Origin of the sequence: Mesorhizobium sp. CAU 1741 (genome assembly GCF_039839275.1) — a bacterium.
Lineage (GTDB): Bacteria > Pseudomonadota > Alphaproteobacteria > Rhizobiales > Rhizobiaceae > Aerobium.
The window spans coordinates 960,966-1,016,187 of the sequence record NZ_JBDOQP010000001.1; the positions used below are offsets into that span (position 1 = coordinate 960,966).

Genomic DNA, 55,222 nt, shown 5'->3' on the forward strand with positions numbered 1-55,222 from the left:
ACCGTTCGCCGTTCCCGTCGGGCTTTTCACGGCGATGCGCGTCGAGATGCGCGGTGTCCTTTGCCTGTCGCGCTTCCTCCAGGCTCCGGTGTGCCTTCGCGCGGCCGTGACGAGCACGGTTTTCCTGGGCGATGCGCTCCTTTTCGGTGCGCGCCAGACGCTTTCGTGCGAGGCGGAGATTGACGATCTCGGCCATCGGAGCGGTCTATTTCTTGCGGAAGGAATCGAGCGAGACGACGTCGGCGGATTTTCCGCCGTCCTTTTCTGCCCCTTCGGGCTTCCGCTCGGCGGAGACTTCCGACGGATCGATCTCACGCTGCTCGACATTGAGGACCGCGGGCGCGCCTTCGAATGTCTCGACGGTACCATCGCCATCTTCGTCCGCTGGCGCCTTGACGTCGAACTCGAGCTCGAAATTGACCGACGGGTCGTAGAAGCCGCGTACGGCGGCGAAGGGTATCTCGAGCTTCTCTGGGACGTCCGAAAAAGACAGACCGACCTCGAATCCCTGATCGGTCACTTTCATGTCCCAGTACTGGAATTGAAGCACGATCGTCATTTGCTCGGGATAACGTTCACGCAGCCTGCTGGATATACGCACGCCAGGGGCGCCGGTGAGGAAAGTGATGAAGAAGTGATGGTTGCCGGGAAGACCGGTCTTGGCCACCTCGCTCAGCACTTTTCGCATGACTCCGCGCAGCGCTTCCTGCGCGAGAATGTCGTAGCGGATGTGATCGTCAGCCATGGGCCAGTCGAGTTTCCCTGAATCGAATTCGCGCTTGTGTAGTTCAGCTTGTTTCGTCCGTAAACCGGATATAGCGCGGCCAGGGGCTGCCGCAAAGCCGGATAAATGCGCTTTGGGCGGACGTAGCCGGTTGCGTGCATTTCCAATTGACAGAACTGCGCACCCGCCATTAATGTCCGAAAAATGAATATGACGATCATTCTCGTACGAACGCGCATGGGCAAGGCGGTGTAACCGCCGGGCGACAGCTCCCCATGCGCGAAACACAGGCTCCTCAGGGGGCCTTTTTTATTGCCTGAAACACCGATAAACGACCACAACCGCCAAGCGAAGACAGAACGGGAAGAGACCGATGAGCAACTCAGGACAGGACACCGGCAGGCGCGAGATGACGGGCGCCGAGATGGTGGTGCAGGCGCTGAAGGACAACGGTGTCGAGCACATCTTTGGCTATCCGGGCGGTGCGGTCCTCCCGATCTATGACGAACTTTTCCAACAGGAGAGCGTGAAGCACATCCTGGTGCGCCACGAACAGGGCGCCGGGCACGCGGCGGAAGGCTATGCACGCTCGACTGGCAAGGCCGGGGTCATGCTGGTGACGTCCGGTCCCGGAGCCACCAATGCCGTCACGCCATTGCAGGACGCGCTGATGGATTCCATTCCGCTGGTCTGCATCAGTGGACAGGTGCCGACATCGCTGATCGGCTCGGATGCCTTCCAGGAATGCGACACCGTTGGCATCACGCGCCCCTGCACCAAGCACAACTGGCTGGTCAAGGACGTCAACGAGCTTGCCGCCGTCCTGCACGAGGCTTTCCATGTCGCCACCACCGGCCGGCCGGGGCCCGTGGTCGTCGACGTTCCCAAGGACGTCCAGTTCGCCAAGGGCATGTATACGCCGCCCCAGCAAGCGCCGCGCACGTCTTATCACCCGAAGGTTCAGGGCGACATGGACGCCATCAAGCAGGCCGTCGCCTTGATGGCCGGCGCGCGCCGACCGGTCATCTACAGCGGCGGCGGCGTGGTGAATTCCGGTACGGAAGCGAGCCACCTGCTGCGCGAACTCGTCGACCTGACAGGCTTCCCGATCACGTCGACGCTGATGGGCCTCGGCGCCTATCCGGCTTCCGGCAAGAACTGGCTCGGCATGCTGGGCATGCACGGCACCTATGAAGCCAACATGGCGATGCATGACTGCGACGTGATGATCTGTCTGGGCGCACGGTTCGACGATCGCATCACGGGACGGCTCAATGCGTTTTCGCCCAACTCCAAGAAGATCCATGTCGATATCGACCCATCCTCGCTGAACAAGAACGTGCCGGTCGATATTCCGATCATGGGCGATGTCGGTCGCGTTCTGGAAGACATGGTCCGCTTGTGGCGCGCTACGGTGAAGCCTGAAAAGGGCGCGCTCAAGCCGTGGTGGGAGCAGATCGACCGCTGGCGCGCGCGCGACTCGCTCGCCTACAAGAAGAACGACGACGTCATCATGCCGCAATACGCCATCGAGCGGCTTTACGAGATGACGAAGGATCGCGACACCTACATCACCACCGAGGTGGGCCAGCACCAGATGTGGGCTGCCCAGCATTTCGGTTTCGAGAAGCCCAACCGCTGGATGACGTCGGGCGGCCTCGGTACGATGGGTTATGGACTGCCTGCCGCGCTCGGCGTCCAGATCGCGCATCCCGGAGCGCTCGTCATCGATATTGCCGGTGACGCATCCGTCCAGATGACGATGCAGGAGATGTCGACGGCCGTGCAGTTCGAAGCGCCGATCAAGATTTTCATTCTCAACAACCAGTATATGGGAATGGTGCGCCAGTGGCAGCAGTTGCTGCACGGCAACCGCCTGTCCCACTCCTACACCGAAGCCATGCCGGACTTCGTGCTGATGGCGCAGGCTTTCGGCGCCCACGGCATTCGCTGCGAGAAGCCGGGCGATCTCGACGATGCGATCCAGGAGATGATCGACGTGAAGAAGCCGGTGCTGTTCGACTGCCGGGTAGCCAACCTCGCCAACTGCTTCCCAATGATCCCGTCCGGCAAGGCACACAACGAGATGCTGCTGCCTGATGAAGCCACGGACGAGGTCGTCGCAACTGCCATCGATGCGAAGGGCAGGGAACTCGTCTAGGGCGAAGAAACCGAAAGAGGACAGTGTTCATGAAGCCATCGCTGAAATCCCTGGCAGCCGGGCTGCTGGCAAGCTGGGTCTTGCTGTCCAGCATTCCCGTTGGTGCCCAGGAGGCGGTGGAGGTGCCTGGCACTACGGTCACGCTGACGCCGCCCGCCGGCTTCACGCCTGCGGAAGGTTTCGCGGGTTTCGTCGATGACGAAACGGAGGCCAGCATTCTGATTGTCGAGCTTCCTGCGGCGGCGCATGCACAGCTTGCGCCGCTTTTTGGCGAGCTGCGCCTCGCCCAGGCGGCCTTTGCCTCGCAAGGTGTTGCCGTGGCCAGCCTGACCGATGTTGCAGGAGCAGACGACGCGACGGTTCCCGTTCTTGCCGGTACGCAGAGCGCCGGCGGGGTGACCTTCGACAAATGGATCGCCCTCTATTCCGGTGAGATGACCGTCATGCTCACCATCCAGGCCCCGCAAGGGGAGACCCTCGGCCGGGAGCAGGTCGAGCAGACAATTGCGTCCGTCACGCTCGGACCCCGCCCGACGCTTGACGAAAAGATCGCCGCCCTGCCGTTCGAGATTGCCGCGACGGCGCCTTTCCGCGTGATCGACACCATTGCGGGCTCCGGCGTGCTGATGACGGCGGGAGCGCGCGACGTCGATCCGGACGGGCGCCAGCCGGTGATCGTCGTGGCGCAGCAGGTGGCAGGTCCGGTTTCGCCCGATGCGCTTGAAGAAGTTGCGGAGACGCTGCTGTCAGAGACGCAGGGTCTCACGGGCATCGAAATCGAGGACCGGGAACGCATGGTGTTTGCGGGCCATGACGGCATCCTGCTTCACGGGACGGCGCGCGACAACGAACGTATCAAGCGATTTTCGCAATACCTGTCGTTCGCGGATGAAGGGCGCTCCGTGCGACTGGTCGCGATCGCCGACGATTATCAATTCGAAGAAGTTAGCGCGGCGATCGAGGCCGTGGCTGCTTCCGTGATTTTCAAGAACTGAGCCGGACAACAGCCTCTTCACGGGGCCACAGAGAACAGAATGAGGAAACGATGAACGCCCAACTCCAGCCCACCGGCTCTGCATATTTCATCCAGAAAGAGACAGAATCCGACGAAAAGCACACGCTGTCGGTGCTCGTCGACAACGAACCTGGGGTACTAGCGCGCGTGATCGGCCTGTTTTCCGGTCGAGGCTACAATATCGACAGCCTCACTGTCTCGGAGACCGAACACCAGAAGCACCTGTCGCGCATCACCATCGTCACGCGCGGCACGCCGCATGTGCTCGTGCAAATCAAGCATCAGCTCGAGCGCATCGTGCCGGTGCATCGCGTCAACGACCTGACGGTCATCGCGCGGGAGATCGGGCAGGAACGCCCGCTGGAACGTGAACTGGCTCTCATCAAGGTGGCCGGTGTCGGCAACGAGCGCGTCGAGGCGCTGCGCCTGGCGGAAGCATTCAAGGCAAAGGTTGCCGACGCGACGACGGAGCATTTCATCTTCGAGATCACGGGCAAAAGCAGCAAAATCGACCAGTTCATTGCCATCATGCAACCGCTGGGACTGGTCGAGGTCTGCCGCACTGGCGTCGCCGCGATGAACCGGGGGCCGCAAGGAATGTAGCCATGGCGGGGCGTTGCGATGGTTCACATCAGCAGCAATCGCTGCACGGCATACCCTCGGCGGTGGACATGGTCGCGGCGAGGCATCGCATCACGCTTCTCATGACTGATTGACGGATACCATGGCGCTCGACCTGTTCCTTGCCCTGCTTGTGTTTGCCTTCGTCACCTCGATCACGCCGGGGCCGAACAACTTCATGCTGATGGCGTCGGGTGTGAATTTCGGCTTCGTGCGCACCATTCCTCATATGCTTGGCATTGGGGCCGGCTTTCTCAGCCTGCTGTTGGGTGTGGGCTTTGGCCTTGGCGCCGTGCTTGCCGCCTATCCTGCACTCCACACAGCGTTGAAGGTGGCGGGCGGCGCCTACCTGATCTATCTGGCGTGGCGCATCGCAATGTCGCGCTCCCTTGGCGGAAAGGATGATGTCAGCGGGCGCCCGATGCGGTTTGGCGAAGCGGCGGCGTTCCAGTGGGTCAATCCGAAGGCGTGGGTCATGGCGATCACGGCGATGTCGCTTTACACCAACCCGGCGGCACCGTTCCTGTCAGTGGTGCTCGTCGCGGTGGCGTTCGCGCTGGTGAACGTACCCAGCGTGTCTACCTGGGCCGGTTTCGGCGTTGCGATGCGTGGCTTTCTTTCGGATCCGGCCCGTCTGAAGTGGTTCAACATCGCCATGGGATTCGCGCTGGCGGCCAGCCTCTGGCCGATGCTGGCCTAGACGGAATCGAACATCGACGCCGCCCTGCCTCGATGTTAGATTGTCAGCACCATGTTCGAGCGGATATTTTCGCCACGCAGAATATTGCTGGTCACCGGCGCGCTGTTGCTGGTTCTGTTCGCGATCGGCTGGGCGACCCGGCAGAACCCGGACGACAAGCCCTATATCCGGATCGTCGGAGGCGGATTTATCTTCAACTACCGCATCGCCGATGTCCATTACGGCTTCACAGCCGTGGTGCAACGACCGTTGCCCGCTGGATCGATCGTGGAAGCCAGCTTTGAAGACCCCTCCGGCGGCGAGGCGCACATCGTGCGCCAGAGGCTGACCGGTGCGAAGTCGACCCGGTTCGCCATGCGCTCGCCACCCGTGCGTGGCGTGGAGGCGGGTAAGCCGTATCACGTAGCCCTGCGGGTTTTCGATCGTGAGGAGAAGTCACTGCTGTGGTCTCACGAACAGGACTTCCGCACCCAGATCAGCGACGACGTGGCGCCCGAAGTGCCGCTGACGGTCGGGCCCGGTTATGCGCGCAATCCAGAGACGGGCGGCTGAGTTGTTGTGGTGGTATTCACGCCTTGCCCCGACCGGGCGAATCCCGCACTAACGTGTGATGCAGTTTTCTCCACAACAGGATGAGGCGCTGACGGCCGTCGCGCGTTGGCTCAAGGAAGGCCGCAAGCCGCTGTTCCGGCTTTTTGGCTATGCGGGCACCGGCAAGACGACCCTTGCGCGCTATTTTGCCGAGCATGTCGATGGCGGCGTGCAGTTTGGGGCATTTACCGGGAAGGCCGCGCAGGTGTTGCGCTCCAAGGGCGCGGTGAACGCCCGCACCATCCATTCGCTTATCTATCGCCCTCGCGGCGAAGAGGCGATCGAGGACGAAACGACCGGCAAGACGTCGATCAATCCGACCTTTTCGCTCAATCGCCAAAGTCCGATCGCCAAGGCCAAGCTCGTCGTGATCGACGAGTGTTCCATGGTCGATGAGCAATTGGGGCGGGACCTGATGAGCTTTGGAACGCCGATCCTGGTGCTTGGCGATCCGGCCCAGCTCCCACCGATCTCCGGTGGCGGGTTCTTCACCGAACACGAGCCTGATCATCTGTTGACCGAAATCCATCGCCAGGCGCGCGACAATCCGATCATCCAGTTGGCTCTCGACGTGCGCGAGGGCAGGGAAATCGCGTATGGGGACCATGGTGCCGCGCGGGTGATCGGGCGCGACGAAGTCGACCAGGATCTGGTTCTGGCCGCCGACCAGGTGCTGGTGGGCACCAATCGCACGCGTCGCCGCTACAACCAGCGGCTGCGTGAACTCAAGGGGTTCGACGCATCCTATCCGCAAGCCGGCGACAAGCTCGTCTGCCTGCGCAACGATCCCGCCAAGGGGTTGCTGAACGGGTCGTTGTGGAAGGTGATGACCTCATCACGCGAGACGGTCAAACCGGGGATCAACCTGCTCGTCACCCCGGAGGAAGACGACCCGGATCGCGGCGTTGCCAAGATCAAGCTTCTGAAGGCCGCGTTCGAGAACCCGGACGGCGAGATTCCGTGGCAGCAGAAGAAGCGATTCGATGATTTCGACTATGGTTACGCACTGACGGTCCATAAAGCGCAGGGTTCGCAATGGGACGAGGTCGTGCTCTTCGACGAAAGCTACGCCTTCAAGGACACGCGCCAGCGCTGGCTCTACACGGCCATAACCCGCGCCGCGGAGCGGCTCACTGTCGTCCGCTGAGCTGCCGCACAGGACGGTTCAGACCTTTTGGACGACTTCCCGCGCGCCGAGCCATTCCCAGGCCTGATTTTCTTCTTCATGGCTGAAGTGGCGCAGTTCGGTGGTTTCCGGAGCGGCGAACAGGGCCTCGATCTGGTCGGCGCGCCGGCTTTCGCCGACGACCGCACACCGAGCGACGTGATTGCCGACATGTCCGCGCATAACGTCCACCGTTTCGGGGTCGATGTCCGACACATCCACATTCTCGACCTCAAGCAAGCGTACAAGCAAGTCGAGACTCGGCTGCACCACATATGCGCCTTCCAGCAGGCCGCATAGGTTTTCGGCGTCCGCTGACGTGAATTCGCCGATGATCTCCACGGCAAACACACGGTCACTGTCGGTTTCGATACGCCGCACGGCCGGGACGCGTTCCAAAGGGTGCATTGCGGCTCCTTTCCATCTTGCAACGGGTTGCACTACTGGAACACACAAAACCCGGTGTCTGTTCCCGTCGAACGGGATATAGGGATGCCACGCCCTCTCCAAAAGAAGACGGATGCACGATGCCCGCCAAGCTCTCGGTGAACCTCAATGCAGTTGCCTTCCTGCGCAACCGGCGTGACCTGCCATGGCCGAGCATGGAGAACCTCGGACGCATCGCGTTGGCGGCCGGGGCCCACGGGTTGACCGTCCATCCACGACCCGATCAACGCCACACCAGGCGCGCCGACCTGCCGATCCTGCGTGCGCTGATCGATGACGAGTTCCCGCAGGCGGAGTTCAACATCGAAGGCTTTCCCGACGAGGATTTCCTGCGTTTGGTCGAACAGAACCAGCCGGAACAGGTGACGCTGGTGCCCGATGACCCGGCGCAGCCGACTTCGGACCACGGTTGGGACTTCGAGGCGCAGTACGAATTCCTGGCTCCGATCGTCGCGCGCTTGAAGAGGGGGGGCTTCCGCGTCTCGCTTTTCGCCAATCCATCCTCTTCGGGCATGGCGTCAGCCAAGGCGCTGGGAACGGATCGGGTGGAGCTCTACACCGGTCCGTATGGCGGCTATCACGATGAGTCCGAAAATGCTTCCAGGGAACTGGATTTGCTCGAGGAATCTGCGAATGCGGCGCGCGCCCTCGGGCTCGACGTGAATGCCGGCCATGACCTCACCGTCGCCAACCTGCCGGCGCTCGTGCACAGGATTCCTGGCCTCGCCGAAGTCTCGATCGGGCACGGCCTGACGGCCGATGCTCTGGAGCATGGAATGGCGGCCACCGTGCGCCGTTTCCTCGGCGCCTTGGGTTGGTAGCCCCATCATTGGCGCTGCCTTTGCCCATGCGGCACCCCATGGCAGCCTCGCGCGGGGCCGATTCCGTTTGATTGTGCGTCGCAACAGGCGTACAAGCCGCCCCCGTCCTTCAAAGGTGGGCGACAGATGGATCAGAAATCCAATGAGGCCAATGGCGGTTCGGACGGTTCCGTGCCCGCCGCAGAGCCTGGTCACGCATCCGGCCCCACCGCGTCTCTGGCGCTGGCGGCCACGGGCGTCGTCTATGGTGACATTGGCACGAGCCCGATCTATGCGCTTCGCGAGGCGATGCACGCCGCCAGCGGCGAAGTGGCTGCCGCTGAGCCCGCCATCGTTCTCGGCGTGCTGTCGATCATCGTTTGGTCGCTGACGACGATTGTATCGGTCAAATACGCATCGATCGTTCTGAGAGCCGACAATCGGGGCGAAGGCGGAACCCTGTCGCTGATGGCGCTGGCCATGCGCCCAAGGGGGCGTCTGTCCGGTCTCGTACTGCTGCTTGGCATGGTCGGCGCCGCGCTCTTTTTCGGTGACGCGGTCATCACGCCCGCCATTTCGGTGCTTTCTGCGGTGGAGGGGCTTGAAGTCGTGACACCGGTGCTGACGCCGTTTGTGGTTCCGATCACTCTGGCCATCGTGGCGACGCTGTTTGCGGTCCAGCGGTTCGGCACAGCGTCCGTCGCGCGGGTCTTCGGACCGGTGACGGCGTTGTGGTTCGTGGTGCTGGGCGTCATCGGGCTCTATCACATCGTCCTGAGCCCCGGCGTGCTGTTCGCGCTCAATCCGCTGGTTGCCGTGCAGTTCCTGCTCGATCACAGCGGCGTCGCGATGGTGGTCATTGGCGCGGCTTTCCTGGCTGTCACCGGTGCGGAAGCGCTTTATGCCGATCTCGGCCATTTTGGTCGCAAGCCCATCGTGCTCGCCTGGTTTGCTCTGGTGTTTCCGTGCCTGCTGCTGAACTATTTCGGGCAGGGCGCATATGTGCTGTCGCACAACGGGCCCATCGGCCAGCCGCTTTTCGAAATGGTGCCCGACTGGGCGACGCTGCCGCTGGTCGTTCTGGCCACGATTGCCACCGTCATCGCCAGTCAGGCGGTCATCAGCGGCGCATTCTCGCTTGCCAGCCAGGCCATCCAGCTTGGCCTTCTTCCCCGCCTGACGATCCTGCACACATCTGAAACCCAGTCGGGCCAGATCTTCATGCCCCAGGTCAACGCGATGCTGTTCATCGGCGTCGTCATACTGGTGCTCGAATTCGGCAGTTCGAGCGCGCTCGCTTCTGCCTATGGCATTTCGGTGACCGGCGAGATGGTGGTCACGGCACTGCTGCTCTACATCGTGATGACGGGCGTATGGCGCAAACCCCTCTGGCTCGCCGCACTCGTTGTCACTCCACTGCTGTTGCTGGATGGCCTTTTCCTGTGGGCCAACGTCCAGAAGGTGGCCGATGGCGGGTGGGTGTCGATCGCGATAGCCGCAGCCCTGACGCTCATCATGATCACCTGGCGGCGTGGAACGGCGATTCTTTTCCAGAAAACCCGCAAGTTCGAGGTGCCGCTGAACGTGCTCGTGGACAGTCTCGTGCGCAAGCCGCCGACGCTCGTACCTGGGACGGCCGTGTTTCTGACAAGCGATCCGGAGAGCGCGCCGACAGCCCTCATGCACAGCCTGAAGCACTACAAGGTGCTTCACGAAAGCAATGTCATCCTCACCGTGGTGACGGACGATCGCCCGCGGGTTCCCGAAAGCGAGCGCGTTGAAATGGACGCGCTCAATCCGTTGTTCATGCGCGTGACGCTCAAATACGGCTACATGGAACAACCGAACGTTCCGAAGGCGCTGGCCATCTGCCGCAAGCTGGGTTGGAAATTCGACATCATGACGACGTCGTTCTTCCTGTCGCGCCGCACGTTGAAAGCGTCCGCCGCGACGGGTCTGCCGGTGTGGCAGGACAAGATATTCATCATGCTGGCGCGCAACGCGTCGGCAGCCACCACCTACTATCAGATCCCGACGGGCCGCGTGGTGGAGATCGGGACGCAGGTCCTCATCTAAGGCATCGCGAGGCGATGACCTGAAGTTCCCGCAAGACGGCACTTGCAATCGTCGCGCTTATAGGGGATATCCCCGAACCGTAACGTACGGTACGGCAAGTGCCTAGGCGATCGGCAACGGGACGCGCGGTGATCGAAGATCTGGAACATGAAGCAGAGGACGCCCTCACGCCCCGTCAGGGCGAGGTCCTCGACGCCGTTCTGGAATTGTTGGTCGAAGGCGCGGACGCGCTCACCATGAATGCGGTGGCCAGGCGTGCAAGCTGCTCCAAGGAAACGCTCTACAAATGGTTCGGCGACCGCGACGGCCTGCTGACGGCCACTGTTCGCTGGCAGGCCTCCAGGGTGAGGGCGGGCAACTACGAGCGTCAGCGCCTCGACGCCGAAGCCTTGCGCGAAAGCCTCGAACGGTTTGCGGCAAACTGGCTCAAGGTCATTTCCTCGCGCACCTCCGTCGCGCTCAATCGGGTGGCGGTCAGTCATACCGGCAGCGGCAGGAGCAATCTCGGGTCAATCGTTCTCGCCAATGGGCGCTTCGCGATCGGCGAGCGGCTGAAGCCGCTGCTGGAGGCCGGCCGAGAAGCGGGGCTGCTGCAGTTCGACGATGCCGAGGCGGCGTTTCGGACATTCTTCGGCCTGGTCGGGCGCGACATCCAGATCCGCCTATTGCTCGGCGAGCCGCTGGTGCTGACCCCGGCCGACATCGACGGCGACGCAGCGATCGCGACGCAACAGTTCTTCGCTCTTTACGGAGCAAGTCAAATGCCGGTTCAAGCCGGCTAGTTCAAACCTAGGGAAGGAACGACCAATGCGCGTCTATTACGATAGTGATGCCGATCTCAATCTGATCAAGGGCAAGAAGGTTGCCATCATCGGATATGGATCCCAGGGCAGGGCCCATGCGCTCAACCTGAAGGATTCGGGTGCGAAGGAGCTCGCGGTCGGCTTGAAGGCGGGATCCGCGACGGCCAAGAAGGTCGAGGCCGATGGCCTCAAGGTGATGACGGTGGCGGAAGCTGCGGCGTGGGCCGACCTGATGATGATGGCGACGCCGGACGAGCTTCAGGCCGACATTTACCGCGACGAGATCGCCCCGAACATTCGCGACGGCGCCGCCATTGCCTTCGCTCATGGACTTAACGTGCATTTCGGGTTGATCGAGCCGAAGGCGACCGTCGACGTGCTGATGGTTGCGCCGAAGGGCCCGGGGCACACGGTTCGCGGTGAATACCAGAAGGGTGGCGGCGTGCCGTGCCTCGTCGCGGTTCACCAGGATGCATCCGGCAACGCGCTCGACCTCGGCCTGTCCTACGCCTGCGGCGTTGGTGGCGGACGTTCGGGAATCATCGAGACCAACTTCAAGGAAGAGTGCGAGACCGATCTGTTCGGCGAGCAGGTGGTGCTGTGTGGCGGCATCGTCGAGCTGATCCGCGCCGGCTTCGAAACGCTGGTCGAGGGCGGCTACGCGCCGGAAATGGCCTATTTCGAGTGCCTGCACGAAGTGAAGCTGATCGTCGACCTGATCTACGAGGGCGGCATCGCCAACATGAACTACTCGATCTCCAACACGGCCGAGTGGGGCGAGTACGTGTCGGGTCCGCGCATCATCACCGCCGAGACGAAGGCCGAGATGAAGCGCATCCTCACCGATATCCAGACCGGCAAGTTCACCACCGAGTGGATGCAGGAATGGAAGGCTGGCGGCGCCCGCTTCAAGGGCATTCGCCGCATGAACGACGCCCACCAGATCGAGGAAGTCGGCGAGAAACTGCGTGGCATGATGCCGTGGATCGCAAAGAACAAGCTCGTCGATAAGGCGCGCAACTAAGACTGCCCCTGCATTTATGGCTGAGTGATCGCCGCGCATCCAACCGGGTGCGCGGCGTCTTGCGTTTCTGGCTCATTTCGGGACGGTGAGGCTGGCGCGCCGCTTGCAACGCGGACCTGATCGAAGCAGGAGCGTTTCGAAATGGAAGCGATTACGAAGAAGTCAATCGGCCTTGACGGCACGGTGTTCGACGAGCGTCGCGCCGATCTGCGCCATCGTGTGTTCAAGGGGGCAACGCTGACGTTCAATCGCGGCTACGGCGCGCTGGAAGGTCTCGTCAGGAATCTGTCGAATGGCGGCGCACTGTTGAAGTTCGGCGATGCCTCGGCGGTTCCGTCGCGGTTCGACCTGACAATTGCCGGAGAGAGCGAAGCGCGCAAAGCACGGGTGTGCTGGCGACGTCAAACGGAAGTCGGCGTCGCGTTCGAGGATCGGCCCGGCGAATGAATCGTTGCCGCGCCCGGAGGCGCGGCAATCCCGTTCGTCAAATATAGGGCGAGATGCACTGACGGCGCGGCCCGTGATAGGGCTGGAACGTGTTGTCCGACGCGCGATAGGATCTGTAGCGCGCATCGCACCAGCGATAGTGCGCCCGCGTGAGCCGATATACACGACGCGGCTCCACGTAGCGCGGTTGGATACGCGGCTGCACATAGATCCCGAAACTCGGGCCCCGATCGTAATGGCGGTAGTGGCGCCGATCCCGCTCACGCCAATGACGGCGGCCACGGTCGCGATCGCGCCAGCGTGGGCGCGGTTCGTACCAGCCTTGCGCAAGTTGTACGTGCGGCCGCTCCGCGGCCCGCGCTTGCGGCTCTTGCGACACCTGGCTTTGGCTTGCCGCCAGGCCACTTGCGCCTGCCGCGTTGGCTGATCCTGAGTGGCCCACGCACAGCAAAGCGGCGAATGCCAATGCGGAAAGAACTGTTTTCATGACCTTCCTCCAGCAGAAGATGGGTTCGAAGCCCCTCCATGAGACTATTTGGCCCCGGTGAGATGAACTTGCGATGAACAGGCAGGTTCCCTCAAGCCGAAATCCTGCCAATGCGTCGGCCGCGCTTGCGTTACGGCGTCTGCAAGGGCAAAGCTCGGTCATGTCCTTGCGCATCGCAACCTTCAATGTCGAGAACCTTATGAACAGGTTCGATTTCTCCGGTTTCCGCAACCAGCTCCATCAGGACAGGGTGCTGTCACTCTACGAGATCAAGGACGAGGCCGACTACCGCCAGTTGGAGCGCGCCCGGGCGATCGCCCACACCGATGATGCTCGACAACTGACCGCCCTTGCGATCGCCGCCACGCGAGCGGACATCATCTGCCTGCAGGAGGTCGACAACATCGAGGCCCTGCGTGCCTTCGAATACGGCTATCTGTTCAAGATGGTCGGCAGCGGCTATCGCGAAAAATACACCACGCCGGGGAATGACGGCCGTGGCATCGACGTCGCCGTGATGGTGCGCGAACAGACCGGCCACGGCCTGCCGATCGAATTTGTGCGCATGCAGAGCCATGCACATCTGACCTATGCCGACCTTGACCTGTTCACGCCCGAACTTGCAGCACTCGGAGAACAGCCGCACGAACGCATCTTCCGTCGAGATTGCCTTGAACTCGACCTGCGTGTGGGCGGCAAGCCGCTGACCATCTACAGCGTGCATTTCAAGTCCATGGGCAGCCCACGCAACGGAATGGACGGACGCGAAGCGACGATGCCGGTGCGCTTTGCGGAGGCGACGGCCGTGCGCCGCATCATCGAGCAGCGGTTCGGCACCGAGCAGGCGCCACGCATGCGCTGGGCGATTTGCGGCGACTTCAACGACTATTACGAGCGGATCGTCATTTCCGGCGACGCGCATGAAGGGTATCGGTTCGTCCCCGCCTCGGAGGACGTCTCGTGCCTCAACGTCCTTCTTGCCGACGGCTTCGCGGAGAACGTGGTGAGCAGGCGCGAAGAAATGGACCGCTGGACGCTGTATCACACCAGGGGGCCAGCCGAACGCCATCTGTGCCAGCTCGACTACATCCTTCTTTCGCCGGAGCTCGCGCGCCGCAACGCGGTCGCGTTACCGGACATCGTCCGCAACGGCCAGCCGTTTCGCACGCCGTTTCCGCCGGGCCAGGAAGTGGTGCGGTATCCGCGCGTCGGCTGGGACCGTCCTAAATCATCCGATCATTGCCCGGTGGTCGTCGAACTGAATGTCGTCTGATCCCATGAGCTTCGATCTTCCTGCCGACGTCGTGGTGCCGGTGCGCTCGGTGCGGGTGCGCCTCGATCCGGCCCCACATCCCTTTGTGAGCGAGCATCAAGCGGCAATCGCCGACCATTGGGTCGAGGTGCAGGCCGGAAACCCGGCCGTGTATGACGGCGAGGTGGCGCTGCTGTCGTCGCTTCGCTTCGAAGACAACGACCTGGTCGGGCGTTGCCATATCGTGCGCTACTCGGCCTTTCTGTACTGGCGCAAGCTGCGGCCCGTCGGCGGGGCAGGGCATGCCTACACCCACGCCATGCTGGTCAGTTCCGACAACGCGCTCGTGCTCATCCGCATGGCGGCGAACACTGTCAATGCCGGCCTGGTGTACTGTGCTGCGGGCTCGTTCGAACCCGCCGACTTCCGCGAAGGCATGGCCGATCTGGAATACAACATGCGCCGTGAGGTGCTCGAGGAGACCGGCCTCGACATCGCCGGCTTGCGGCATGAGCCCTATTACCACGTCCTGTCGAAGACGACGGGCACGGTACTTTTTCGCCGCTATTTCCATGACCTTGACGCCGACGAACTGGCCCGGCGCATTCACGAACACGTTGCCGGAGAACGCGACCCGGAGATCGAGGGGCCGGTGATCGTTCGTGATCGCGGCGATTTGCCGGACCGCCTCGCACCGCAGATGCCGGCGCTCATCGACTGGCATTTTTCGACGCCACGCATCCGCTGAGCCACTGCAATCTACTCGTGGCGCAAGGCGTCGATCGGGTCGAGACGGGCGCCGCGCAGGGCTGGGAAGAAGCCGAAGACCATCCCGATCATAGCCGAAAAGCCAACGGCGAGCGCAATCACCGCCAGGCTCGGCACGAAGGGTATCGACAGCGCCATGGTCGCCGCGCCAGCCAGCGACAGACCGAGCACGATGCCGATTAGCCCACCGAGCAGCGACAGCACCGTCGCCTCGACGAGGAACTGCACGAGAATGTGCTTCTCATGCGCGCCGATCGCCAGCCTGATGCCGATCTCGCGTGTGCGTTCGGTGACCGAGACCAGCATGATGTTCATGATGCCTATGCCGCCCACCAGCAGGCTGACGCCGGCAAGCGCGCCCAGCATGCCGGTCATCACGGTGGTTGTACTGGTCATAGCATCGGCGATCTGGGTCATGTCGCGGACTTCGAAATTGTCCTCCTGCTCGGGGCCGATGCGGCGCGTCTGGCGCAGCACCGTCTCGACCTCGTCGACCACGGCGGTGGTCGAAATGCCATCCTGCACGGCGACGTAAATCTGGCCTATGTCGCGGTTGCCTGCGATGCGGCGCTGAAACGTGCTCAGCGGCATCATCACGACATTGTCCTGGTCCTGGCCGAAACCGGATGTGCCTTTTTCCTCCAGCACGCCGATGACCCGGCAACTCATCCGGCCGACCCGGATGGCGATGTCGGAAGGGTCGCCGGCGCCAAAAAAGCTGCTGCGCACGGTCTCGCCGATGAGGCAGACATTCGTGCCGCCGCGCACCTCCGATTCGGTGAATGGCCGGCCGAGCACGATCTCCCAGTCCCGGGCAGCGAAATATTCAGTGTCGGTGCCGGTGACCTGCGAGGCGAGGTTGTCTGCGCCGTAGACCACGCGCACGGTGCGCTGGGCGGCTGCGGAGATCGCGCGCAGGTTTGCCGGGTCGAGGCCTTCCGTGAGGCCCTGCATGTCGCCTTCCTCGAGTGCACGCGGCGTGAAATTGGTGTCGCCGCCGCGCATCGGCCGTCTTGCCTGCACGGTCAGGAGATTGCTGCCAAGCTTGGAGATGTCCTGCTTGATCTTTTCCGTCGTACCGGAGCCGATGGTGATCATCGCGATCACGGCGGCGACACCGATGACGATGCCGAGCAGGGTCAGGAAAGATCGCAGCGCATTGCGCCGCACCGAGCGCAATGCCAGCCTTATGGTTTCCAGCAGCATCAGGCAGCCTCCCGCCGCGCCGTGTCGGATTCGATCCGGCCATCGAGGAAGGCGATGGTGCGGTCGGCATAGGCGGCTATGTCGGGTTCGTGGGTGACCATGACGACGGTCAGGCCTTCCTCGACGTTCAGACGGGTCAGCAGATCCATGATCTCATGGCTGCGCGCGGTGTCGAGATTGCCGGTGGGTTCGTCCGCCACCAGCAGGGTGGGGCTCGTGACGATGGCGCGGGCGATGGCCACGCGCTGCTGCTGGCCGCCGGAGAGTTCGGACGGCGTGTGGCTCTCGCGCCCCTGCAGCCCGACCTGTGCCAGGGCCTGCATCGCCAGCTCGCGCCGGTCGCGGGCGGGAACGCCGCGATAGACGAGCGGCAACTCGACATTTTCCGCAGCCGTCGTTCGCGGCAGGAGGTTGTAGCCCTGAAAGACGAAGCCGATATAGTGATTGCGCAGCAGTGCGCGCCGTCCACGATCGAGCCCGCCCGCGTCGACACCGAGAAAATTGTAGGTGCCCCGTGTCGGCGTATCGAGACAGCCGATGATGTTCATCGAGGTGGATTTGCCGGAACCGGATGGCCCCATGATCGCCACGAACTCGCCGCGCGCGATGGCGAGGTCGACGCCGGCCAGCGCATTGACCCGCGTCTCGCCGGCGCCATAGGTTTTCCAGACGCCGTCGAAGCTCAGCAGGGGAGGATTCGGCTGTGCGCTCATGTGCCGCCTCCAGCCGCGCCACGCTGGGCCACGCCGACGATGACCTGGTCGCCTTCGTCCAGGCCGGACAGGATTTCCACCGATTCGCCGTCCGTCGCGCCCGTTTCAACGCGCACCATCTCCGGCGCGCCATCGCGCAGCACGTAAAGCGGGCGCCCGTCTCCGCCGCCAGCACGGCTGGCGCCTCCGCCGCGCCGTCCCATCCGCATTCGCGGCATGAACAGGCGCTGGATCGACCAGCCGCCGCCTTCCGCATCCTGCGGCGGGCTGAACCGGAATGCCGCGGCAGGCGCCAGAAGTATGCCGTCCGCCTGCCGGGTGACGATGTCGACGGTGGCTGTCATTCCGGGTCGTAGAAGCATCTCGTCGTTCGAAACGTTGAGCAGCGCCTCGTAGGTCACGACGCCTTCCGTCACAACCGATGCGTACGACACGTCGCGAATCTCGGCGTCGAACCGGCGACCGGGGAATGCGTCGACGGTAAAGCGCGCCGGCTGGCCGGCCGTGACCGCGCCGATATCGGCTTCGTCGACGGCTGCCTGCAATTCCATCGTCTCGAGGTTCTCGGCGATCACGAACAGGATGGGGGCCTGCATGGACGACGCGACGGTCTGGCCAGGATTGACGGTGCGGCTCAACACGATGCCATCGATGGGAGCGTAGATCGTGCTTTTTGCGAGATCGGCTTCCTGGAGCTTCAGCTCCGCGTCGGCGATCTCGAGGTTGGCCTGTGCGATCGAGACGGCGCTTTGCGCGCGGTCACGTGTCGCGACAGCTGTCTCGAGCGCCTGCTCCGTCACCGCTCCACGCCCGAGCAGCGCCTGCGCCCGCGCAAGCGTCTGCTCGTTCTCGCGCAAGGTGATGTCGGCATCGACGACGCGCGCGCGCGCCGCAGCCACATTGGCCTCGGCGCGTTCGATCTGCGCCACGATGCGGGTCGTGTCCAGTTCGGCCAGCACGTCACCGTTCGAGACTCGCTGGTTCTGTTCGACTGCGACCGAGCGCACGACGCCGGACAATTCGCTTGAGACGTCGACCTGGGTGAGGGGCTGCAGCGTTCCGGTCGCCGAGACTTCGACGGTCAGCTGGCCGCGCTCGATCGGCGTTGTTCGATACACGGTCTGCGGTTGGCTGGTGCCCGCAAGTTGCCAATAGGCAAGCGCGCCACCAGCGGCCACCACCAAGAGTACCACCAGGGGCCACCGTCGGCGCCTGCTTGTCGGCTTTCCCGTGCCGTCCAGCGCCAGTGCTTTTTCGATCGGGTCCGGCGAGGCGAACTTCGTCTTGTCGGGGCGCTCGACGATCTGGTCCATGCGCGCATCCGCCTTTGGTCTTTTCAACAGTCCCTTTACCTGACACATCATGGAAATGGCGCGCGATTTCAAATTAAAGTTTGGCCATGTTTGAAGAGTGCCATGGCCGAGTAAGCCTGGAGCAAGCAATGAGCGGACGCAGATACGCGATCTACGACGTCTTTACCGACAAGGCGCTGGCCGGCAATCCGCTGGCGATCGTCTTCGATTGCGATGGGCTGGATCAAGCGGGGATGCAGGCGATCGCGCGAGAGTTCAACTTTTCCGAGACGGTATTCGTCGAGCCCGCCCGCAATCCGGCCCACAACGCCGCGATCCGCATCTTCACGCCGCATTACGAGATGCCGTTTGCCGGGCATCCCACGGTCGGCACCGCCGTGGCTTTGGCAAACGACATCGGCTTGTCGCACGACACCGCCACACTTCTGGTGCTGGAGGAAAAGATCGGTGACGTCCGTTGCGCCGTGACATCGGATGGCGCAGGTCCTGGGTTTGCCGAATTCGATCTGCCGCAACTGTCCGAGCCGCTCGATGCCGAGCTGGACGAGGCGGCGATCGCGGCCGCGCTCGGGCTTGGCCCGCACCAGATCGGCTTCGAGAATCATCGTCCGTCGCTTTGGAGCGCGGGCGTGCCCTTTGTCGCAGTACCCGTCGCTGGTCTGGACGTGGCGGCGGCCATACGCTTTGACGGGCCCGCATGGGCCGAAATGGCGCCTAAGCGCGACAATGGCGCGGTCGCCTGCGCCTATCTCTACTGCCGCGACACGATCGGCCACGACAACGCTTTTCACGCGCGCATGTTCGTGCCTGGCCCCCCGGTTTACGAGGATCCGGCCACCGGGTCTGCGGCGGCAGCCTTTTCCGGCGCGATCGTGGCTTTCGACCAGCCGCAGGACGGCGTCCATACCCACTGGATAGAGCAGGGCATCGAGATGGGCCGCGCGTCTCGCATCCGGCTAGAGATCGACGTCGCCAACGGCAAGACAAGGTCCGCACGAATCGGCGGGCACGCTGTGCGGGTCGCGGAGGGCACTCTGGCTGTATGAACGATGTCGTGGCGAAGGAAATTCCTACCCTCCAGCCGATTGCCGCTGGACAGGTCCGAACTGAGAGGCTATAGGGGCCACCTCTTGCAGCGGTCCTTCGGGATCGCGGCCCGGCGGGTGATTAGCTCAGTTGGTAGAGCAGCTGACTCTTAATCAGCAAGTCAAGTCCTAAAAACGCCCGGAAATGCTGGGTTTTGGGTTTGAAGGCGAAAGAACGGGGCGCACATAGGGCGCAGGAAACGACAGGAAGTTGCGTGAAGGTCGGTGACAGGGGCAGCGTGCTGCGCTATAGCCGACAGTGGAAATGGAATGGGTGATTAGCTCAGTTGGTAGAGCAGCTGACTCTTGTAATGGGAGCTAATTTAGGGAAACCTAATTAGAAAACGCATCAAATTCGGGGAACCCTCACAGCTCGGCTGGTGGCAATCCCGAGCCAAGCCCCCTCGGGGGAAGGTGTAGAGACTAGACGGTGCGGACCTACAGCCTTCGGGCCATGGTCATGGGATAGTCCAGACTGCAAACCCTCCGGGGGCGGCGGAAGCCGTGGCGGTATGTAATCAGCGGGTCGTAGGTTCGATCCCTACATCACCCACCATTTTCTCTCTCGGATCATGATGTTGTAAGGCTTTCCTGCATCATCGCGCCTTCAACCAGCGCTCAAATGGCTGTCGTGATCCTGTGCCCCGGCCGATGAACCAGCCGCAGGAAACTCAGCGGCTTTGACAGGCGGAAACTCGTGCGCTCGACGACGAGCACCGGATCGCCGGTGCGCAGGTCGAGAGCGTCAGCGATGTCTTCGCCAGCAGCTTCAGCCATGATTGCGATAGTGGCGTTGCCGAGTGGCGCGAATTGCAGCAGCCAGCGGTCGACTGCGATGGTCGCGAGATCGGCTTGCGAGATACCTGTCGCTGCAAGTGGGTTCAGCCAGCGATCCTCGAACTGAAGCGGCAGATTGCCGCCGCGATGCACGACCTGCACGTGAAGAAGGTCGATCCCGGCAGGCATGCCAAGCGCTTGCGTCACATTGACGGGCGCTGTTTTCAGTTTCCTTTCCACAAGCTCGAAACGATAGGCATGGCCTGCCGCCTTGATGGCGTCGCCAATGATCGGCACTTCGAGAGGCGCACGACGTGTCGGGTTGGCGGCGACCCGTGTGCCGCTCTTGCGCCTGCGCACGAGAAACCCGGCTTCGGCCAGATCGCGCAACGCACGGCTCACCGTGGAACGGGTGCATCCATAGGTGCTGGCGAGCTCGACCTCGTTGGGTATCTGGTCGCCGGGCTTCCAGGCGCCGGTATGGATCATGCGCAGCAAGTCCCCCCGTATCTCGCTCCATACGGGAAGGGCCGCCGTCGGCATCAAAGCAATGCGCGCAGCCGCGCGACGCTGCGTTGATAGTTGCGCAGGATCTCATCGCGGGCGACATGCCTGCCGTCGTGCACGACATGCCTGCCGGCCGACCAGACATCGGCGATCGGGTTGCCGGCGCCGGCGAAAATTAGCGAATCGATGAGCACGTCCCCGTCCAGCCCAGCAACGTCGACGCTATCGGTGTCGACAGCCACCAGATCGGCAAGCAGGCCGACGGCGATCGCTCCCGCCGGGCGGGCTGCCGCCTGGGCTCCGCCGCGTGCCGCTTCTTCCCACAGGACGCGTCCTGTCGAGCGCGCCGGGCGGGCAAGCGCTGCACGCGACAGATCGCGCAGGCGCTGCGAATAGTCGAGGCTTCGAAGCTCTTCCGCCAATGCGATGCGGATGTTCGAATCGGAGCCGACGCCGAACCTGCCGCCGGCCTCCAGGTAGCGCACGCCGTCGAAGGTACCGTCTCCGAGGCTTGCCTCGGTGATCGGACACAGGCCGGCGACGGCGCCGGTGCGCGCCAATCTCTCGGTTTCCTCCGGAAGCATCTGTGTGCAGTGGATCAAACACCACTTCTCGTCGACATTGGCGTTGTCGAGAAGCCAGGTGACCGGCCGCGCGCCCAACATGCTCTCGACCTCCCGCACCTCCTCGACCTGCTCGGCCAGATGCATATGGATCGGCCTTCCGGCCGCCAATTCGCGACAGAAATCCAGATCGTCAGGTTGCACGGCCCGCAGGGAGTGCGGTGCGATGCCCATGCGCGTGTCGGGGGGAAGCATCCGTAGCGCGTCCTGTGCGCCCTCTACCAGTCGAACGAAGCGCTCCTGCGTGTTGCCGAAGCGGACCTGGCCGGGCTTGAGTTCGCGCCGGTCGCATCCGCCGTATCTATAGAGCACAGGCAGAAGCGTCAGGCCGATGCCCGTCTTCTGCGCCGCTGCCGCGGTTCGTGCCGCGAGTTCCGCGATGTTGTCATACTCGCTCCCGCCCGGCTGGTGATGGAGATAGTGGAACTCGGCAATGGCCGCATAACCAGCCTCGAGCATCTCCATCTGCACCAGCGCCGCGATGGCCTCGATGTCGTCGGGCGTCAACTGGTCGAGAAAGCGGAACATCAATTGCCGCCAGGTCCAGAACGTATCGCGTGGGTCGGGGCCGCGTCTTTCCGTAAGTCCAGCCATCGCGCGCTGGAACGCATGAGAATGCAGGTTGACGGGTGCCGGCAGCAAGCAACCGACCCGCATGCCTTGGGGCGATGTGTCCGCGGCAATCGCTTCGATGCAACCATCCGCGCCAATGTCGATGCGCACACCGCGCTGCCATCCGTCTTGGGTGAGTGCCTGCGCGGCCCAGAGCGTGGTCATGACTTGCCTTCATCCAATGGCCCATATTATGCTTAAGCATAATGGCGCCGCTGACCGGTGCAACACCGAATATGAGGGACAAGCAATGGCTGTGGCCGAGAACGTCGAAGACGCGGATGCGCCGGTAAAGATCGTGCGGGGCGACATTCCGGTGGTTCTCGGCGTTCCGCACGCCGGCACTTGGGTGCCTGAGCCTGTGACTGCCGCGCTGAACGAGACAGGGCGGGGGATCACCGATACGGACTGGCACATGGATCGGCTCTATGATGGCCTGCTGCCTGGCGCAAGCATGGTCTGCGCGCGGTTTCACCGCTACGTCATCGACGCCAATCGCGACCCGTCAGGCGCGAGCCTCTATCCGGGCCAGAACACGACGGGGCTCGTACCCACGACCGACTTCGACGGTAATCCGATATGGGACACGCCGCCCGACGACGCGGAGATCGCGGCGCGCGTGGCGGCCTTTCATCGCCCCTACCATGAGGCGTTGGCGAGCGAGATCGAGCGAGTGAGGGCGCAACATGGCATCGTCATCCTTTATGACTGCCATTCGATCCGCTCCCGGATACCGTTCCTGTTCGACGGCACGCTCCCCGACTTCAACATAGGCACCAACAGGGGTGAGACCTGCGCGCCCGCGATCGAGCAGCTCGTCGAGCGCGTCTGTGCCAGCGCCCACGGTTATACGAGCATACTGAACGGCCGGTTCGTCGGTGGCTGGACGACGCGGCATTACGGCCGGCCCGAACAAGGGGTGCATGCGATCCAGATGGAACTTGCGCAGTCGACCTACATGGACGAACACGCGCCGTGGACATACCGCCCCGAGAAGGCCGATGCCGTACGCCGCGTGCTCGGCGACCTTCTGGAGGGAATCCATCAACTGCACGCGCGGCTGTGAGGCGCGACGACACGCGTGCTCTTCAGTGTCCCGATGCTAATCTTGGAGAAATGGTCGAGTGGTGGGCGATGACGGACTCGAACCGCCGACATCCTCGGTGTAAACGAGGCGCTCTACCAACTGAGCTAATCGCCCTCGACCGCGCGGACCTTTAAGCGCTCGCCGGCTTTTTCGCAAGCGGAAATGCAGCTTCCGCAAGGTCTTCGGCACCAAGCGGGAGCTATCCTGCGGGCGGCGCACGGAAGATTTTCACCGTGCTCTGGCGGTGGTGGCCACTGCGGTGCAAGTTTGTCGAAAATCGCTTGCGCATTCGCTTGACACTACCCGGAGAACCGCTTAATCCACGCCCCACAACGACGCCGCTGAGGCGACACGTTGGTGCGCGGGTGTAGCTCAGTCGGTTAGAGTGCCGGCCTGTCACGCCGGAGGTCGCGGGTTCGAGCCCCGTCACTCGCGCCATTTCTTTCAAGGGCTTGTTAGCCTTTCTTCATGTCAGCCGAGAAGCAATCCCAGTGCGGTCGCAGGGGATGAACCGTACGGCGAAAAATGCGCCTGCTAACATTCGGTCGCTTCGTGCCGATGTAGCTTCGCACCCCTGTTGCGCGCCTGAATCGCTCAGGCGCCGGATACCCCCGCTTCCGCGAACGTCGCCATGCCCGCATGGCAAGCGAGCGCGCCGCGCAGCACGTTGATCGCAAGGCACGCGCCTGAGCCTTCGCCGAGCCGCATACCAAGGTCCAGAAGCGGAGAAAGCCCGAGCATCGACAACAACCGCCGATGCTGCGTCTCGGCCGAGACGTGACCGGCCAACGCGTGGTCGAGCCCGCCGCCGGCAAGCCTGAGCATGGGGGCCGCCGCCGCGGTTGCCACGAAGCCGTCGAGCAGAATCGGGATGCTGTTTAGCCGGGCCGCCAGCGTGGCGCCGAAGATTGCCGCGAGTTCACGTCCGCCAACCCGACGCAGCGCTTCGAGAGGATCGCCGAGCGCGGCGCCGTGAAGCGCGAGCGCGGCGTCGACCGTTTCGGCCTTGCGCAGCAGCCCGGCGTCGTCGACGCCCGTCCCCCGGCCGACCCAGTCGCTGCCGTTGCCACCAAACAGCGCAGCGCAAACGGTGGCCGCGGCAGTCGTGTTGCCGATACCCATCTCGCCGACGCAGACGAGGTCGCAGCTGGAATCGACCGCTGCAAACCCGGCTGTAACCGCATCGAGGAATTCCCCTTCTGCCATTGCCGGCGCCTGCGTGAAGTCCTTCGTCGGCTGCTCGATAGCGAGCGGCGTGACCTTCAGCGTGGCGCCCGCCTGCCGCGCCAGTTGGTTGATGGCGGCGCCACCTGCCTGGAAGTTGGCGACCATCTGTCCGGTGACTTCTGCCGGAAAGGCGGAGACGCCGCGCGCGCTCACGCCATGAGCGCCGGCAAAAATGAGAACTTCGGTACGATCGATGCGCGGTACCGCGCGTCCCTGCCACCGCGCCATGAAGATTGCGAGTTCCTCGAGCCGCCCGAGGCTGCCCGGCGGCTTGGTAAGCATCGACTGACGCTGAGTGGCCGTGTTTGCCGCATCCTCGTCGCCGTTCGGGAGGTCGGCGCACAGGCGGCGCAATGATTCGATGGAATCGGAGTGGTTCATGAGGTCTCCGTCATGTCAGAAGCGTTGCGGCAACGACCAGCACGCCGACTTCACCGGCTTGTTGCAATGCACCGAGCACATCGCCCGTCTGCCCGCCGATCTGCGCCATTGCGAGGTTTCGCATGGCAACGACCGTGCAGGCGAGCAGCGCCATACAGACGAGCGCGCATTCGATGCCGGTGGGAAGAAGCAGGGCGATGCCGATGGCAAGTGCCGCCAATGCAACATCTGCATCGACAGCGCCGGCGCGGTCGGCAAGGCCGCCGGGCCGCGCCGATGGCAGCCAGGCCATGAAAAGCGGGATCAAGGCCCGCGACGCTGCGTGCGCGGCGACAAGCGTCGCCAGAATCACCGATGTGCCAAAGGGCGCGATTGCAACCATGGCGGACCATCGCGCCAGCAGCGAGACCATCAAGGCGAGTGCGCCGTAGGTGCCCAGCCTGCTGTCCTTCATGATTGCAAGCTTGTCGTCCCGCGTTCGTCCGCCGCCGAACCCGTCGGCGACATCGCCGAGGCCGTCTTCATGGAGCGCGCCTGTCAGAAGCGCGCCAGCAGCGAGCGTCAGGGCGGCTGCGATGCCCGCGGGCATGCCGATCGACAAGACGACGATGTAGGCGGTCGCGATGCAAAGCCCGATCAATCCGCCGGCCACGGGCGTGGCCCATTGCGCCTGTGCCAAGCCTCGCGATGTGGTGACCGTTACCGGGATCCTGGTAAAGAAGCCGACGCAAAGGCCGACGTCCTGCAAAAGCATGCGCGCGGCGGGCAGGGCCATTGCTTTCCTCGTGCGATGGCGGGAGAGAGAGTGCACCCGTAGGTGTGCATCGGGAACATGTCAACGCAGTGAAATGCGTGGCGGCGGAGGTCGACAGTCGGTCGGTGGCCGGGCGATAGCAGGGGAGTGGACGGACTTGAGGGCGGCATTGAAAGCGAAGCTGACGACCATCGGACATGTCCATGCCTGAGGCAGTGCCATCGCTCACTTTCGTCCTCGGCGGTGCACGCTCCGGCAAGAGCCGCCATGCCGAAGCCCTGATCGCCGCGCATCCCGCGCCCTGGTGCTACATCGCCACTGCGCAGGGGCTCGACGCGGAGATGCAGGAGCGCATCGCGCATCACCGCGCCCGCCGCGATGCACGCTGGTTCACGATCGATGCGCCATTCGACCTCTTGGAGCCGCTCGCCGACGTGCCGCATGGCCGGCCGGTGCTGGTTGATTGCCTCACGCTTTGGCTGACGAATGTGATGCTTGCCGAGCGGGACGTCGAAGCGGAATGCCGCATCCTTGCCGAGCGGCTGTCGGCACCGCGTGGACCATGGGTGGTCGTGGCAAACGAAGTCGGCCTCGGCATCGTGCCCGACAATGCGCTGGCACGGCGTTTTCGTGACGCTGCCGGTCGCCTTAACCAGATGGTCGCGGCAAAGGCGGACCATGTGATCTTCATGGTCGCCGGGCTTCCGATGACGGTGAAGTAGGGCGCGGCTCGAGGTCTGGTCACCAGACGGAGAGAAGCATCAACAACGCGGCCAGGCATCCCATAAGCGCGATCAGCAGCCAGTCTGCGATCCAGTAGAGTCGCAGCGCGCGGCGGATGTCGGCTGCGCCGAGATCCCGGCGACCGTTTCCCATGAAGCCGTCATTCACGACCACGCCGGCATAGGTGCGTGGGCCGGCCAGCGCCAGATCGAGCGCTCCGGCCATCGCTGCTTCGGGCCATCCGGCATTCGGCGACTTGTGACGCCTGGCATCGCGCCAGGCCGCGCGCCACGCGCCGGTTGCGGAAGCGCCCGGCATCATCGCCGCGGCAACGACAATCAGCAGCGCCGAAAGGCGGGATGCCGGGAGATTTACGAGGTCGTCGATGCGCGCCGATGACCAGCCGAAAGCCAGGTAGCGCGGCGATCTGTGTCCGATCATGCTGTCGGCCGTATTGATCGCCTTATAGGCGAGACCGCCCGGCAACCCTGCCGCAGCGATCCACAATGCCGGCGCGACGACACCGTCCGAGAAATTCTCGGCGAGGCTTTCGATCGCCGCGCGTGCGACACCTGCCTCGTCGAGGCTGTCCGGGTCTCGCCCGACGATCCGTGACACTGCAGCGCGGCCGGCATTCAGACCGCCCGAATCGAGCGCATCCGCGACCGCCTTCACATGGCTGCCGAGGCTGCGCTGGGCGAGGAGGGATGAAGCGAGCAGCGATAGTACCCAAAACCATGGACCGGCGCCGAGCATGGCCTGCAGCGGGATCGCGATTGCCATGGCTGCCGCTAGCATGATCAGCAGCGTCGCCAAACCTCCAAGACGCCGCATAGGATCATTCCAGGCGGGACGATTGAGGGCCCGCTCGAGGATCGAGATCACGCTGCCGATCCAGCTCACGGGATGGCCAATGAAGCGATAGAGCCGGTCAGGGTAACCGACCGCGCGCTCGATCATGAGGGCGATAAGCGCAAGAAGGATGAACAGGAGCGGCAGCTCTGTCGCCGGAAATCGACTCACGGTGCGGTGTTCCTCGAAGGCATGCGGGGAATGCCTCCAATGCCATGGGCGGCAAGCCGGTGCATCCGGTTTCTCAGGGCATGAGCCATGCGTCGGTTAAACCGGGCAGGGGGGCGCGCCAGCTCTCCGTCACTGAAACACCGCCGTCATCTTGCCGACGAACAGTTCAGGACTAGTTCGGGCTGACGGGCATCGGTGCATTTGACAGGCAGCGATGCCCGCTGTGTCGGACTTGCCAGGGATTTTCCATTGCGATTGATCATTGACGGTTGGAGCTTGCACCCTCCGAAGAGCGGAATTGGCGTTTATACGTTCGAGTTGCTGTCTCGACTGTCACAAAGGGAGGCGGTGGACGGGCTCGAAGTGTACATGGATGGAGCGATCTGCTCTTTCGACAATGCCTTGAAAGCCACTGAGGTCGTCGATGAGGCGCCCGGTCCGGACGATCGGGCTTCTCTAGCCCGGCGTGCGTGGAGACAAGCCAAACGCCTGCCGGCGGTCGGTCCCTTCCTGAGCCGGTCGAGAGGCTCCTATCTCAAGCGGAAGCTGGAAAGGAACCTCTCGGCTCGGCCATTCGTCTTCCACGCGCCGAACTTCGTGGCGCCGATTCATCGCGGCAGCCTGGTGGTGACCATCCACGATCTGTCCTTTCTGCGCTATCCGGGCATGCACACGCGGGACAGGCTGGACTGGATCATCGATGGCGTTGAACGAAGCGTGAAAGATGCGTCGCGAATCATCGTCCCGTCGGAGTTCACGCGCCGCGAGCTTCTGCATTTCTTCGACGATCTCGACGAAGAGCGCGTCGTCGTCACCGCGCTGGGAGCAGGCGATGAATACCGGTCGATGCCCTCATGGGAGAGCAAAGGGACGCTTGAAAAATACAGTCTGGCGCACAAGCGCTTCTGCTTTTTTGCCGGCAACGCGGAACCTCGCAAAAACCTTCTGCGCCTGCTTGATGCGTGGGGGAAACTTTCGCCCGACCTTGCCCGGGCGTACCCGCTTGTCCTGGCGGGGCCTGGCGGATGGCTTAACCACGAGATTTTCGAGAAGGCCGAACGTCTTGAAGAGGCCGGTCTGGTGAGAACCCTGGGTTTCGTCGCCGCCGACGATCTGCCTACATTGATGGCGGGCGCGAGGCTGTTCATCTATCCGTCGCTCTACGAGGGTTTTGGCCTCCCGGTGTTGGAGGCGATGTCATCCGGTGTGCCGGTCATCACCAGCAAGCGCGCATCCCTGCCGGAGATCACCGGATCGTCGGCGTCGTTGATCGATCCAACGGATGTGGATGAAATGGTTTTCGAGATCCAGCGCGTGCTCGAGGACGATCGCCTTTCTGATGCGATGTCCGAGCAGGGTCTTCAGCGCGCGCAACGATTCTGCTGGGACGACTGCGTCGACCGGACCGTGGAGGCGTACCGGCAAGCCTGGAATTCCTAGGCTGCATATGATGGTTTCCACCCCACCGTTGCAGAAACTGGCTTCGCTGCAGATCGTCGGTGCCACATTCCTTCTGGCGATGCTGGGCTTCGCATGCCTTGTCCTGCTGAGCCTCTCGATGGCGCTCGCCTGGACCCCGGTCCCGCACGAAGTCCGGCTCGTCTTCGACGTGGCGTCAGAGGCCAATGTATGGACGTGGGCGAACGTGTCGGTCCTGTCCCTGGCGGCCTACGCCTATCTTTATGCTGCCTATGTCCGCTGGACCTCCTTCATCCCCGGCGCGATTGCATGGTTGCTGCTGGGGGCCGTGCTGCTTGCATTGTCGCTCGACGATCTGGCCGGCTTCCATGAGAAGCTGGGAGCGCTGGGAACCGCGTTCGGAGGAGGATCGGGCCTCACTCATTTCGCTTGGATCATCCCCGGAAGCGTCATCGCGTTGGCGGTTTTGGGCCTTTGCGGCGTGGCGCTGCTGCGTATTGCGGGCAGGCCACGGCGACTCTTGGCAATCGCAGCGATCTCGTTCTTTGCCGGCGCCATTGGCCTGGAAGCGGTCGGCGGCTCCATCTATGCCGCGCAAGGCTACAACACTCTCTATGTCACGACATATCATGTGGAGGAACTGATGGAAGCCGCCGGCGCGACCGTCTTCCTGTGCGCTGGGCTGGCAGACCTGCCGCTCGCAAACCGCTCTCTAGGCGATCTGTTTGCGCGATCCGCCTGATCGACCACGCGGTGAGCATCAGTGCGAATTGCACGCACCGCAGGGGTGCAAAGCGGCGGCGATACTGGATTGTGGAGCTATTTGGTGGCTCCCCGGGCCGGATTCGAACCAGCGACCAACCGGTTAACAGCCGGTTGCTCTACCACTGAGCTACCGGGGAATAGCCTGCTCGTGTGAACGTGGCTGCCTATAGCAAACAGTATTCGGCTTTGCAAAGCGGCAATTGCCGTTTTTTGCGTTTTTCGCTGACAGGCATATGGCATTTGCCTTTGGTCCGCCTCATATCACGTGCTCCCTGCCGTCGGATGCCGGCATTCGCGGCCGAACGGATTGCGACGTGATGGAAAAACCCGAAGAGCCGATCGAGCAGAAGCCCCGGACGATCTCGATCCTCGGTCGCGAGTTCGCGATGCCGCGCTCGCGTATCGCGCGGGTGATAATCGGAAGTTTGCTGGTGCTGTTCGGCCTGCTTGGTTTTCTGCCGGTGCTGGGGTTCTGGATGGTGCCGCTCGGGCTTCTGGTTTTGTCCTACGAGTTCGCCACAGTGCGGCGCTGGCGACGCCGATTCGACCTGTGGTGGGCGCAGCGCAGGGGACGGAGATCCGGCCTTGCCGCGCGCCGGGCGCGAAGGGACTGAACCCTTGGGCTGGAAATTCTCTTCTTGCCGCTTGCCGGCCTCAAGACCCTCTGTTAACAGGTCGCTCACAGAACGCCCAGTGCGGTGAGGCCTCGTGGCGGAGTGGTTACGCAGAGGACTGCAAATCCTTGCACGCCGGTTCGATTCCGGCCGAGGCCTCCACTTACACCGAGCCCGCCGACGGCGCTTTCGGGACGTTCTCCTGATGTTGGTGAAGGGCGTCCGGGCAAGCGGGCGAAAATGCACATGACGGTCGATTTCCAGGAACTGCGGGTCAAGATGGTCGACGGTCAGTTGCGGACCACCGACGTCACCAATGTCGATATCCTCACGGCGATGCTCGCGTTGCCGAGGGAGGATTTCGTCCCGCACAATCGCCGCGAACTCGCCTATATCGACGAGGACATCCTGGTTGCACCCGCACAGGACGGGCGAGGCAGCCGTTATCTGATGGAGCCGTCGCCCTTTGCCCGGCTCGTGCAGCTCGCGGACATCCGCCGGACCGACCATGTTCTCGATGTCGCTTGTGGTACCGGCTATTCCAGCGCGGTCCTGTCGCGGGTCGCGGGCTCCGTCGTTGGCCTCGAGAGTCATCCGGAGCTCGTTGAGACAGCGACCCGTAAACTGGCCGATGGCGGCTTCACCAATGTCGAAGTGGTGGAGGGTGTTCTCGTCGAAGGATGCCCGTCCCGGGCTCCATATGACGTGATCCTCATCAACGGCGCTGTCGAGGAAGTGCCAGAAGTGCTGTTCGAGCAGTTGAAAGATGGCGGTCGTCTGGTGTCAGTCGTGGGACACGGCAACGCGGCGCGTGCGATGTTTCATATCAAGGAGGGCGGGCTGGTTTCCGCCCGCCGCGCCTTCAATGCGGCAGTGATGCCGCTCGAAGAATTCCGCCGCGCGCCGGCATTCGAGTTTTAGCTTGTCGTAATGTTCAAAAAGTCTTGAATTGTTACTAATCTGTAACGCCCTGCCGGAGCGAATTGGTGTAGCGTCTCGAACACAACCGACGGGACGGCTTATTGGCCGGACCGTTTCTGACGTTGCGCCGTGCTTTGGCGAGATTCATTTTGGTTGGGGCTGCTATCCTGCAAGTCCCATCGAAACTGCATAGAGGTGGTCGTGTCTTTCATGAGAAAAGGTCTAATCGCCGCTTTGCTCGCGTCCAGCGTCGTGATGATGGCATCGCCATCGTGGGCTGAGACGTTGCAGGGCGCACTGGCAAAGGCCTATCAGAACAACTCCACCCTCAATTCGGCCCGCGCCGGCGTGCGCATTACCGACGAAGACGTCGCGATCGCCAAGTCAGGATGGCGTCCTGCGGTAGGCGCGTCCGGCAATCTGAGCATCAGCAGCCAGAACAGCGTCGAGATCGCTACCGGTTCATTCGGCGTCCAGATCCAGCAATCTCTGTTCGACGGCTTTCAGACCCTGAACAACGTGCAGGCCGCCGAATCGCGCGTTCGCGCCTCCAATGAGAGCCTGCGCAACAGCGAGCAGGACATCCTGTTCAATGCGGCTGCCGCCTATGTCGACGTGATCCGTGATCGCCAGATCGCCACGTTCCGTGAGCGCAATCTCGAATTCCTTGGAGAGCAGGTCCGCGCGGCGAATTCGCGGTTCGAAGTCGGCGAGGGGACCCGGACAGACGTGGCGCAGGCACAGGCGCAGCAGGCTGCCGCCCAAGCCGAGCTTAGCGCGGCGCGGGCGCAGGTGCAGGCAAGCGAAGCCAACTACCAGCTCTATATCGGCGACCAGCCCGGCCGCCTGGAGGGTGGGCGATCGGTCTCCCATCTGCTGCCCAACAGCATTGCGACGGCGATCTCGATCGCCTTGACTGAACATCCCGCCGTGGTGGCGACGCAGCACCTCGTCGACGCGGCCGGCTTTTCGGTGAAGTCGGCGGAAGGCGCTCTCCTGCCGCAGGTAACCGCGGAGGCCGGCGTCAGCAGGAGTTTCCGCGATTCGAACCTGCCAGGCGTCAATACGCAGAACGGGACAACCAATTCGGCGTCGGTCGGTCTGAACCTGACGATCCCGATCTACCAGGGTGGTCGCGTCTCGGCGCAGGTGCGTCAGTCCAAGGAGTCGCTTGGTCGAGCCCGCATCGAGGTCGACGTTACCCGCGACAGCGTGCGGCAGGCGGTCACCGCAGCTTGGAGCCAGTATATCTCCTCTCAGCAGGTCGTGTCCGCAGGCAGGGAACTCGTTTCGGCCGCGCAGCTCGCGCTCAACGGGGTAATCGAAGAGCGCAATGTCGGCCAGCGCACGACGCTGGACGTGTTGAATGCCCAGGCGGACGTCATCTCGGCACAGATCAACCTTGTCGGTGCGGAGCGCGACGTGGTGGCCGCGAGCTACGCCATTCTTTCCGCCCTGGGGCGCCTGTCTCCTGATCGTCTCGGCCTGAACGTCGCCGTCTACAATCCGCGCGAACACTACGACGCCGTCAAGAACAAGTGGTACGGCACAAAGACGCCAGACGGGCGCTGACCGCGAAAGTCGTCTTCCGTCGGGCCCTTCGGGCCAAACTTGTGCGAAAATGGCGTCTGGGTGCGCAGGGGGTTTTTCCGGCCGCTCTCCGTCGAGTACCCTGATTTGCGATTCGGTTCGTGTTCGAGCAATCGGCGGGACGATGCATCGGGTCGGCAAAGCGGCGAAAGTGAAAATGGCACAGACAGGCAGCGCACAGCGCGAACCCTCGATGGAGGAAATTCTCGCTTCCATCCGCAGGATCATCGAGGACAGCGACGCTGTTCGATCGCCGCTCGACGATGAGAGCCACGCCGAAGTCGAGGTGGCCGGCGTCACTCACGAGCAGGCGAGCGATCCATTCGGCGATGTCGAGGCTTTTCGAACCGATATGGACGAACCGGAAGCGCTGTCGTCGGAGGCTGCACCGACTGCCGGTTTCCTAGATGAACCTACAGCCGAACCGGAGCAATCGGCCCCGATGGCGGAAATTCATCCTCTTCGACGCGAACCCGACCCGGTAGGGCCTTCGGGATTTGCTGGACATGACGAGCATGTGGCCGAACCGTCCTATCCTTCGGCGCCCGAGCATTCATTGCCCGACGAAGCGGAGCGCGCGGACGAGGCGCATGAGGCAGCCGGCGACATCAGGCCGGCGATCATTTCTGACCAGACCAGCCGCCAGGTCGCAGCCGCTTTCGGCGAATTGTCCGAAGCATTCGCAGCGAGCCGGAAAAGGTCCTTCGACGACATGGCGGAGGAGATGCTGCGGCCAATGTTGCAGGACTGGCTCGACAACAACCTGCCGACCCTGGTGGAAAAGCTCGTTCGCGAGGAGATAGAGCGGGTGGCGCGCGGCGGTTGAACCGCTTCGAGCCCTCCCTACATGTAGTGAGTCGCCGCCGTTGAGGCGGCGTTTTTCTTTGCCGGGAACCTCGTGTCCAGCCTAGAGTTGACTTGGCGTGGTGCTTCCGGTTTACACCGGCCCACCATTTCCCAAGATCGCGGATCGTTTCATGCTCGAAAAGACTTACGACGCCAATTCCGTCGAACCCCGGATCGCCAAGGCCTGGGAAGCCGGTGAGGCCTTTGCCGCCGGCGCGGGATCGAGGCCTGGAGCGGACGCGTTCACGATCGTGATCCCCCCGCCCAACGTTACCGGCTCGCTGCATATGGGCCATGCGCTCAACAACACGCTGCAGGACATTCTCGTCCGCTTCGAGCGCATGCGCGGCAAGAACGTCCTTTGGCAGCCGGGCATGGACCATGCCGGCATCGCGACCCAGATGGTGGTCGAGCGCAGGCTGATGGAGAAGCAGATCCATCGCCGCGACCTGACGCGCGAAGAGTTCGTCGACAAGGTCTGGGAGTGGAAGGCCGAATCCGGCGGCATGATCTTCAACCAGTTGAAGCGCCTGGGCGCGTCCTGCGATTGGTCGCGCGAGCGCTTCACGATGGACGAGGGGCTTTCGGAAGCCGTCCTCGAAGTCTTCGTCACGCTCTACCGTGAAGGTCTGATCTACAAGGACAAGCGGCTGGTCAACTGGGACCCGAAGCTTCTGACGGCGATCTCCGACCTGGAGGTCGAACAGGTGGAGATGAACGGGAACCTCTGGCATTTCCGCTATCCGATCGAGGGCGCCGCGTACGACCCGCTCGACCCGTCCACCTACATCACTGTGGCCACGACCCGGCCCGAGACCATGTTGGGCGATACCGGCGTCGCGGTGCATCCGGACGACGAGCGCTACACGCATCTTGTCGGCAAGCATGTCGTGTTGCCGATCGTCGGCCGTCTTATCCCGATCGTCGCCGACGACTATTCGGATCCCGAAAAGGGGACAGGTGCGGTCAAGATGACTCCGGCGCATGATTTCAACGACTTCGAAGTCGGCAAGCGTCGTGGCCTGCGCATGGTCAGCGTCCTCAACACGGACGCCACCATCAACATCATCGAGAACGACGATTTCCTCGACGGGCTCGACGTCACCGAGCTTCGCGAGCAGGTTTGGAAACAGCTTCACGGTCTCGATCGCTTCGAGGCGCGCAAGCTCATCGTCGAGATCATGGAGGAAAGCGGATTCCTCGAAAAGGTAGAGCCGCACCGGCACATGGTGCCTCATGGCGACCGCGGCGGCGTGCCGATCGAGCCGTACCTGACAGACCAGTGGTATGTCGACGCAAAGACGCTCGCCAAGCCGGCGATCGCCAGCGTGCGTGAAGGCCGCACCAACTTCGTCCCGAAGAACTGGGAGAAGACCTATTTCGAGTGGATGGAAAACATCCAGCCCTGGTGCGTCTCGCGCCAGCTCTGGTGGGGCCATCGCATTCCGGCCTGGTACGGACCGGACGGGCACGTCTTCGTCGCCAAGACCGAGAAGGACGCGCTCGACCAGGCCGTCGAGTACTACCTCGCGGTCGACACGCCGTGGCGCGACTGGGTCAAGGACCAGCTCGAGAACTACGAACCCGGCAAGATTCTGACGCGTGACGAGGACGTGCTGGATACGTGGTTCTCGTCAGCGCTATGGCCGTTCTCGACGCTCGGCTGGCCGGAAAAAACCAGGGAACTCGATACCTATTACCAGACCGACGTGCTGGTCACCGGCTTCGACATCATCTTCTTCTGGGTCGCCCGGATGATGATGATGGGGCTTCATTTCATGAAGGAGGAGCCGTTCCACACCGTCTATGTGCACGCGCTGGTGCGTGACAAGAACGGTGCCAAGATGTCGAAGTCCAAGGGCAACGTCATCGACCCGCTCGAGCTGATCGACGAGTATGGTGCCGACGCGCTGCGTTTCACCCTGGCGATCATGGCCGCGCAGGGCAGGGACGTGAAGCTCGATCCGGCGCGCGTCGCGGGCTACCGAAACTTCGGCACCAAGCTCTGGAATGCCACGCGCTTCGGCGAGATGAACGGTGTCGTTCGCAATCCCGATTTCTTGCCTGAGGATGCGAAGCTCACTGTCAATCGTTGGATCCTCACGGAGCTGACGCGTTCGGCCAACGCCGTGACAGAGGGCATTTCGAGCTACCGCTTCAACGAAGCGTCCGCTGCGGCCTACAGGTTTGTCTGGAACCTGTTCTGCGACTGGTATGTCGAGCTGCTCAAGCCCGTGTTCAACGGCGAGGACGAGGCGGCGAAGGCGGAAAGCCGGGCCACGATGGCCTACGTTCTCGACGAGATCTTCAAGCTGCTGCATCCGACGATGCCGTTCATGACGGAGGAGTTGTGGGCGCAGACGGCAGGTGAGGGCACGCCACGCGAGACGATGCTGTGCCACGCCGAATGGCCAACGCCGGATTTCCAGGATTCGGAGGCTGCCGCCGAAATCAACTGGCTGGTCGAACTCGTCAGTGGCATCCGCTCGGTGCGTTCGGAAATGAACGTTCCGCCTTCGGCCACCGCGCCGCTCGTCATGGTCGGTGCCAATTCCGATACGCGCGAGCGTGTCGCCCGCCACCAGCCGGCGATCCAGCGTCTTGCACGCGTCGCGGAGGTGGGCTTCGACGCGGCCGCGCCAAAGGGTTCGGCGCAGATCGTCATCGGCGAGGCGACCGCGTGCCTCCCCCTCGGCGATCTCATCGACGTCGCAGCCGAAGATGCCCGGCTTTCAAAGGAACTCGGCAAGAACGCGGACGAGATCGGCCGTATCGACAAGAAGCTCGCCAATCCGAACTTCGTCGCCAAGGCTGCGCCCGAGGTGGTCGAGGCCGAACGCGAGAAACGCGCCGAGCTGGCCGAAGCCCGCTCCAAGCTGGATATCGCGCTCGCGCGTGTCCGCGACGCGAGCTAGGGGATACAAACCGATTAAATTCGGTCGGCGCGCGCGCGGCATCTTGAATGTCGCGCGACAATGCATCATGTGTCGCGTTGTCACCCGGGCCGGGCCCCTCTGGCAGGCGAGGCGTCGCCTGTGATGTCGGACCGATCGACGACGCGCTGACGCGGCGCTACCGAAAAACCCCATAACCATGTTTGATCACGAATGGCTCTGGCCTGGATTCCTGGCGTTCGTCGCCTTGATCCTTTTCTTCGACCTTTTTGTCCTTCATCGCAGGGACCACGTTATCTCGACCAAGGAAGCGCTCGTCACCGTCGGCGGTTACGTCTCTCTGGCGATGCTCTTCGGCGCTTCCATCTTCTATTTCGAGGGCGCCCAGCGTGGCTCGGAGTTCCTGACCGGCTACCTCGTCGAACAGGCTCTGTCTCTCGACAACATCTTCGTCATCGCGCTGATCTTCGCCTACTTCAAAGTGCCTCAGGAAGCGCAGTACCGGGTTCTCTTCTACGGCATCGTCGGCGCGATCGTCATGCGGCTGTCGCTGATCGTGCCGGGCGTGAAGCTCGTCGAGCAGTTCTGGTGGGTGGGTGCGCTACTCGGCATCGTGCTGCTGGTGTCCGGCTACAAAATGATGACCTCGGACGGCGACATGGCCGATCCCGGCAACAGCCGCGTGGTCAAATGGCTCCGCTCGACCGGCCGCGTGACGGAAACCTTCGAGGGCTCGAAGTTCTTTACGCGTCGCAACGGCGTGCTCTTCATGACGCCGCTTTTCCTGGTGCTCGTGACGGTGGAGATCACCGACCTCGTCTTTGCGGTGGACTCCATCCCCGCGGTGTTGGCGATCTCGAACGACCCGTTCATTGTCTTCTCGTCGAACGTGTTCGCGATCATGGGCCTGCGTGCCCTGTTCTTCGTGCTTTCGGGCATGATGCGCGAGTTTCGCTTTCTCAAGCACGGTCTTTCGCTCGTGCTGATCTTCGTCGGTGCGAAGATGCTCGTGCAGCATTGGTACAAGCTGCCATCGGAGCTGTCGCTTGGCGTGGTCGGGCTTCTCATTCTCGGCTCCGTCGTGGCCTCGATGATCTTCAAGGAAGAGAGCAAGCCTGAACACACGCCCGACGAAGTGGCCGAGTTGGAGCGTAAAGCGCACCACGAAGGCGAGGCTGGCAAGGTCTGAACCGGCAGCCTTGCCTATTGACGGCTTGAAAGCTGGACCGTATCGGAGAGGTGTACTCTCCGGTACGGTCGATTTCATCCGAGCCGTTTTTCCGGTATTGATTGGCTAGCCAAGAAAAAACCTGAACTGGAAACGCCATGCCTGCCTATCGCTCTCGCACCACCACCCACGGCCGCAACATGGCCGGCGCGCGCGGCCTCTGGCGCGCCACCGGCATGAAGGACGGCGACTTCGGCAAGCCCATCATCGCCGTGGTCAACTCCTTCACCCAGTTCGTGCCTGGCCACGTGCACCTGAAGGATCTCGGCCAGCTCGTGGCGCGGGAGATCGAGGCGGCCGGTGGCGTTGCCAAGGAATTCAACACCATCGCGGTCGATGACGGCATCGCGATGGGGCATGACGGCATGCTCTATTCGCTGCCGTCACGCGAGATCATCGCGGATTCGGTCGAGTACATGGTCAATGCGCACTGCGCCGACGCCATGGTCTGCATCTCGAACTGCGACAAGATCACGCCCGGCATGCTCAATGCCGCCATGCGGCTGAACATTCCTTCCGTCTTCGTTTCCGGCGGCCCGATGGAGGCCGGCAAGGTGGTGCTGAAAGGCAAGACGCATGCGCTCGACCTGGTCGATGCGATGGTCGCGGCTGCCGACGACAGCGTCTCCGAAGAAGACGTCAACATCATCGAGCGCTCGGCGTGCCCCACCTGCGGCTCCTGCTCCGGCATGTTCACCGCGAATTCGATGAACTGCCTGACCGAAGCGCTCGGCCTGTCGCTTCCCGGCAACGGCTCGACCCTTGCGACACACGCGGATCGTCGCCGCCTGTTCGTCGAAGCCGGCCATCTCATCGTCGACATTGCGCAGCGCTATTACGAGCAGGAGGATGACAGCGTCCTGCCGCGTAACGTCGCCAACAAGCGGGCATTTGAGAATGCGATGTCGCTCGACATCGCGATGGGTGGCTCGACCAACACCATCCTGCACATCCTGGCTGCCGCCCACGAGGGCGAAATCGACTTCACGCTGGATGATATCGACCGTCTGTCGCGCAACGTTCCGTGCCTGTCGAAGGTGGCGCCGGCCAAGAGCGACGTGCACATGGAAGACGTTCACCGCGCCGGCGGTATCATGCGAATCCTCGGCGAGTTGGAGCGCGGCGGCCTGATCCATCGCGATACGCCCACGGTTCACGCGGCGACACTGGGCGACGCCATCGACCGGTGGGACATCACCCGCACCAAGAGCGCGACGGTGCACGACTTCTTCAAGGCGGCGCCGGGCGGAATCCCGACACAGACCGCGTTCAGCCAGGCGGCACGCTGGGACGAACTCGACGTTGACGGCGTGAACGGTGTCATCCGCTCCGTCGAACACCCATTCTCCAAGGATGGCGGGCTTGCGGTGCTGACGGGGAACATCGCGCTCGACGGCTGTGTGGTCAAGACGGCAGGGGTCGACGAATCGATCCTGAAATTCTCCGGTCCCGCTGTGGTCTTCGAGAGCCAGGACGCCGCGGTGAAGGGTATTCTCGGCAACGAGGTCAAGGCCGGCGACGTGGTCGTGATCCGCTACGAAGGACCGAAGGGCGGACCGGGGATGCAGGAGATGCTGTATCCGACGAGCTATCTCAAGTCCAAGGGCCTTGGGAAAGCCTGTGCGCTGCTGACCGACGGCCGCTTTTCGGGCGGTACCTCCGGCCTTTCCATCGGGCACGCCTCGCCAGAGGCCGCGCAAGGGGGGACGATCGGCCTGGTGCGCAATGGCGACATCGTCGAGATCGATATCCCCAACCGGACGATCAACCTCGCCGTTGCCGAAGACGAGCTCGCGGCACGGCGTTCCGAGCAGGACAGGCTGGGCTGGAAGCCGGCTGCGCCGCGCAAGCGCAACGTGACCACCGCACTCAAGGCCTATGCCGCCTTTGCAGCCAGTGCTGACAAGGGTGCAGTGCGCATCCTGCCGGAATAGGGGCCTCACAAGGCCGCCGGAAACGCCTGAACGCCCGTGCTCTGCACGGGCGTTTTTCATTGTGTCGATTCGGCAACACTCTCTCAACATCACTTGCGCTATGGTTCCTGCGGATGGGGAATTGCCTACTTCCCGCCATAAACCGGGAGCTACCTCGGATGGACTTTTGAAGGCGCTAGTTGCGCCTAGGAAGACGACGAGGCCGCCTCCGATTGCGGCAAGGATCATGATGAAAGCGCATGCCAAACCGACCAATTTGAACATCGTCTGCGTGACAGCGAGCTCCTCTCCGATTCTTTGGGGAAAAGCTTGATCATGGGCGTGTTTCACTATGTCAGGGCAGGGATGATCTGCAGCATTGCTGCCGGTGCATTGGGCGTGACGGTTCCCGCACATGCACTCGATCAGTCCATCATAGGCACGCCCGAAGAGGAGCGTAGCCCTTGGGCGGTATTCCGCTTCGGCTTCACGGCCTATCAGAGCGGCCAGAAGGAACAGGCCGTCGAGGCCTATCGCTACGCCGCCGAGAATGGTCAGCTCGGCGCGCGCTGGAAGCTGGCGCGCATGTACGCCGAAGGCGACGGCGTGAAGCGCAACGACTATGAAGCGTTCAAGTTCTTCCAGGCCATCGCGGCGCAGGACGTCGAGCCCGGCTCGCCCGAGGAAACCTACGTATCGGACGCGCTCGTGGCACTTGGCGGCTATGCGCGGACGGGCATTCCCGGCACGCCCGTACAGCCCAACATGACGGCCGCGCAGGACTACTACATGCGCGCGGCGGCGACCTACCGCAATCCGCAGGCGCAGTTCGAGATCGGCAAGATGTTCCTCAAGGGCGAAGGTGGCATCAAGACCAGCATCCAGCAGGCGGGGCGCTGGCTGCAACTGGCTGCCGAAAAGGGCCATGCCGGTGCACAGGCCACACTGGGCAACCTGCTTTTCCAGAGCGGTCGCGCGGTGCGTGGGCTGGCGATGATGACGGCCGCACTGGAGCGGGCCGCACCGAACGACAAGTCCTGGATTCGAAGCATGCAGGAAGAGGCATTCGCTCTGGTCCAGGAAGCCGATCGTCGCACCGCAATCGCACTGGCGCAGGACATGCTCGCCAAGGGCGACTGAGGCTTTTCCTTATGACTGAGGGAGAGGTCGCGTTCAGTTGAAGCGCAACTGCGCGATCGCTGGCACGTGGTCGGACGGCTTTTCCCAGGCGCGGACATGCTTTTCGATAGACGCGCCGGCCAGCAATCCGGCAGCTTCCGGCGACATCAGCAGGTGGTCAATGCGGATGCCGTTGTTCTTCTGCCAGGCGCCGGCCTGATAGTCCCAGAAGGTGAATGCCTGCTCGTCGCTCACAGCGCGGAACGCGTCGGTGAATCCCAGATATTCAAGACGGCGAAGTGCTCCGCGTGTTTCCGGCTGGAACAGAGCGTCGTTGACCCATTGTTCCGGATATCGCGCGTCGATCGGCTGCGGGATGACATTGTAGTCTCCCGCAAGGATCAAAGCCTCCTCCAGTGCGAGTCGTTCGGCCGCCCAGCGCTCCAGCCGCGCCATCCAGCGCAGCTTGTAGCCGAACTTGCGATCCTCGGCGATGGGGTTGCCGTTGGGGAGGTAAAGGGAAACGACGCGCAGCGCGCCCTTTTCCGTTGAGAAGACGCCCTCGATGAAGCGCGCCTGCTCATCCTCATCATCGCCGGGCAGGCCACGATTGACCTCGTCAAACCGGACTTTTGAAAGCAGCGCGACGCCATTGAAGCCTTTTTGTCCATGCGTCTCCACATGGTAACCCAGCGCCTCGATCTCGAGCCGAGGGAAGTTCTCGTCAACGCTCTTGATTTCCTGGAGGCATACGATGTCCGGCTGGCTCTCATTGAGCCAATGGACGAGATTTTCAATCCGCGCCTTGACGCCGTTGATGTTCCAAGTCGCGATTTTCATCGCGTCAGATCGAGAAGGATGTGCCGCAGCCGCACGATGCGACGGCATTGGGATTCCTGATCTGGAAGGACTGGCCCATCAGGTCGTCGACGAAGTCGATCACCGAACCGCCCATATAGACGAGCGACAGATCGTCGATCAGCACGGTCGCGCCATCCTTCTCGATGACGACGTCGTCATCGTTGCGCTCCGCGACGAGATCCATCTTGTAGGAGAAGCCGGAGCAGCCGCCACCTTCCACGGAAACCCGCAGCGCCGTCTTGTCCGGTTCCTTGGCAAGAATCTGATTGATCCGGCGCGCCGCCGACTCGCTCATCTCCACACCCTTCATTCCGTTCTTCGCATCGACGCCCATGGCTGTCACCTTGCATTCGCGTTCCCGCAATAGGTATGAAGCGTATGGGGTCAAGTCAACAAGTCCGCGCATCACGTTGCGGCGTCAGGTGACGTAATTGTCAGCACCGTTCGACGGTATCGGTTTCGGCTACAGGCCGCGCGCAGCTTTTGCGTGCGATCCGGCGCTGTCACGTGGGCGGTTCTTCAGCGAGCCGGAAAGCCCGACACGGACACCGTTCCAGCGCGACCGCGACCGCATCATTCATTCCACGGCCTTCCGGAGGCTGAAGCACAAGACCCAGGTGTTCATCGCGCATGAGGGTGACCATTACCGCACCCGATTGACCCATTCGATCGAGGTTGCACAGATCGCACGGGCGCTGGCGCGGGCGCTGAGCGTCGATGAAGATCTGGCCGAGGCGATCGCGCTGGTGCACGATTTCGGCCACACGCCCTTCGGCCATACCGGGGAAGACGCGCTGAACGAGGTGATGGCGCCGTGGGGTGGCTTCGACCACAATGCCCAGTCGTTGCGTATCGTCACGCGGATCGAGCGGCGCTACGCCGAGTTCGACGGCCTTAACCTCACATGGGAGACGCTGGAAGGGCTGGTGAAGCACAATGGCCCGCTGACCGACACCAACGGGCGTGGGTTGAAGGGCAACGTACCTGACACGATCCTCAATTTCTCGACGCTTTTCGATCTTGAGTTGAGCAAATTTGCGTCCATCGAAGCGCAGGCAGCCGCGATCGCCGACGACATTGCCTACAACACGCATGACATCGACGATGGTTTGCGTGCCGGTCATCTTTCGCTGGAGATGCTGGAGGCCATTTCGCTTCCCGCGGGGATACTGGCCGGGGTTCGCGCGCGCTATCCGCGTCTCGATGACGTTCGCACCGGCCATGAACTCATGCGCAGGCAGATCACCGCCATGGTCGAGGACGTCATCGCCACGGCGCGAGCCAACCTTGCGCTGGTAGCGCCCGCTTCTTCGCAGGACGTGCACGCGGCGGGGCGGACGATCGTCAGCTTTTCGCCAGAGATGGCGGCACAGGAAAAGGAACTGAAGACATTCCTTTACGCCAATCTTTATCGCCATCCTGACGTCATGACCGTGCGTGCCGGCGCCGACACCATCGTGCGCGACCTGTTCGGCCACTATTTCGCCACCCCGCGCGACATGCCGGAAGGCTGGCGCGAGGGGCTGGACCGTGCCGAGGACCGCATCAAGGCGCGCGACGTCGCCGATTTCATCGCCGGCATGACCGATACCTATGCGATCAAGGAGCACCGCCGGCTGTTTGACCGGACTCCCGATTTGGGCTAGGGCCACCCCCGAGCCGACCCTACAGGCACGACAATCACCGAGACACTTTGCCATGAACATTTTCGCGCAGTTCACCTCGCGCATCACGAAGGCCATCGAAACGCTGGGATTGACGCCGCAGGCCGGCGGCGTGCTCGATCTGTCGCGCGTCACCGTCGAGCCGCCGCGTGATCCGACCCATGGCGACCTGGCGACGAATGCGGCCATGGTGCTGGCGAAGAACGTCGGCGAAAACCCCAGGGCGCTGGCCGAGCGGCTGGCCGAAGCGTTGCGTGCCGACCCCGACGTGGCAGCCGTGGAAGTGGCCGGGCCGGGCTTCGTCAATCTGCGCCTCGCCGACGGCTTCTGGCAGACGCGGCTGGGCGACATGCTGGAGGCAGGACAGGATTACGGGCGGTCGCGCATCGGCGCCGACCACAAGGTCAATGTCGAGTATGTCTCCGCCAATCCCACCGGACCGATGCATGTCGGGCATTGTCGCGGTGCGGTGGTCGGCGATGCGCTGGCCAACATCATGGCCTTTGCCGGCTACGACGTGACCAAGGAATACTACATCAACGACGCAGGCGCGCAGATCGAGGTGCTGGCTCGTTCCGTGATGCTGCGCTATCGCGAGGCGCTTGGCGAGACGATCGGCGAGATTCCTGCCGGCCTCTATCCGGGTGACTATCTCGTGCCTGTCGGCCAAGCCCTGGCAGGCGAGTTCGGCGCAAGGCTGTTGTCGATGCCCGAGGAAGAAGCGCTTGCGATCGTCAAGGACCGCACCATCGATGCGATGATGGTGATGATCCGCGAGGATCTCGCGGCCCTGAACGTCAATCACGACGTCTTCTTTTCGGAGCGCACGCTGCATTCGGGCAATGGCGGCAGAATACGTTCCGCCATCAACGATCTCACGCTCAAGGGCCACGTCTACAAGGGCAAGCTGCCGCCACCCAAGGGCGAGAAGAGCGATGACTGGGAGGATCGCGAGCAGACGCTGTTCCGGTCGACCGAAGTGGGGGACGACGTGGATCGCCCGCTGATCAAGTCCGATGGCTCGTACACCTACTTCGCCGCCGATGTGGCCTACATGGATGACAAGATCGACCGCGGCTTCGAGCAGTTGATCTTCATTCTCGGCGCCGACCACGGCGGCTACGTGAAGCGGATGGAAGCACTCGGCAAGGCGCTTTCGGACGGCGCGGTCGACGTCACCATCCTGCTGTGCAATCTGGTGAAGCTGTTTCGCGACGGCGAGCCTGTTCGCATGTCCAAGCGGGCCGGGGAGTTCGTCACCTTGCGCGACGTCGTCGACGAGGTCGGGCGCGACCCGATCCGGTTTATGATGCTCTATCGAAAGAGCACCGAGCCGCTGGACTTCGATTTCGCCAAGGTCACGGAGCAATCGAAGGACAATCCGGTCTTTTACGTCCAGTACGCCTCGGCACGCTGCCACTCCGTCTTCAGGCAGGCCAAGGAGCAGTTGGGCGAAGGATGGATCGAGCGCGGCGCGATGAAAACGGCCGCGCGCAGGCTCTCCGACGAGGGCGAGATTTCGATCATTCGAAAGCTTGCCGAATACCCGCGCCTGATCGAGGCCGCCGCCCAGTCGATGGAGCCGCACCGGCTGGCGTTCTACCTCTACGATCTGTCCCAGACCTTCCATGCGCACTGGAACCGCGGCACCGACAACACCGACTTACGCTTTATTAAGGTTAACGACCCAGAATTGACCTACGCCAGGCTGGGTCTGGTGCAGGCCGTTGCGGACGTCTTGGCGTCCGGGCTGGCGCTGGTCGGTGCGGAGGCACCCGCCGAAATGCGCTAGAAACGCGGGATTCCTGTCACCTTTTACCCACAATGCACTGGTAGGGCCGAAGTCAAGTGACGTCGCCGGCGTCCGACCGAGTATGAGTGCGGGAAAAAGCATGGCTGACAGCAACCACACCACACGTGATGATTTTGCAGGCTTTTCTGACGACGACCCGTTCGCGGAACTGACGCGAATCATGGGGCATGATCCCCGTGGAGCGCAGAATCCGCCAGCGCCGGTCGATCCTGAACCGGCTTCGCATGCCGCGGCGGCCGGGCAGGGCGCGTTCGAAGACGATTTCGACATCGACCTCGAACAGGAATTGATGGGCGAACTCGACTTCTACGAATTCGAGGAGCAGCCGGAAGTAGCAACCGAGCAGGCTGACGCAATGTCGTCGTCCGAAAGCTACCACCACGCGGACCATGCATCGGCTCCCGTCGAGCATGATCAGCGAACTCAATACGCCGACTCCAGGGACAGCGCGTTTGCCGATCGGAGCAACGAAGGCGCGAGCGCGGACGCTATCGAGCCCGACGTGTCTTATCACGGCGCGGAGCAGGATATCGCGTATGGCGACGATTTCGGCGATGCGCTCGAGCGCGAACTGATGGGCGATGCCTACGTTGCCGACTATCGCGACCAGCAGGAGATCGAGACAGCACCCCTTGCCGACGAGGAGCCGACAGCGGCTATCGATCCGCAACCGATACACGATGAACTGTCGGCCGAATGGGACAATCGGCCAGTGCAGCAAGCAAGCGACCCCTGGGAAGCGGAGGCGAGCGCATCGAGCGGAGTTGAGGCGTCGAGCCAGTCGTTCGAGCCTGCAATCATTGAAGAGCCTGCTGCTGAACTGACGCTTGAAGACGAACTTCACGCTCTCCTTTCTGATGATGCTCCGACAACTGTATCCCCTCAGCCCATGGAAAGCTGGGCGCCTGTGGCGAGTGCGCTTGGACGCGCGAATTTTGCTGCGGCTCGGCCAAGCCAACCAATCGCGTCGGCACCGTTCGCTGGCTACGACGGCGAACCAGCCGCGTCCAGCCATGTGAATGATCGGGTAGACGACCTGCGCAGGCACGAAGACGAGCTTTCCGCACAAGGCGAGGTCGAGGAATTCACTCCGGCCGAAGACGAATTCGACGACATCTTTGGCGGCGAGCTCGATTTCGACGTCGAGGCGAGCGACATGCAACCCTCAAACCCGGAGCCTGCACCGATTCCCGACGTATCGGGACTGGACGTGCTGGCTGCCTGGACGCCGGAGCGCGAACGGATTGCGCAGCCTGTGTTCCAGGGAGGTGGCTACAACGCACCTTCGGCACCTTCCGCTCCTGCTGCGGACGATGCGCCCGAGATCGAGACAATCGATCTCCAGGAGGCGCCGATCGCGATGGCGGATGATCTCGAGATACCGGATGTTGCCTACGACACACCCGCGGCTGCCTCCGGCCCGTATGACGACCTTGAGGGGGAGATTGCCGAAGCTTTCGGAGACTTGTCGCTCGAGGATCCGGATGCTGCCACCAGTGCAGCGCAGCTTGAACCTTCGATGGAGTGGAGCGGCACTGCGGCGGCTACCGGCGGCGTTGCCGCAGGAGCGGCATATTCTATGGCCAGTGGCGGGGAATCGACTCATCGCGAGGCCGAAAGCAACTACGGTTTCGGCCAGGCCGCATGGGAAGCATCGCCCGCTCCCAAGACGCAGGATGACTTCGACTATGAAGCCGACCTCGACGAGGCTATCGCTATGGCGGCTTACGAAGAGGACGAGCCGGTAGCGTCAAACCGTCGACGCCGTGGTCCGATGATTGCGGCGATCGTCGCCGGGGTCGCGGTCTTCGGTGGAGCCGGGGTGCTTGCCATGTCGCTCTTCGGCGGTGGTTCCGACGCGCCAGCCGTGGTGCTCGCCGATACCGAACCAATGAAGGTGAAGCCGGAGAATCCGGGTGGGGTCACCGTGCCCAACCAGGACAGCCAGGTCTACCAGCGCGTCGCCACCGGCGAGCCTGAGCCGGCACCCGAGCAGGCGCAGCTCATATCCACCGCGGAGGAGCCGGTCGACGTTACTGCTCAAGGCAACAACGCGACAGCGCTCCCGCCAGGCATTACCGACGAGATCGCGGAAGCCGCCGGGCCCGGGGCAGGCGACGGGATTGAAAAGTCGGAGGAGCGTCTCCAGCCCACCGACGAGGCCGAGACGTCCGGCCTTTCGCAAGACGTTGCCGTCGTTGCTCCCCGTCGCGTTCGCACGATGATCGTGCGCCCGGACGGAACCATGGTACCGCGCGAGGAGACGACACCGGCTTCGGCCGCGCCCCAGACCGGCGAAACGGTGATCGCCGCGGCGCCTCTGGCCGGCGCGACGACGCTTCAGGCGCCGGGGGCTCCCGCCGCTGCCACATTGCCGGGCATCGAGGCTGCCGGCGAGGACGATGCTGGCCCGCAGGTCGATACGCCTGACACCGTTGGCGTGGTCCCCTCCCAGCGTACGGAGCCGACCACTGCTGTTGCCGCTGCGCCGCGCGTGGTTCAGCAGCCGGAAGTCGCACAGCGACCGGCCGCCACTCCCGTTTCGGCGCCCGCCACGCCGGCACCGACAGCCGCAGCGTCGAGCGAGTGGTCGATGCAGATCGCCTCGCAGCCGACAGCTGACGGGGCCCAGTCCACCTATCAGGACCTTGCGCGGCGTTATGGCGACGTGCTCGCCGGACGCGGCGTCAACATCGTGCGCGCGGATATCCAGGGCAAAGGAACGTATTACCGAGTCCGCATCCCTGCCACGAACCGCGACGAAGCGATCCAGTTGTGCACCCGCTACAAATCGGCCGGAGGAAGCTGTTTCGTTTCGCGCTGAGCGATTGCCCACGGCCATCACGTTTTCAAGCCGCCGCGCGCCCGACGCGCGGCGGCTTCGTGTTTATGACGATGCGGAGTGCCTCGCTTCCGTCTAGGATCGTGGGATGAGCGAATCAGTTTCCAAAGCACTCATTCTTGGCTCGTCCGGGCCATCCCTGACCTCCGACGAGGCTGCATTCTTCCGCGACGAACGGCCCTGGGGCTTCATCGTCTTCGCGCGCAACATCGTCGAGCCGCAACAACTGCGCGACCTAGCAGCGTCGATGCGGGACTGCGTGGGACGTGACGACGCCCCCGTGTTCATCGATCAGGAAGGCGGCCGTGTGCAGCGCCTGCGTCCGCCCATGGCGCCGGACTACCCGCCTGCCGCGACGCTCGGAAGCATGTACGGCCGCGACCGCCAAGCCGGCCTGCGTGCCGCATGGCTCCTGTCGCGGCTTCATGCGTTCGACCTCTTGCGCTACGGCATCAATGCCGACTGCCTCCCTGTGCTCGATGTGCCGGTCGCCGGCGCCCATGACGTGATCGGCAATCGCGCCTACGGCCATGAGCCCGGCATCGTTGCCGCGATGGGACGCGCGGCGATGCAAGGGCTGCAATCGGGCGGCGTCCTGCCGGTAATCAAGCACATTCCCGGCCATGGACGCGCATTCGCCGACAGCCATCATCAACTTCCGGTGGTCGATGCGCCGCTCGACGAACTGCGCGCGCATGACTTTCCGCCATTCAAGGCGCTGTCGGATGCGCCAATGGCGATGACGGCGCACGTGGTATACACCGCCATCGATCCCGATAGGCCTGCCACGACTTCGCACGACGCCATCGAGCAGGTCATTCGCGGCGAACTGGGTTTCGATGGGCTGCTGATGAGCGACGATGTCTCGATGAAGGCGCTTTCTGGGGATTTCTCGGACAGAACCCATGCTATACTTGCGGCAGGTTGCGATGTCGTCCTTCACTGTAATGGCGTCATGGACGAGATGCGCGCGGTGGCCGAGCGAGCGCCGGCGCTGACTGGCAGGGCGCTGGCACGCGCCCACGCGGCCCTGCAAGGGTTGGGCAGGCATGACGGCGCGGATGAAACGCAACTGAGAGACGAATTCGCCGCCTTGTTCGAGGTGGCAGCGTAGGACAGCCAAGTGAGCGGACCGAACGACGCCATGGCAACCCCGATGGATCGGATCTGGGGCGAAACCGAGCCGGAGAGAGGGGTCTCCGAACCGTCGCTCGTCGTCGACGTGGCGGGCTTTGAGGGCCCGCTCGACTTGCTGTTGCATCTGGCGCGCAACCAGAAAGTCGACCTAGCGCGGATATCCGTACTGGCACTGGTCGAGCAGTACATCGCGTTCATCGAGCACGCGCGTCGCCTGCGGCTCGAACTTGCCGCCGACTATCTCGTCATGGCGGCCTGGCTCGCCTTCCTGAAATCCAAGCTCCTGATTCCCCGCCCTGCAGGCGATGAGGAGCAGAGCGGCGAGGAACTCGCCGCCGTTCTGCAGTTCCGCTTGCGCCGGCTCGAGGCGATGCGCGACGCTGCGGCCAAGCTCGTCAACCGCGACCGCCTCGGCCGTGACGTCTTTGCTCGCGGCATGCCGGAAACGGAGATCGTTGACCGCCGCAATGAATTTTCTGCCTCGCTCTACGATTTGCTGACCGCCTATGCCGCGCAAAGGCAGCGCCAGGCGATCACCAACGTGCATATCGCCAAGCGCGGCGTGTGGTCTTTGAAGGACGCCCGCGATCTCCTGACGCGGCTGATGGGCGATATCCGCGACTGGACCTCGCTCGATATGTTCCTGATCAGGTTCATGTCGACGCCGGAGGAGCGTGTTACGGCAATTGCGAGTTCATTCGCGGCAAGTCTCGAACTGGTGCGGGAAGGTGAGATCGAGGTGCGCCAGGATGGTGCCTTCGCACCGCTGTTCATGCGCACACGACCAAAGGCGGCCGCGCATGCCGCGCCCGGAGATGTCGTCCGTGAGTGAGACAGGCGCAAAAGTCATCCCCTTCGCGCTCGATGGCCAGGATGAGGGGCCGGAGCGCCAGGTGGGGCGTTTCGATCTCGCGCAGGCGGTCCGGATCGCCGAGGCGATTGTTTTCGCCTCCGCCGAGCCCGTGTCGCGCAAGACGCTGGATGCGCGCCTGCCCGACGGTGCCGACGTCGACGCCGTGATGGAGGAAGTGCGCCGGCAGTATCAGTCGAGGGGCGTCAATCTGGTGCGTGTCGGCGACGCGTGGGCGTTCCGCACCGCTGGCGACCTATCGTTCCTGATGAGCCGCGATGCGGTGCAGCAGAAGAAGCTGTCGCGTGCGGCGCTCGAAGTGCTGGCCATCATTGCCTATCACCAGCCGGTTACGCGGGCGGAGATCGAGGAGATCAGGGGCGTGGAGACGTCGAAGGGCACGATCGACACCTTGATGGAGAGCAGTTGGATCCGCATGCGCGGGCGCCGTCGCACCCCTGGCCGGCCGGTCACATACGGCACAACCGACGCGTTCCTCGATCATTTCGGGCTCGAGGAGATCCGTGACTTGCCGGGCATCGACGAACTCAAGGGAGCGGGATTGCTGTCCCCGCGCATGCCCAGCAATTTTGCCGTGCCGCAACCGCCGTCGGACCTGGACCTCCTGGCCGACGATGAAGACGAACTCACCGACATCGATCTCGAGGAACTCGGCCTCCTGACGCCGCGCGTCACCGAGGATTGAGCAGGCGGCGCCGAAGAACGGTTGCCACGCATCGCCCCGAAGGGATAAGGGGAGGGCGCGACGAGCGCGGGGACTTCTTCGAATGGCGGCAGCTTCGGCGGTGAATGTGACGGCAGGCGTGTCGTTCGCCGCGCGCCTCGCATTCGAAAAGATCAGCCACCAGTTCGTCGCCGGAAACGATACCTTGAAGGACGTCTCCGTTGCCGCCGAACCGGGCGAGGTGCTGTGCCTGCTCGGCCCTTCGGGATCTGGAAAATCGACGATGCTGCGCATCGCGGCCGGCTTCGAGACGCAGACGTCCGGCTCGCTTCTCCTGAATGACCGCGAGATTGCCGGCCCGACTGTCTTCATGCCGCCGGAGCGTCGCTCCATCGGTCTCGTGTTCCAGGATTTCGCGCTCTTCCCCCATCTGACCATTCTTGAAAACGTTCGCTTCGGGCTGACCGCCCTGTCGCGAGACCAGGGGCGCAAGGAGGCGATGATCGCGCTCGACCGGGTCGGACTTTCGCACTACGCGGACGCCTATCCGCAGGTTCTGTCCGGCGGTGAACAGCAGCGCGTCGCGCTTGCCCGCGCGATCGCACCGCGACCGGCCGTATTGTTGATGGATGAGCCGTTTTCGGGTCTGGATTCGCGGTTGAAGGACTCGGTGCGGGCCGACACACTTGCAATTTTGCGTCAAAGCCGCGCCACCGCCATAGTCGTGACACATGATGCAGAGGAGGCAATGCGCATGGGCGACCGGATTGCGCTTCTAAAGGATGGCCGGCTGATGCAGGTGGGCACGGGGCAGGAACTCTACAACACGCCGAAAAGCCTGTTCGCGGCGGGGTTCTTCTCCGAACTCAATGTCTTCGAAGCGCGTGTCGCTGGTGGAATCGCGGATACGCCGCTCGGCCGTTTTCCCGCGAGCGAGCTGGAAGATGGAGCACGCGTCGATGTCGCAGTTCGTCTTTCTGCCTTCGATGTGTCGGCAACGGATGGCGAAATCCAGGCGCGGGTGCTATCACGCCGGTTTCTGGGGGTTGTGGAGTTGCTCGAACTCGCGGTTCCAGGCGCCGAGCGGCCCGTCCGCGCCAGGGTGAGGTGCGGCGCTTTGTCCGGCCTCGACCGAGAAATATGCCTCGCTGTAAGGCAAACCGATGTGCTTGTGTTTGAAAGATCGGACGAAAGCGCATAAATCAACTCCGAGGTCGTGTTAAGACGGCCATGGGAAACATTCGAAAGAGAGTGATATGGGTAGCTTCTCGATTTGGCATTGGCTCATCGTCCTGGTGGTCGTGCTGCTGCTTTTCGGACGCGGCAAGATTCCGGAACTGATGGGCGACATGGCCAAGGGCATCAAGAGCTTCAAGAAGGGCATGACCGACGAAGACGAGGTCGATGGCAAGACCGTCGAGCATCGCCCCGACGAGCCAGTGCGCCAGGCCAACGAAAAGGCCGGCAAGACTTCTTGACGCGCCGCCAGCGTCCACATCGTCCGCGTTGGAGTTGAGAAGCGATGCTAGACATCGGCTGGAGCGAAATGCTGGTGATCGCGGTCGTGGTGATCGTGGTCGTCGGCCCCAAGGAATTGCCGGGAATGCTGCGCACTTTCGGCAAGACCACGTCGAAGCTTCGCGTCATGGCGAATGACTTCCGCAAGCAGTTCGACGAGGCGCTGAAGGAAGCCGAATTGGACGACCTGAAGAAGGTCGCCGACGACGTTCGTTCGCTCAACCCCAAGAACGAGATCAGGAAGGCGCTTTCTCCGATGGAGAAGGCCGCGCAGGATGTGCGGGACGGGCTGAATAATGCGACGAAGCCGGCCGCGAAGCCTCAGGCTTCTCCTGAAGTGGCGTTGGCGGATGCGCCGGCGCGGCCGGCAGAGCCGGCCAAGGCCGGTGCGGCTGCGATTCCCGGAGAAAGCGGCACCGCGGCATCGCCCAAGCCAGCGGTCAATGGCGCGACCGCCAAGCCGGCGAGTGGCCCCGGCAAGGCGCAACGCAGGCCTGCTGCCAAGCCGATAGCCAAAAAGACCGCCACACCTGCAGCGGCCAAGCCGGCTGCCGCGCCGAAGCCTGCAGCAAAACCGAAATCCGCTGCCAAGCCGCGCGCGGCAAAACCGGCGAATGGCGGAGACGTCTCATGAGCAAGGATGTGGACGACATCGACAAGTCGTCGGCACCTCTGATCGAGCACCTCGTCGAGCTGCGCTCGCGGCTGATGTGGTCTCTCGGCGGGTTCTTCGTCGCGTTCCTGATATGCTTCTATTTCGCCAAGCAGATATTCAATGTGCTGGTGCATCCGTTTCAGCTCGCCAGCGCATGGGCAGGGCTCGATCCCACCCGCGTCGACCTGATCTACACCGCTCCTCAGGAATTCTTCTTCACGCAGATCAAGCTCGGCATGTTCGGGGGGCTGCTGCTGGCCTTTCCCGTGATCGCCACGCAGCTCTACCGGTTCGTTGCGCCTGGGCTCTACCGCAACGAGCGCGGCGCCTTCCTGCCGTTCCTGGTGGCTTCGCCGATCCTGTTCATGATGGGCGCGGCCCTGGTCTACTTCTTCTTCATGCCGATGGTGATGTGGTTCTTCCTCGGCATGCAGCAGGTCGGGCCCGACCAGGAAGTTCAGATTTCGCTTCTGCCGCGCGTGTCGGAATATCTCGGCCTGATCATGACGCTTATCCTGGCGTTCGGCCTCGTGTTCCAGCTTCCGGTCGTCACGACCCTGATGGCGCGCGTCGGGCTTCTCTCCGCGCAGGGACTTGTCGACAAGCGCAAATGGGCGATCGTGGTCGCCTTCGTCGTCGCGGCCGTCATCACGCCACCGGATCCGGTCAGCCAGATCGGACTGGCTCTGCCGACGATCATTCTCTACGAGATTTCGATCATCCTCGTTCGGCGCATCGAACGCACGCGCCTGCGTGAGGCGGCTGCCCGCGAGGCCGAAGCCGAGAACGAAAAAGAGCCCGCCGAGTAGGGCGGGCTCCTTCGTCGGTCGGCGAAACCGACCCTGTTCAGTGAACGAGAAATCCGAGCCGCGAGGCAGCCATCGCGCCCGTCTGGCCAGGCATCGTCCTGGAAAGGCGCTGGCGCTCGAGCGCCGTGGTCAGGTTGCCGTCTCGGCGGGCGGAAAAGAAGCGGGAAAAGAGTTTCATGACACGTCTCCATGTAGAACGTTTGATTTCACACGGAGCGGCCTTCGCATTGTGGAGTGGGGTCGCTCGTTGATGCCGCTCATATAGGCGTCCTTTGCCTGGAACAACGCGGCAAATGCGAAGTGCAGCGTGTGGAAAAGCGACACCAAAAACGGCAGTTTGCTGCATAAAACGCCAATTCCACAGGCGCTTCAGCCATTTGGGCCGTTTCGCGCCGGCCATGCGTCTACGTCATGGGCATCATGCCAAGATGCATGCCTGCAGACGTGTCGGGCCGGCGCAAGTGGCATCGCCAGAGTCCTTCCTAGCGGCGCTGAACGCCATCGTCGAAGCGCGACCCGTTTCCGGTCCAGCCGATGTCCTTCTGGATTTCCAGCGGCAGGCTGGCGATCTCAAGATAGGTGTTCATCCGGCGGCGGCGCGTCCGGTAGTCTACCGTGTAGCGGACGATTGAGTGCAGGATCGACATGGTTTCCTCCTTTGCGATCCGCAGCGGACCTTCGCTGCTTGTGTATTGACTATGGTCCTTGCGTCATGTTCAATCAAACGAAAGGAAATGACCTATTCGTTCAGATTTGTTGATGGAGCTCTCATGAACGCCCCGCTCAATCATCCGATGCCGCTCCTGGATCTCGACGTTCTTCGAACATTCGTGGCAATCGCGGAGACGGGCAGCTTTACCGTTGCAGCCAGTGCTGTATTCCGCACGCCCTCGGCGGTCTCGATGCAGATCAAGCGGCTGGAGGAACTGCTCGGCGTTTCGGTTTTCGCCCGCGACGCGCGATCGGTGTCGCTGACGCAGGACGGCCAGATGCTGCTCGGCTATGCGCGGCGTATTTTGGCGCTGAATCGCGAGGCGGTTTCAAAGTTCGTCGTGCCCGACATTTCCGGCATCGTCCGGCTCGGGTCTCCCGACGACTATGGCGAGCGAGTTCTTCCGAATGTGTTGAGGCGGTTTGCGAAGACGCATCCGTCGATCGCGGTGGATGTCACGATCGACATGAGTTCCAACCTGCGCCGGCGGATGGCCGAGAGGCAACTCGACATCACGCTCTTCACCGTATGCCGGAACGTTCCCTCCGATGCGGAAATCCTGCTGACGGAACCTGTGGTATGGGCTGGCGCTAAGGGCGGCAGCGCACATCTGCGCGAGCCGCTGCCGGTTTCGCTCTGGGAAGAGGGCTGCGTGTGGCGCGCCGATGCTCTCGAAGCCTTGGGGCGAGAGGGCAGGGACTACCGCGTCGCCTATATGAGTGCCCACACCGCCGGCCAGCGCGCCGCCATCCTTGCCGACCTGGCGATCGCCCCGCTGCCGAAATCGTTCATCGGCGAGGAAATCGTCGCTCTTGGGCCCAACGAAGGCTTACCGGTGCTTTCGAACTATAACCTGGCCATGATCATAGCGTCCGATGCCTCTGCGCCGGTGCTTGCCGCCGCTGACCACATACGCGCGACCTTCGAGGCATTCCGCGCCACGGGCACTTTCTGAGGCCTCATCTGCGCAGGAATTCGACAATCCGGTCCCTTGCTGGCCGGGTCTCAGGCATGTCGAGCAGCGGCCACACGTGGATCATGCCTTGCCCGACGACGAGTTCGACATCGGCGCCGGCGGTCTTTGCCCTTTGAACGAACGTCAGCGTATCGGGATGCAGCAGGTCGCGCGTGCCGGATAACACCAAAGTTGGCGGCAGCGCCGTCAGATCGCCATAGCGGGGACTGATGCGCCAGTCGGAGAAATCGAGGCCGCCGGCATAGATCCGCACCGATTCGCGGCCTCCCTCGATGCCCA

55 protein-coding genes and 4 tRNA genes (3 of these 59 cut by a window edge) are annotated in these 55,222 nt (G+C 63.0%); 39 read left to right on the forward strand and 20 right to left on the reverse strand.

Going from position 1 to position 55,222, the window contains the following annotated elements; translation table 11 throughout:
• A protein-coding gene (locus AAFN84_RS04550) for a ribbon-helix-helix domain-containing protein (RefSeq protein WP_347513316.1) crosses the window boundary here: on the reverse strand, window positions 1–2 show a 2-nt sliver of it. It extends 229 nt beyond the left edge of the window; only 2 of the gene's 231 nt are visible here; the start codon is cut by the window's left edge — 2 of its three bases fall inside, at window positions 1–2; its stop codon lies off the left edge, out of view.
• Window positions 1–196: the 5' portion of a DUF4169 family protein gene (locus tag AAFN84_RS04555; RefSeq protein WP_347513317.1), read on the reverse strand. Its footprint begins 2 nt before the window's first position; only the first 196 of its 198 coding nucleotides appear in the window; the start codon lies at window positions 194–196; only part of the stop codon is in view: it crosses the left edge, with 1 base visible at window position 1. Before AAFN84_RS04555 ends, AAFN84_RS04550 begins: the two co-directional genes overlap by 4 nt.
• Window positions 197–205: 9 nt before the next feature.
• Entirely contained in the window at window positions 206–745 is a 540-nt protein-coding gene (locus tag AAFN84_RS04560) for an SspB family protein (RefSeq protein WP_347513318.1), read from the reverse strand.
• Between the two features lie 352 nt (window positions 746–1,097).
• Between AAFN84_RS04560 and AAFN84_RS04565 the strand changes: the two genes are divergently transcribed.
• The 6 genes from AAFN84_RS04565 (at window position 1,098) to AAFN84_RS04590 (ending at window position 6,959) form a co-directional block, all read left to right on the forward strand.
• Window positions 1,098–2,885, forward strand: coding sequence for an acetolactate synthase 3 large subunit (locus AAFN84_RS04565; RefSeq protein ID WP_347513319.1), 1,788 nt, complete (start codon window positions 1,098–1,100; stop codon window positions 2,883–2,885).
• 29 nt (window positions 2,886–2,914) lie between these two features.
• Complete coding sequence (locus tag AAFN84_RS04570) at window positions 2,915–3,880, forward strand: hypothetical protein (protein ID WP_347513320.1); 966 nt, start codon at window positions 2,915–2,917, stop codon at window positions 3,878–3,880.
• 50 nt (window positions 3,881–3,930) lie between these two features.
• Window positions 3,931–4,503, forward strand: a complete 573-nt coding sequence (gene ilvN / locus AAFN84_RS04575; RefSeq protein ID WP_347513321.1) for an acetolactate synthase small subunit — start codon at window positions 3,931–3,933, stop codon at window positions 4,501–4,503.
• A 121-nt stretch (window positions 4,504–4,624) separates the two neighbouring features.
• Window positions 4,625–5,221 carry a LysE family translocator gene (locus tag AAFN84_RS04580; protein ID WP_347513322.1) on the forward strand — a complete coding sequence of 199 codons (597 nt, stop codon included), beginning with the start codon at window positions 4,625–4,627 and terminating at the stop codon, window positions 5,219–5,221.
• Between the two features lie 51 nt (window positions 5,222–5,272).
• Complete coding sequence (locus tag AAFN84_RS04585) at window positions 5,273–5,773, forward strand: hypothetical protein (protein WP_347513323.1); 501 nt, start codon at window positions 5,273–5,275, stop codon at window positions 5,771–5,773.
• 58 nt (window positions 5,774–5,831) lie between these two features.
• On the forward strand, window positions 5,832–6,959 hold the full coding sequence (locus AAFN84_RS04590) for an ATP-dependent RecD-like DNA helicase (protein ID WP_347513324.1): 1,128 nt from the start codon (window positions 5,832–5,834) through the stop codon (window positions 6,957–6,959).
• Window positions 6,960–6,977: 18 nt separating this feature from the next.
• On the opposite strand, the gene AAFN84_RS04595 is transcribed toward AAFN84_RS04590, so the two are convergent.
• Window positions 6,978–7,319, reverse strand: coding sequence for an STAS/SEC14 domain-containing protein (locus tag AAFN84_RS04595; RefSeq protein WP_347513325.1), 342 nt, complete (start codon window positions 7,317–7,319; stop codon window positions 6,978–6,980).
• Window positions 7,320–7,504: 185 nt separating this feature from the next.
• Between AAFN84_RS04595 and AAFN84_RS04600 the strand changes: the two genes are divergently transcribed.
• From AAFN84_RS04600 to AAFN84_RS04620, 5 genes are all read left to right on the forward strand, one after another.
• A complete protein-coding gene (locus AAFN84_RS04600) occupies window positions 7,505–8,245 on the forward strand; it encodes a pyridoxine 5'-phosphate synthase (protein WP_347513326.1) in 741 nt (246 codons plus the stop codon).
• Window positions 8,246–8,371: 126 nt separating this feature from the next.
• The gene (locus AAFN84_RS04605; RefSeq protein ID WP_347513327.1) at window positions 8,372–10,300 is read left to right on the forward strand and encodes a potassium transporter Kup; all 1,929 of its coding nucleotides are present in this window, start codon (window positions 8,372–8,374) and stop codon (window positions 10,298–10,300) included.
• Window positions 10,301–10,431: 131 nt separating this feature from the next.
• Window positions 10,432–11,082: a TetR/AcrR family transcriptional regulator gene (locus AAFN84_RS04610; RefSeq protein WP_347513790.1), complete on the forward strand. Its 651-nt coding sequence runs from the start codon at window positions 10,432–10,434 to the stop codon at window positions 11,080–11,082.
• 25 nt (window positions 11,083–11,107) lie between these two features.
• Window positions 11,108–12,127: a ketol-acid reductoisomerase gene (gene ilvC, locus AAFN84_RS04615; protein ID WP_347513328.1), complete on the forward strand. Its 1,020-nt coding sequence runs from the start codon at window positions 11,108–11,110 to the stop codon at window positions 12,125–12,127.
• 141 nt (window positions 12,128–12,268) lie between these two features.
• Window positions 12,269–12,574 carry a PilZ domain-containing protein gene (locus AAFN84_RS04620; protein ID WP_347513329.1) on the forward strand — a complete coding sequence of 102 codons (306 nt, stop codon included), beginning with the start codon at window positions 12,269–12,271 and terminating at the stop codon, window positions 12,572–12,574.
• Between the two features lie 37 nt (window positions 12,575–12,611).
• Here the strand turns inward: AAFN84_RS04620 and AAFN84_RS04625 are convergent, their stop codons facing one another.
• Window positions 12,612–13,061 carry a BA14K family protein gene (locus tag AAFN84_RS04625; RefSeq protein ID WP_347513330.1) on the reverse strand — a complete coding sequence of 150 codons (450 nt, stop codon included), beginning with the start codon at window positions 13,059–13,061 and terminating at the stop codon, window positions 12,612–12,614.
• A 160-nt stretch (window positions 13,062–13,221) separates the two neighbouring features.
• Here AAFN84_RS04625 and AAFN84_RS04630 point away from each other — a divergent pair, with 160 nt between their 5' ends.
• Together AAFN84_RS04630 and AAFN84_RS04635 are read left to right on the forward strand one after the other, a co-directional pair.
• Complete coding sequence (locus tag AAFN84_RS04630; protein ID WP_347513331.1) at window positions 13,222–14,334, forward strand: endonuclease/exonuclease/phosphatase family protein; 1,113 nt, start codon at window positions 13,222–13,224, stop codon at window positions 14,332–14,334.
• 4 nt (window positions 14,335–14,338) lie between these two features.
• Window positions 14,339–15,061, forward strand: a complete 723-nt coding sequence (locus tag AAFN84_RS04635; protein ID WP_347513332.1) for an NUDIX hydrolase — start codon at window positions 14,339–14,341, stop codon at window positions 15,059–15,061.
• An 11-nt stretch (window positions 15,062–15,072) separates the two neighbouring features.
• Here the strand turns inward: AAFN84_RS04635 and AAFN84_RS04640 are convergent, their stop codons facing one another.
• The 3 genes from AAFN84_RS04640 to AAFN84_RS04650 are packed head-to-tail and all read right to left on the reverse strand — an operon-like array spanning window position 15,073 to window position 18,313.
• Window positions 15,073–16,287 carry an ABC transporter permease gene (locus tag AAFN84_RS04640; RefSeq protein WP_347513333.1) on the reverse strand — a complete coding sequence of 405 codons (1,215 nt, stop codon included), beginning with the start codon at window positions 16,285–16,287 and terminating at the stop codon, window positions 15,073–15,075.
• Window positions 16,287–17,000: an ABC transporter ATP-binding protein gene (locus tag AAFN84_RS04645; RefSeq protein WP_347513334.1), complete on the reverse strand. Its 714-nt coding sequence runs from the start codon at window positions 16,998–17,000 to the stop codon at window positions 16,287–16,289. Before AAFN84_RS04645 ends, AAFN84_RS04640 begins: the two co-directional genes overlap by 1 nt.
• Window positions 16,997–18,313, reverse strand: a complete 1,317-nt coding sequence (locus AAFN84_RS04650; protein ID WP_347513335.1) for an efflux RND transporter periplasmic adaptor subunit — start codon at window positions 18,311–18,313, stop codon at window positions 16,997–16,999. The genes AAFN84_RS04645 and AAFN84_RS04650 overlap by 4 nt, the downstream gene beginning before the upstream one ends.
• A gap of 128 nt (window positions 18,314–18,441) precedes the next feature.
• On the opposite strand from AAFN84_RS04650, the gene AAFN84_RS04655 reads away from it, so the two are divergent.
• Window positions 18,442–19,359 carry a PhzF family phenazine biosynthesis protein gene (locus AAFN84_RS04655; RefSeq protein ID WP_347513336.1) on the forward strand — a complete coding sequence of 306 codons (918 nt, stop codon included), beginning with the start codon at window positions 18,442–18,444 and terminating at the stop codon, window positions 19,357–19,359.
• A 657-nt stretch (window positions 19,360–20,016) separates the two neighbouring features.
• On the opposite strand, the gene AAFN84_RS04660 is transcribed toward AAFN84_RS04655, so the two are convergent.
• Window positions 20,017–20,718 carry a UTRA domain-containing protein gene (locus AAFN84_RS04660; RefSeq protein WP_347513337.1) on the reverse strand — a complete coding sequence of 234 codons (702 nt, stop codon included), beginning with the start codon at window positions 20,716–20,718 and terminating at the stop codon, window positions 20,017–20,019.
• The gene (locus AAFN84_RS04665; protein ID WP_347513338.1) at window positions 20,718–22,082 is read right to left on the reverse strand and encodes a formimidoylglutamate deiminase; all 1,365 of its coding nucleotides are present in this window, start codon (window positions 22,080–22,082) and stop codon (window positions 20,718–20,720) included. Before AAFN84_RS04665 ends, AAFN84_RS04660 begins: the two co-directional genes overlap by 1 nt.
• Before the next feature lie 85 nt (window positions 22,083–22,167).
• Between AAFN84_RS04665 and hutG the strand changes: the two genes are divergently transcribed.
• Window positions 22,168–22,983 carry an N-formylglutamate deformylase gene (gene hutG, locus AAFN84_RS04670; RefSeq protein ID WP_347513339.1) on the forward strand — a complete coding sequence of 272 codons (816 nt, stop codon included), beginning with the start codon at window positions 22,168–22,170 and terminating at the stop codon, window positions 22,981–22,983.
• Between the two features lie 59 nt (window positions 22,984–23,042).
• Here hutG and AAFN84_RS04675 read toward each other — a convergent pair.
• Window positions 23,043–23,118: transfer RNA gene (locus tag AAFN84_RS04675), tRNA-Val, on the reverse strand.
• 247 nt (window positions 23,119–23,365) lie between these two features.
• On the opposite strand from AAFN84_RS04675, the gene AAFN84_RS04680 reads away from it, so the two are divergent.
• A tRNA-Asp gene (locus tag AAFN84_RS04680) sits at window positions 23,366–23,442 on the forward strand.
• A 156-nt stretch (window positions 23,443–23,598) separates the two neighbouring features.
• On the opposite strand, the gene cobT is transcribed toward AAFN84_RS04680, so the two are convergent.
• Both cobT and AAFN84_RS04690 read right to left on the reverse strand, forming a co-directional pair.
• On the reverse strand, window positions 23,599–24,612 hold the full coding sequence (gene cobT, locus AAFN84_RS04685) for a nicotinate-nucleotide--dimethylbenzimidazole phosphoribosyltransferase (RefSeq protein ID WP_347513340.1): 1,014 nt from the start codon (window positions 24,610–24,612) through the stop codon (window positions 23,599–23,601).
• Window positions 24,613–24,622: 10 nt separating this feature from the next.
• Window positions 24,623–25,387, reverse strand: coding sequence for an adenosylcobinamide-GDP ribazoletransferase (locus tag AAFN84_RS04690; protein WP_347513341.1), 765 nt, complete (start codon window positions 25,385–25,387; stop codon window positions 24,623–24,625).
• Window positions 25,388–25,569: 182 nt separating this feature from the next.
• Between AAFN84_RS04690 and cobU the strand changes: the two genes are divergently transcribed.
• On the forward strand, window positions 25,570–26,088 hold the full coding sequence (gene cobU / locus AAFN84_RS04695) for a bifunctional adenosylcobinamide kinase/adenosylcobinamide-phosphate guanylyltransferase (RefSeq protein WP_347513342.1): 519 nt from the start codon (window positions 25,570–25,572) through the stop codon (window positions 26,086–26,088).
• Between the two features lie 19 nt (window positions 26,089–26,107).
• Here cobU and cbiB read toward each other — a convergent pair whose 3' ends face one another.
• On the reverse strand, window positions 26,108–27,079 hold the full coding sequence (gene cbiB / locus AAFN84_RS04700) for an adenosylcobinamide-phosphate synthase CbiB (protein WP_347513791.1): 972 nt from the start codon (window positions 27,077–27,079) through the stop codon (window positions 26,108–26,110).
• Window positions 27,080–27,361: 282 nt separating this feature from the next.
• Here cbiB and AAFN84_RS04705 point away from each other — a divergent pair, with 282 nt between their 5' ends.
• Window positions 27,362–28,552, forward strand: coding sequence for a glycosyltransferase family 1 protein (locus tag AAFN84_RS04705; RefSeq protein WP_347513343.1), 1,191 nt, complete (start codon window positions 27,362–27,364; stop codon window positions 28,550–28,552).
• A gap of 10 nt (window positions 28,553–28,562) precedes the next feature.
• Window positions 28,563–29,273 carry a hypothetical protein gene (locus tag AAFN84_RS04710; protein ID WP_347513344.1) on the forward strand — a complete coding sequence of 237 codons (711 nt, stop codon included), beginning with the start codon at window positions 28,563–28,565 and terminating at the stop codon, window positions 29,271–29,273.
• 85 nt (window positions 29,274–29,358) lie between these two features.
• On the opposite strand, the gene AAFN84_RS04715 is transcribed toward AAFN84_RS04710, so the two are convergent.
• Window positions 29,359–29,433, reverse strand: a tRNA-Asn gene (locus AAFN84_RS04715).
• A gap of 180 nt (window positions 29,434–29,613) precedes the next feature.
• On the opposite strand from AAFN84_RS04715, the gene AAFN84_RS04720 reads away from it, so the two are divergent.
• The 9 genes from AAFN84_RS04720 (at window position 29,614) to AAFN84_RS04760 (ending at window position 40,442) form a co-directional block, all read left to right on the forward strand.
• Window positions 29,614–29,910 carry a PGPGW domain-containing protein gene (locus AAFN84_RS04720; protein ID WP_347513345.1) on the forward strand — a complete coding sequence of 99 codons (297 nt, stop codon included), beginning with the start codon at window positions 29,614–29,616 and terminating at the stop codon, window positions 29,908–29,910.
• 88 nt (window positions 29,911–29,998) lie between these two features.
• Window positions 29,999–30,072: transfer RNA gene (locus AAFN84_RS04725), tRNA-Cys, on the forward strand.
• A gap of 84 nt (window positions 30,073–30,156) precedes the next feature.
• Window positions 30,157–30,831: a protein-L-isoaspartate O-methyltransferase gene (locus AAFN84_RS04730; protein ID WP_347513346.1), complete on the forward strand. Its 675-nt coding sequence runs from the start codon at window positions 30,157–30,159 to the stop codon at window positions 30,829–30,831.
• Window positions 30,832–31,032: 201 nt separating this feature from the next.
• A complete protein-coding gene (locus AAFN84_RS04735; RefSeq protein WP_347513347.1) occupies window positions 31,033–32,403 on the forward strand; it encodes a TolC family outer membrane protein in 1,371 nt (456 codons plus the stop codon).
• 175 nt (window positions 32,404–32,578) lie between these two features.
• Complete coding sequence (locus AAFN84_RS04740; RefSeq protein ID WP_347513348.1) at window positions 32,579–33,247, forward strand: PopZ family protein; 669 nt, start codon at window positions 32,579–32,581, stop codon at window positions 33,245–33,247.
• A gap of 151 nt (window positions 33,248–33,398) precedes the next feature.
• Window positions 33,399–36,182: a valine--tRNA ligase gene (locus AAFN84_RS04745; RefSeq protein WP_347513349.1), complete on the forward strand. Its 2,784-nt coding sequence runs from the start codon at window positions 33,399–33,401 to the stop codon at window positions 36,180–36,182.
• A gap of 178 nt (window positions 36,183–36,360) precedes the next feature.
• Window positions 36,361–37,350, forward strand: coding sequence for a TerC family protein (locus AAFN84_RS04750; protein ID WP_347513350.1), 990 nt, complete (start codon window positions 36,361–36,363; stop codon window positions 37,348–37,350).
• 137 nt (window positions 37,351–37,487) lie between these two features.
• Entirely contained in the window at window positions 37,488–39,323 is a 1,836-nt protein-coding gene (gene ilvD / locus AAFN84_RS04755; RefSeq protein ID WP_347513351.1) for a dihydroxy-acid dehydratase, read from the forward strand.
• 315 nt (window positions 39,324–39,638) lie between these two features.
• On the forward strand, window positions 39,639–40,442 hold the full coding sequence (locus AAFN84_RS04760; protein ID WP_347513352.1) for a tetratricopeptide repeat protein: 804 nt from the start codon (window positions 39,639–39,641) through the stop codon (window positions 40,440–40,442).
• Between the two features lie 33 nt (window positions 40,443–40,475).
• On the opposite strand, the gene xth is transcribed toward AAFN84_RS04760, so the two are convergent.
• Together xth and erpA are read right to left on the reverse strand one after the other, a co-directional pair.
• Window positions 40,476–41,261, reverse strand: coding sequence for an exodeoxyribonuclease III (gene xth / locus AAFN84_RS04765; RefSeq protein ID WP_347513353.1), 786 nt, complete (start codon window positions 41,259–41,261; stop codon window positions 40,476–40,478).
• Window positions 41,262–41,265: 4 nt separating this feature from the next.
• Entirely contained in the window at window positions 41,266–41,616 is a 351-nt protein-coding gene (gene erpA / locus AAFN84_RS04770; protein ID WP_347513354.1) for an iron-sulfur cluster insertion protein ErpA, read from the reverse strand.
• A gap of 97 nt (window positions 41,617–41,713) precedes the next feature.
• Here erpA and AAFN84_RS04775 point away from each other — a divergent pair, with 97 nt between their 5' ends.
• From AAFN84_RS04775 to tatC, 10 genes are all read left to right on the forward strand, one after another.
• Entirely contained in the window at window positions 41,714–42,928 is a 1,215-nt protein-coding gene (locus tag AAFN84_RS04775) for a deoxyguanosinetriphosphate triphosphohydrolase (RefSeq protein WP_347513355.1), read from the forward strand.
• A 52-nt stretch (window positions 42,929–42,980) separates the two neighbouring features.
• Window positions 42,981–44,738 carry an arginine--tRNA ligase gene (argS, locus tag AAFN84_RS04780; protein ID WP_347513356.1) on the forward strand — a complete coding sequence of 586 codons (1,758 nt, stop codon included), beginning with the start codon at window positions 42,981–42,983 and terminating at the stop codon, window positions 44,736–44,738.
• Between the two features lie 100 nt (window positions 44,739–44,838).
• Window positions 44,839–47,583: an SPOR domain-containing protein gene (locus tag AAFN84_RS04785; protein ID WP_347513357.1), complete on the forward strand. Its 2,745-nt coding sequence runs from the start codon at window positions 44,839–44,841 to the stop codon at window positions 47,581–47,583.
• Window positions 47,584–47,689: 106 nt separating this feature from the next.
• Complete coding sequence (nagZ, locus tag AAFN84_RS04790; RefSeq protein ID WP_347513358.1) at window positions 47,690–48,715, forward strand: beta-N-acetylhexosaminidase; 1,026 nt, start codon at window positions 47,690–47,692, stop codon at window positions 48,713–48,715.
• 42 nt (window positions 48,716–48,757) lie between these two features.
• Window positions 48,758–49,570 carry a ScpA family protein gene (locus AAFN84_RS04795; protein WP_347513792.1) on the forward strand — a complete coding sequence of 271 codons (813 nt, stop codon included), beginning with the start codon at window positions 48,758–48,760 and terminating at the stop codon, window positions 49,568–49,570.
• The gene (gene scpB / locus AAFN84_RS04800; protein WP_347513359.1) at window positions 49,563–50,294 is read left to right on the forward strand and encodes an SMC-Scp complex subunit ScpB; all 732 of its coding nucleotides are present in this window, start codon (window positions 49,563–49,565) and stop codon (window positions 50,292–50,294) included. Before AAFN84_RS04795 ends, scpB begins: the two co-directional genes overlap by 8 nt.
• An 82-nt stretch (window positions 50,295–50,376) precedes the next feature.
• Window positions 50,377–51,474, forward strand: a complete 1,098-nt coding sequence (locus tag AAFN84_RS04805; RefSeq protein WP_347513360.1) for an ABC transporter ATP-binding protein — start codon at window positions 50,377–50,379, stop codon at window positions 51,472–51,474.
• Window positions 51,475–51,529: 55 nt separating this feature from the next.
• Window positions 51,530–51,751, forward strand: coding sequence for a twin-arginine translocase TatA/TatE family subunit (locus AAFN84_RS04810; RefSeq protein ID WP_347513361.1), 222 nt, complete (start codon window positions 51,530–51,532; stop codon window positions 51,749–51,751).
• A gap of 44 nt (window positions 51,752–51,795) precedes the next feature.
• On the forward strand, window positions 51,796–52,425 hold the full coding sequence (gene tatB, locus AAFN84_RS04815; protein WP_347513362.1) for a Sec-independent protein translocase protein TatB: 630 nt from the start codon (window positions 51,796–51,798) through the stop codon (window positions 52,423–52,425).
• A complete protein-coding gene (gene tatC / locus AAFN84_RS04820; RefSeq protein ID WP_347513363.1) occupies window positions 52,422–53,255 on the forward strand; it encodes a twin-arginine translocase subunit TatC in 834 nt (277 codons plus the stop codon). Before tatB ends, tatC begins: the two co-directional genes overlap by 4 nt.
• Window positions 53,256–53,292: 37 nt before the next feature.
• Here tatC and AAFN84_RS04825 read toward each other — a convergent pair whose 3' ends face one another.
• The gene (locus AAFN84_RS04825) at window positions 53,293–53,433 is read right to left on the reverse strand and encodes a hypothetical protein (protein WP_347513364.1); all 141 of its coding nucleotides are present in this window, start codon (window positions 53,431–53,433) and stop codon (window positions 53,293–53,295) included.
• A gap of 304 nt (window positions 53,434–53,737) precedes the next feature.
• Window positions 53,738–53,902 carry a hypothetical protein gene (locus AAFN84_RS04830; protein WP_347513365.1) on the reverse strand — a complete coding sequence of 55 codons (165 nt, stop codon included), beginning with the start codon at window positions 53,900–53,902 and terminating at the stop codon, window positions 53,738–53,740.
• Between the two features lie 123 nt (window positions 53,903–54,025).
• On the opposite strand from AAFN84_RS04830, the gene AAFN84_RS04835 reads away from it, so the two are divergent.
• Window positions 54,026–54,922: a LysR family transcriptional regulator gene (locus tag AAFN84_RS04835; RefSeq protein ID WP_347513366.1), complete on the forward strand. Its 897-nt coding sequence runs from the start codon at window positions 54,026–54,028 to the stop codon at window positions 54,920–54,922.
• Between the two features lie 4 nt (window positions 54,923–54,926).
• On the opposite strand, the gene AAFN84_RS04840 is transcribed toward AAFN84_RS04835, so the two are convergent.
• Window positions 54,927–55,222: the end of an alpha/beta hydrolase gene (locus AAFN84_RS04840; RefSeq protein ID WP_347513367.1), read on the reverse strand. It continues 589 nt past the right edge of the window; the window shows 296 of its 885 coding nt (coding positions 590–885); its start codon lies beyond the right edge, outside the window; it ends in the stop codon at window positions 54,927–54,929.

What these genes read in the sequence shown, in the direction of transcription:
- AAFN84_RS04560 (WP_347513318.1), bottom strand. Translation starts at nt 745, where the DNA reads ATGGCTGACGATCACATCCGCTACGACATTCTCGCGCAGGAAGCGCTG.
- AAFN84_RS04565 (WP_347513319.1), top strand. Translation starts at nt 1,098, where the DNA reads ATGAGCAACTCAGGACAGGACACCGGCAGGCGCGAGATGACGGGCGCC.
- AAFN84_RS04570 (WP_347513320.1), top strand. Translation starts at nt 2,915, where the DNA reads ATGAAGCCATCGCTGAAATCCCTGGCAGCCGGGCTGCTGGCAAGCTGG.
- ilvN (WP_347513321.1), top strand. Translation starts at nt 3,931, where the DNA reads ATGAACGCCCAACTCCAGCCCACCGGCTCTGCATATTTCATCCAGAAA.
- AAFN84_RS04580 (WP_347513322.1), top strand. Translation starts at nt 4,625, where the DNA reads ATGGCGCTCGACCTGTTCCTTGCCCTGCTTGTGTTTGCCTTCGTCACC.
- AAFN84_RS04585 (WP_347513323.1), top strand. Translation starts at nt 5,273, where the DNA reads ATGTTCGAGCGGATATTTTCGCCACGCAGAATATTGCTGGTCACCGGC.
- AAFN84_RS04590 (WP_347513324.1), top strand. Translation starts at nt 5,832, where the DNA reads ATGCAGTTTTCTCCACAACAGGATGAGGCGCTGACGGCCGTCGCGCGT.
- AAFN84_RS04600 (WP_347513326.1), top strand. Translation starts at nt 7,505, where the DNA reads ATGCCCGCCAAGCTCTCGGTGAACCTCAATGCAGTTGCCTTCCTGCGC.
- AAFN84_RS04605 (WP_347513327.1), top strand. Translation starts at nt 8,372, where the DNA reads ATGGATCAGAAATCCAATGAGGCCAATGGCGGTTCGGACGGTTCCGTG.
- ilvC (WP_347513328.1), top strand. Translation starts at nt 11,108, where the DNA reads ATGCGCGTCTATTACGATAGTGATGCCGATCTCAATCTGATCAAGGGC.
- AAFN84_RS04620 (WP_347513329.1), top strand. Translation starts at nt 12,269, where the DNA reads ATGGAAGCGATTACGAAGAAGTCAATCGGCCTTGACGGCACGGTGTTC.
- AAFN84_RS04625 (WP_347513330.1), bottom strand. Translation starts at nt 13,061, where the DNA reads ATGAAAACAGTTCTTTCCGCATTGGCATTCGCCGCTTTGCTGTGCGTG.
- AAFN84_RS04630 (WP_347513331.1), top strand. Translation starts at nt 13,222, where the DNA reads ATGTCCTTGCGCATCGCAACCTTCAATGTCGAGAACCTTATGAACAGG.
- AAFN84_RS04635 (WP_347513332.1), top strand. Translation starts at nt 14,339, where the DNA reads ATGAGCTTCGATCTTCCTGCCGACGTCGTGGTGCCGGTGCGCTCGGTG.
- AAFN84_RS04640 (WP_347513333.1), bottom strand. Translation starts at nt 16,287, where the DNA reads ATGCTGCTGGAAACCATAAGGCTGGCATTGCGCTCGGTGCGGCGCAAT.
- AAFN84_RS04645 (WP_347513334.1), bottom strand. Translation starts at nt 17,000, where the DNA reads ATGAGCGCACAGCCGAATCCTCCCCTGCTGAGCTTCGACGGCGTCTGG.
- AAFN84_RS04650 (WP_347513335.1), bottom strand. Translation starts at nt 18,313, where the DNA reads ATGGACCAGATCGTCGAGCGCCCCGACAAGACGAAGTTCGCCTCGCCG.
- AAFN84_RS04655 (WP_347513336.1), top strand. Translation starts at nt 18,442, where the DNA reads ATGAGCGGACGCAGATACGCGATCTACGACGTCTTTACCGACAAGGCG.
- AAFN84_RS04660 (WP_347513337.1), bottom strand. Translation starts at nt 20,718, where the DNA reads ATGCCGACGGCGGCCCTTCCCGTATGGAGCGAGATACGGGGGGACTTG.
- AAFN84_RS04665 (WP_347513338.1), bottom strand. Translation starts at nt 22,082, where the DNA reads ATGACCACGCTCTGGGCCGCGCAGGCACTCACCCAAGACGGATGGCAG.
- hutG (WP_347513339.1), top strand. Translation starts at nt 22,168, where the DNA reads ATGGCTGTGGCCGAGAACGTCGAAGACGCGGATGCGCCGGTAAAGATC.
- cobT (WP_347513340.1), bottom strand. Translation starts at nt 24,612, where the DNA reads ATGAACCACTCCGATTCCATCGAATCATTGCGCCGCCTGTGCGCCGAC.
- AAFN84_RS04690 (WP_347513341.1), bottom strand. Translation starts at nt 25,387, where the DNA reads ATGGCCCTGCCCGCCGCGCGCATGCTTTTGCAGGACGTCGGCCTTTGC.
- cobU (WP_347513342.1), top strand. Translation starts at nt 25,570, where the DNA reads ATGCCTGAGGCAGTGCCATCGCTCACTTTCGTCCTCGGCGGTGCACGC.
- AAFN84_RS04710 (WP_347513344.1), top strand. Translation starts at nt 28,563, where the DNA reads ATGGTTTCCACCCCACCGTTGCAGAAACTGGCTTCGCTGCAGATCGTC.
- AAFN84_RS04720 (WP_347513345.1), top strand. Translation starts at nt 29,614, where the DNA reads ATGGAAAAACCCGAAGAGCCGATCGAGCAGAAGCCCCGGACGATCTCG.
- AAFN84_RS04730 (WP_347513346.1), top strand. Translation starts at nt 30,157, where the DNA reads ATGACGGTCGATTTCCAGGAACTGCGGGTCAAGATGGTCGACGGTCAG.
- AAFN84_RS04740 (WP_347513348.1), top strand. Translation starts at nt 32,579, where the DNA reads ATGGCACAGACAGGCAGCGCACAGCGCGAACCCTCGATGGAGGAAATT.
- AAFN84_RS04745 (WP_347513349.1), top strand. Translation starts at nt 33,399, where the DNA reads ATGCTCGAAAAGACTTACGACGCCAATTCCGTCGAACCCCGGATCGCC.
- AAFN84_RS04750 (WP_347513350.1), top strand. Translation starts at nt 36,361, where the DNA reads ATGTTTGATCACGAATGGCTCTGGCCTGGATTCCTGGCGTTCGTCGCC.
- ilvD (WP_347513351.1), top strand. Translation starts at nt 37,488, where the DNA reads ATGCCTGCCTATCGCTCTCGCACCACCACCCACGGCCGCAACATGGCC.
- AAFN84_RS04760 (WP_347513352.1), top strand. Translation starts at nt 39,639, where the DNA reads ATGGGCGTGTTTCACTATGTCAGGGCAGGGATGATCTGCAGCATTGCT.
- xth (WP_347513353.1), bottom strand. Translation starts at nt 41,261, where the DNA reads ATGAAAATCGCGACTTGGAACATCAACGGCGTCAAGGCGCGGATTGAA.
- erpA (WP_347513354.1), bottom strand. Translation starts at nt 41,616, where the DNA reads ATGGGCGTCGATGCGAAGAACGGAATGAAGGGTGTGGAGATGAGCGAG.
- argS (WP_347513356.1), top strand. Translation starts at nt 42,981, where the DNA reads ATGAACATTTTCGCGCAGTTCACCTCGCGCATCACGAAGGCCATCGAA.
- AAFN84_RS04785 (WP_347513357.1), top strand. Translation starts at nt 44,839, where the DNA reads ATGGCTGACAGCAACCACACCACACGTGATGATTTTGCAGGCTTTTCT.
- nagZ (WP_347513358.1), top strand. Translation starts at nt 47,690, where the DNA reads ATGAGCGAATCAGTTTCCAAAGCACTCATTCTTGGCTCGTCCGGGCCA.
- AAFN84_RS04795 (WP_347513792.1), top strand. Translation starts at nt 48,758, where the DNA reads ATGGATCGGATCTGGGGCGAAACCGAGCCGGAGAGAGGGGTCTCCGAA.
- AAFN84_RS04805 (WP_347513360.1), top strand. Translation starts at nt 50,377, where the DNA reads ATGGCGGCAGCTTCGGCGGTGAATGTGACGGCAGGCGTGTCGTTCGCC.
- AAFN84_RS04810 (WP_347513361.1), top strand. Translation starts at nt 51,530, where the DNA reads ATGGGTAGCTTCTCGATTTGGCATTGGCTCATCGTCCTGGTGGTCGTG.
- tatB (WP_347513362.1), top strand. Translation starts at nt 51,796, where the DNA reads ATGCTAGACATCGGCTGGAGCGAAATGCTGGTGATCGCGGTCGTGGTG.
- tatC (WP_347513363.1), top strand. Translation starts at nt 52,422, where the DNA reads ATGAGCAAGGATGTGGACGACATCGACAAGTCGTCGGCACCTCTGATC.
- AAFN84_RS04825 (WP_347513364.1), bottom strand. Translation starts at nt 53,433, where the DNA reads ATGAAACTCTTTTCCCGCTTCTTTTCCGCCCGCCGAGACGGCAACCTG.
- AAFN84_RS04830 (WP_347513365.1), bottom strand. Translation starts at nt 53,902, where the DNA reads ATGTCGATCCTGCACTCAATCGTCCGCTACACGGTAGACTACCGGACG.
- AAFN84_RS04835 (WP_347513366.1), top strand. Translation starts at nt 54,026, where the DNA reads ATGAACGCCCCGCTCAATCATCCGATGCCGCTCCTGGATCTCGACGTT.